The organism is Streptomyces sp. SID13031, assembly GCF_010548305.1.
In the GTDB taxonomy this organism is placed as follows: domain Bacteria; phylum Actinomycetota; class Actinomycetes; order Propionibacteriales; family Kribbellaceae; genus Kribbella.
The window spans coordinates 225,951-282,148 of the sequence record NZ_JAAGLV010000011.1; the positions used below are offsets into that span (position 1 = coordinate 225,951).

At 68.7% G+C, this 56,198-nt stretch carries 53 protein-coding genes (2 of these 53 cut by a window edge); 27 read left to right on the forward strand and 26 right to left on the reverse strand.

Translation table 11 applies throughout. From position 1 onward, the window contains the following. Positions 1–305 carry the 5' portion of a winged helix-turn-helix domain-containing protein gene (locus G3I17_RS22935; RefSeq protein ID WP_203590612.1) on the reverse strand. The gene continues 265 nt to the left of window position 1, outside the view, so 305 of the gene's 570 nt are visible here — the first part of the coding sequence; its start codon is at positions 303–305; its stop codon lies beyond the left edge, outside the window. Positions 306–364: 59 nt separating this feature from the next. Here G3I17_RS22935 and G3I17_RS22940 point away from each other — a divergent pair, with 59 nt between their 5' ends. From G3I17_RS22940 to G3I17_RS22965, 6 genes are all read left to right on the forward strand, one after another. Then, on the forward strand, positions 365–1,597 hold the full coding sequence (locus G3I17_RS22940; protein WP_164599606.1) for an MFS transporter: 1,233 nt from the start codon (positions 365–367) through the stop codon (positions 1,595–1,597). A 51-nt stretch (positions 1,598–1,648) separates the two neighbouring features. Further along, the gene (gene lysS / locus G3I17_RS22945; protein WP_164599607.1) at positions 1,649–3,169 is read left to right on the forward strand and encodes a lysine--tRNA ligase; all 1,521 of its coding nucleotides are present in this window, start codon (positions 1,649–1,651) and stop codon (positions 3,167–3,169) included. 286 nt (positions 3,170–3,455) lie between these two features. Next, the gene (locus tag G3I17_RS22950; RefSeq protein ID WP_164599608.1) at positions 3,456–3,785 is read left to right on the forward strand and encodes an Lsr2 family protein; all 330 of its coding nucleotides are present in this window, start codon (positions 3,456–3,458) and stop codon (positions 3,783–3,785) included. Between the two features lie 340 nt (positions 3,786–4,125). Then, complete coding sequence (locus tag G3I17_RS22955) at positions 4,126–6,669, forward strand: ATP-dependent Clp protease ATP-binding subunit (RefSeq protein ID WP_164599609.1); 2,544 nt, start codon at positions 4,126–4,128, stop codon at positions 6,667–6,669. Positions 6,670–6,819: 150 nt separating this feature from the next. Further along, a complete protein-coding gene (locus G3I17_RS22960) occupies positions 6,820–8,145 on the forward strand; it encodes an AAA family ATPase (RefSeq protein WP_164599610.1) in 1,326 nt (441 codons plus the stop codon). A gap of 2 nt (positions 8,146–8,147) precedes the next feature. Beyond that, complete coding sequence (locus tag G3I17_RS22965) at positions 8,148–8,618, forward strand: hypothetical protein (protein WP_164599611.1); 471 nt, start codon at positions 8,148–8,150, stop codon at positions 8,616–8,618. 331 nt (positions 8,619–8,949) lie between these two features. Here the strand turns inward: G3I17_RS22965 and G3I17_RS22970 are convergent, their stop codons facing one another. Beyond that, a complete protein-coding gene (locus tag G3I17_RS22970) occupies positions 8,950–9,498 on the reverse strand; it encodes a hypothetical protein (RefSeq protein WP_164599612.1) in 549 nt (182 codons plus the stop codon). Beyond that, positions 9,495–12,221 (reverse strand): hypothetical protein, encoded by a 2,727-nt coding sequence (locus tag G3I17_RS22975; RefSeq protein ID WP_164599613.1) that lies wholly within the window; start codon positions 12,219–12,221, stop codon positions 9,495–9,497. Before G3I17_RS22975 ends, G3I17_RS22970 begins: the two co-directional genes overlap by 4 nt. A 245-nt stretch (positions 12,222–12,466) precedes the next feature. On the opposite strand from G3I17_RS22975, the gene G3I17_RS22980 reads away from it, so the two are divergent. Both G3I17_RS22980 and G3I17_RS22985 read left to right on the forward strand, forming a co-directional pair. Further along, entirely contained in the window at positions 12,467–14,713 is a 2,247-nt protein-coding gene (locus G3I17_RS22980; RefSeq protein ID WP_164599614.1) for a kinetoplast-associated-like protein, read from the forward strand. 72 nt (positions 14,714–14,785) lie between these two features. After that, positions 14,786–15,739: a DivIVA domain-containing protein gene (locus tag G3I17_RS22985; RefSeq protein WP_164599615.1), complete on the forward strand. Its 954-nt coding sequence runs from the start codon at positions 14,786–14,788 to the stop codon at positions 15,737–15,739. Between the two features lie 150 nt (positions 15,740–15,889). On the opposite strand, the gene G3I17_RS22990 is transcribed toward G3I17_RS22985, so the two are convergent. Next, the gene (locus tag G3I17_RS22990; protein ID WP_164599616.1) at positions 15,890–16,885 is read right to left on the reverse strand and encodes an A/G-specific adenine glycosylase; all 996 of its coding nucleotides are present in this window, start codon (positions 16,883–16,885) and stop codon (positions 15,890–15,892) included. 32 nt (positions 16,886–16,917) lie between these two features. Between G3I17_RS22990 and G3I17_RS22995 the strand changes: the two genes are divergently transcribed. Next, positions 16,918–17,586, forward strand: coding sequence for a hypothetical protein (locus tag G3I17_RS22995; RefSeq protein ID WP_164599617.1), 669 nt, complete (start codon positions 16,918–16,920; stop codon positions 17,584–17,586). On the opposite strand, the gene G3I17_RS23000 is transcribed toward G3I17_RS22995, so the two are convergent. The 8 genes from G3I17_RS23000 to G3I17_RS23035 form a co-directional block, all read right to left on the reverse strand. Next, positions 17,583–19,088: a DHA2 family efflux MFS transporter permease subunit gene (locus G3I17_RS23000; RefSeq protein ID WP_164599618.1), complete on the reverse strand. Its 1,506-nt coding sequence runs from the start codon at positions 19,086–19,088 to the stop codon at positions 17,583–17,585. The genes G3I17_RS22995 and G3I17_RS23000 overlap by 4 nt on opposite strands. Further along, positions 19,064–19,627, reverse strand: coding sequence for a PadR family transcriptional regulator (locus G3I17_RS23005; RefSeq protein ID WP_164599705.1), 564 nt, complete (start codon positions 19,625–19,627; stop codon positions 19,064–19,066). Before G3I17_RS23005 ends, G3I17_RS23000 begins: the two co-directional genes overlap by 25 nt. Positions 19,628–19,785: 158 nt before the next feature. Next, positions 19,786–20,880, reverse strand: a complete 1,095-nt coding sequence (gene disA / locus G3I17_RS23010) for a DNA integrity scanning diadenylate cyclase DisA (protein ID WP_343238383.1) — start codon at positions 20,878–20,880, stop codon at positions 19,786–19,788. 276 nt (positions 20,881–21,156) lie between these two features. Beyond that, the gene (locus G3I17_RS23015) at positions 21,157–22,095 is read right to left on the reverse strand and encodes a beta-ketoacyl-ACP synthase III (protein ID WP_164599619.1); all 939 of its coding nucleotides are present in this window, start codon (positions 22,093–22,095) and stop codon (positions 21,157–21,159) included. Between the two features lie 680 nt (positions 22,096–22,775). Beyond that, positions 22,776–24,188, reverse strand: a complete 1,413-nt coding sequence (radA, locus tag G3I17_RS23020) for a DNA repair protein RadA (RefSeq protein ID WP_164599620.1) — start codon at positions 24,186–24,188, stop codon at positions 22,776–22,778. A gap of 48 nt (positions 24,189–24,236) precedes the next feature. Next, entirely contained in the window at positions 24,237–24,935 is a 699-nt protein-coding gene (locus tag G3I17_RS23025; RefSeq protein WP_203590613.1) for a class I SAM-dependent methyltransferase, read from the reverse strand. A 111-nt stretch (positions 24,936–25,046) separates the two neighbouring features. Beyond that, positions 25,047–25,502, reverse strand: a complete 456-nt coding sequence (locus G3I17_RS23030) for a GNAT family N-acetyltransferase (RefSeq protein WP_164599621.1) — start codon at positions 25,500–25,502, stop codon at positions 25,047–25,049. Between the two features lie 10 nt (positions 25,503–25,512). Then, a complete protein-coding gene (locus G3I17_RS23035; RefSeq protein ID WP_164599622.1) occupies positions 25,513–26,781 on the reverse strand; it encodes an MFS transporter in 1,269 nt (422 codons plus the stop codon). 211 nt (positions 26,782–26,992) lie between these two features. Between G3I17_RS23035 and G3I17_RS23040 the strand changes: the two genes are divergently transcribed. Together G3I17_RS23040 and G3I17_RS23045 are read left to right on the forward strand one after the other, a co-directional pair. Then, positions 26,993–28,417: a beta-N-acetylhexosaminidase gene (locus tag G3I17_RS23040; protein WP_164599623.1), complete on the forward strand. Its 1,425-nt coding sequence runs from the start codon at positions 26,993–26,995 to the stop codon at positions 28,415–28,417. A gap of 103 nt (positions 28,418–28,520) precedes the next feature. Then, positions 28,521–29,999 (forward strand): wax ester/triacylglycerol synthase family O-acyltransferase, encoded by a 1,479-nt coding sequence (locus tag G3I17_RS23045; RefSeq protein WP_164599624.1) that lies wholly within the window; start codon positions 28,521–28,523, stop codon positions 29,997–29,999. On the opposite strand, the gene G3I17_RS23050 is transcribed toward G3I17_RS23045, so the two are convergent. The 3 genes from G3I17_RS23050 to G3I17_RS23060 form a co-directional block, all read right to left on the reverse strand. Then, positions 29,996–30,415, reverse strand: coding sequence for a Type 1 glutamine amidotransferase-like domain-containing protein (locus G3I17_RS23050; protein WP_164599625.1), 420 nt, complete (start codon positions 30,413–30,415; stop codon positions 29,996–29,998). The two genes, G3I17_RS23045 and G3I17_RS23050, sit on opposite strands and share 4 nt — an antisense overlap. Beyond that, positions 30,412–31,044 (reverse strand): VOC family protein, encoded by a 633-nt coding sequence (locus G3I17_RS23055; protein WP_164599626.1) that lies wholly within the window; start codon positions 31,042–31,044, stop codon positions 30,412–30,414. Before G3I17_RS23055 ends, G3I17_RS23050 begins: the two co-directional genes overlap by 4 nt. An 89-nt stretch (positions 31,045–31,133) precedes the next feature. Continuing rightward, positions 31,134–31,886: a hypothetical protein gene (locus tag G3I17_RS23060; RefSeq protein ID WP_164599627.1), complete on the reverse strand. Its 753-nt coding sequence runs from the start codon at positions 31,884–31,886 to the stop codon at positions 31,134–31,136. Between the two features lie 135 nt (positions 31,887–32,021). Between G3I17_RS23060 and G3I17_RS23065 the strand changes: the two genes are divergently transcribed. The 5 genes from G3I17_RS23065 (at position 32,022) to G3I17_RS23085 (ending at position 36,015) form a co-directional block, all read left to right on the forward strand. Then, positions 32,022–32,954 (forward strand): Ppx/GppA phosphatase family protein, encoded by a 933-nt coding sequence (locus G3I17_RS23065; RefSeq protein WP_164599628.1) that lies wholly within the window; start codon positions 32,022–32,024, stop codon positions 32,952–32,954. A 23-nt stretch (positions 32,955–32,977) separates the two neighbouring features. Then, positions 32,978–33,841 (forward strand): sugar phosphate isomerase/epimerase family protein, encoded by an 864-nt coding sequence (locus G3I17_RS23070; protein ID WP_164599629.1) that lies wholly within the window; start codon positions 32,978–32,980, stop codon positions 33,839–33,841. Then, positions 33,838–34,488 carry a TetR family transcriptional regulator gene (locus G3I17_RS23075; protein WP_203590614.1) on the forward strand — a complete coding sequence of 217 codons (651 nt, stop codon included), beginning with the start codon at positions 33,838–33,840 and terminating at the stop codon, positions 34,486–34,488. Before G3I17_RS23070 ends, G3I17_RS23075 begins: the two co-directional genes overlap by 4 nt. 64 nt (positions 34,489–34,552) lie before the next feature. After that, on the forward strand, positions 34,553–35,281 hold the full coding sequence (locus G3I17_RS23080; RefSeq protein WP_164599630.1) for an ABC transporter ATP-binding protein: 729 nt from the start codon (positions 34,553–34,555) through the stop codon (positions 35,279–35,281). After that, a complete protein-coding gene (locus tag G3I17_RS23085; protein ID WP_164599631.1) occupies positions 35,278–36,015 on the forward strand; it encodes an ABC transporter permease in 738 nt (245 codons plus the stop codon). Before G3I17_RS23080 ends, G3I17_RS23085 begins: the two co-directional genes overlap by 4 nt. Positions 36,016–36,067: 52 nt before the next feature. Here G3I17_RS23085 and G3I17_RS23090 read toward each other — a convergent pair whose 3' ends face one another. After that, the gene (locus G3I17_RS23090) at positions 36,068–37,102 is read right to left on the reverse strand and encodes a DUF695 domain-containing protein (protein WP_164599632.1); all 1,035 of its coding nucleotides are present in this window, start codon (positions 37,100–37,102) and stop codon (positions 36,068–36,070) included. 240 nt (positions 37,103–37,342) lie between these two features. On the opposite strand from G3I17_RS23090, the gene G3I17_RS23095 reads away from it, so the two are divergent. After that, positions 37,343–38,272: a proline dehydrogenase family protein gene (locus tag G3I17_RS23095; RefSeq protein WP_164599633.1), complete on the forward strand. Its 930-nt coding sequence runs from the start codon at positions 37,343–37,345 to the stop codon at positions 38,270–38,272. An 86-nt stretch (positions 38,273–38,358) separates the two neighbouring features. On the opposite strand, the gene G3I17_RS23100 is transcribed toward G3I17_RS23095, so the two are convergent. Beyond that, a complete protein-coding gene (locus G3I17_RS23100) occupies positions 38,359–40,446 on the reverse strand; it encodes a Xaa-Pro dipeptidyl-peptidase (protein ID WP_164599634.1) in 2,088 nt (695 codons plus the stop codon). 184 nt (positions 40,447–40,630) lie between these two features. Between G3I17_RS23100 and G3I17_RS23105 the strand changes: the two genes are divergently transcribed. Further along, the gene (locus tag G3I17_RS23105) at positions 40,631–43,021 is read left to right on the forward strand and encodes a tetratricopeptide repeat protein (protein ID WP_164599635.1); all 2,391 of its coding nucleotides are present in this window, start codon (positions 40,631–40,633) and stop codon (positions 43,019–43,021) included. On the opposite strand, the gene G3I17_RS23110 is transcribed toward G3I17_RS23105, so the two are convergent. The 3 genes from G3I17_RS23110 to G3I17_RS23120 all read right to left on the reverse strand — a co-directional run bounded on the left by G3I17_RS23110 (position 43,018) and on the right by G3I17_RS23120 (position 44,403). Continuing rightward, positions 43,018–43,443: a hypothetical protein gene (locus tag G3I17_RS23110; protein WP_164599636.1), complete on the reverse strand. Its 426-nt coding sequence runs from the start codon at positions 43,441–43,443 to the stop codon at positions 43,018–43,020. The two genes, G3I17_RS23105 and G3I17_RS23110, sit on opposite strands and share 4 nt — an antisense overlap. Beyond that, the gene (locus tag G3I17_RS23115; RefSeq protein WP_164599637.1) at positions 43,437–43,904 is read right to left on the reverse strand and encodes a hypothetical protein; all 468 of its coding nucleotides are present in this window, start codon (positions 43,902–43,904) and stop codon (positions 43,437–43,439) included. The genes G3I17_RS23110 and G3I17_RS23115 overlap by 7 nt, the downstream gene beginning before the upstream one ends. A 67-nt stretch (positions 43,905–43,971) precedes the next feature. Then, complete coding sequence (locus G3I17_RS23120) at positions 43,972–44,403, reverse strand: hypothetical protein (protein ID WP_164599638.1); 432 nt, start codon at positions 44,401–44,403, stop codon at positions 43,972–43,974. Positions 44,404–44,511: 108 nt separating this feature from the next. Between G3I17_RS23120 and proC the strand changes: the two genes are divergently transcribed. The 3 genes from proC to G3I17_RS23135 are packed head-to-tail and all read left to right on the forward strand — an operon-like array spanning position 44,512 to position 46,523. Then, positions 44,512–45,321 carry a pyrroline-5-carboxylate reductase gene (proC, locus tag G3I17_RS23125; RefSeq protein WP_164599639.1) on the forward strand — a complete coding sequence of 270 codons (810 nt, stop codon included), beginning with the start codon at positions 44,512–44,514 and terminating at the stop codon, positions 45,319–45,321. Next, positions 45,308–45,880 (forward strand): hypothetical protein, encoded by a 573-nt coding sequence (locus tag G3I17_RS23130; RefSeq protein ID WP_164599640.1) that lies wholly within the window; start codon positions 45,308–45,310, stop codon positions 45,878–45,880. Before proC ends, G3I17_RS23130 begins: the two co-directional genes overlap by 14 nt. Before the next feature lie 49 nt (positions 45,881–45,929). After that, the gene (locus tag G3I17_RS23135; protein ID WP_164599641.1) at positions 45,930–46,523 is read left to right on the forward strand and encodes a hypothetical protein; all 594 of its coding nucleotides are present in this window, start codon (positions 45,930–45,932) and stop codon (positions 46,521–46,523) included. Positions 46,524–46,532: 9 nt separating this feature from the next. On the opposite strand, the gene G3I17_RS23140 is transcribed toward G3I17_RS23135, so the two are convergent. Beyond that, positions 46,533–46,967: a TIGR03618 family F420-dependent PPOX class oxidoreductase gene (locus G3I17_RS23140; RefSeq protein WP_164599642.1), complete on the reverse strand. Its 435-nt coding sequence runs from the start codon at positions 46,965–46,967 to the stop codon at positions 46,533–46,535. Between the two features lie 51 nt (positions 46,968–47,018). Here G3I17_RS23140 and G3I17_RS23145 point away from each other — a divergent pair, with 51 nt between their 5' ends. Continuing rightward, positions 47,019–47,369 carry a helix-turn-helix domain-containing protein gene (locus tag G3I17_RS23145; RefSeq protein ID WP_164599643.1) on the forward strand — a complete coding sequence of 117 codons (351 nt, stop codon included), beginning with the start codon at positions 47,019–47,021 and terminating at the stop codon, positions 47,367–47,369. A 10-nt stretch (positions 47,370–47,379) separates the two neighbouring features. Further along, positions 47,380–48,282, forward strand: a complete 903-nt coding sequence (locus G3I17_RS23150) for a TIGR03560 family F420-dependent LLM class oxidoreductase (RefSeq protein WP_164599644.1) — start codon at positions 47,380–47,382, stop codon at positions 48,280–48,282. A 10-nt stretch (positions 48,283–48,292) separates the two neighbouring features. On the opposite strand, the gene G3I17_RS23155 is transcribed toward G3I17_RS23150, so the two are convergent. The 3 genes from G3I17_RS23155 to G3I17_RS23165 form a co-directional block, all read right to left on the reverse strand. After that, the gene (locus G3I17_RS23155; protein ID WP_164599645.1) at positions 48,293–49,042 is read right to left on the reverse strand and encodes an endonuclease/exonuclease/phosphatase family protein; all 750 of its coding nucleotides are present in this window, start codon (positions 49,040–49,042) and stop codon (positions 48,293–48,295) included. Then, complete coding sequence (trpS, locus tag G3I17_RS23160) at positions 49,039–50,007, reverse strand: tryptophan--tRNA ligase (protein WP_164599646.1); 969 nt, start codon at positions 50,005–50,007, stop codon at positions 49,039–49,041. Before trpS ends, G3I17_RS23155 begins: the two co-directional genes overlap by 4 nt. Before the next feature lie 186 nt (positions 50,008–50,193). Continuing rightward, the gene (locus G3I17_RS23165) at positions 50,194–50,583 is read right to left on the reverse strand and encodes a PPOX class F420-dependent oxidoreductase (protein ID WP_203590616.1); all 390 of its coding nucleotides are present in this window, start codon (positions 50,581–50,583) and stop codon (positions 50,194–50,196) included. A 77-nt stretch (positions 50,584–50,660) separates the two neighbouring features. On the opposite strand from G3I17_RS23165, the gene G3I17_RS23170 reads away from it, so the two are divergent. Together G3I17_RS23170 and G3I17_RS23175 are read left to right on the forward strand one after the other, a co-directional pair. Next, positions 50,661–51,836: an acetoin utilization protein AcuC gene (locus G3I17_RS23170; protein WP_164599647.1), complete on the forward strand. Its 1,176-nt coding sequence runs from the start codon at positions 50,661–50,663 to the stop codon at positions 51,834–51,836. 158 nt (positions 51,837–51,994) lie between these two features. Next, on the forward strand, positions 51,995–52,210 hold the full coding sequence (locus tag G3I17_RS23175; RefSeq protein ID WP_164599648.1) for a helix-turn-helix domain-containing protein: 216 nt from the start codon (positions 51,995–51,997) through the stop codon (positions 52,208–52,210). A 97-nt stretch (positions 52,211–52,307) separates the two neighbouring features. Here G3I17_RS23175 and G3I17_RS23180 read toward each other — a convergent pair whose 3' ends face one another. Then, on the reverse strand, positions 52,308–52,832 hold the full coding sequence (locus G3I17_RS23180; RefSeq protein ID WP_164599649.1) for a MarR family transcriptional regulator: 525 nt from the start codon (positions 52,830–52,832) through the stop codon (positions 52,308–52,310). A gap of 97 nt (positions 52,833–52,929) precedes the next feature. Here G3I17_RS23180 and G3I17_RS23185 point away from each other — a divergent pair, with 97 nt between their 5' ends. Continuing rightward, positions 52,930–54,177: an amidohydrolase family protein gene (locus tag G3I17_RS23185; protein WP_239062784.1), complete on the forward strand. Its 1,248-nt coding sequence runs from the start codon at positions 52,930–52,932 to the stop codon at positions 54,175–54,177. 204 nt (positions 54,178–54,381) lie between these two features. Further along, a complete protein-coding gene (locus G3I17_RS23190) occupies positions 54,382–55,587 on the forward strand; it encodes an MFS transporter (protein ID WP_164599651.1) in 1,206 nt (401 codons plus the stop codon). On the opposite strand, the gene G3I17_RS23195 is transcribed toward G3I17_RS23190, so the two are convergent. Continuing rightward, on the reverse strand, positions 55,580–56,198 hold the final stretch of the coding sequence (locus G3I17_RS23195; protein WP_164599652.1) for a methionine--tRNA ligase. Its footprint extends 857 nt past the window's final position; 619 of the gene's 1,476 nt are visible here — the last part of the coding sequence; its start codon lies beyond the right edge, outside the window — the gene reads right to left on this strand; its stop codon occupies positions 55,580–55,582. The two genes, G3I17_RS23190 and G3I17_RS23195, sit on opposite strands and share 8 nt — an antisense overlap.

Below are 56,198 nucleotides of genomic sequence, written 5' to 3' on the forward strand. Positions count from 1 at the left end.
TGGCTGGCCAGCCGGCCGGAGCCGGTGGACTGCGACGAGATCACCAGGCTGGTGGCCGGCGCCTGCCAGGGGCGCTCGCGTCCGTCGGTCGAGCCTTCGGCGCGCTCGACGATGCCCCACCGCGACAACGCCCGCAGGTGGTAGCTGGTCGCCGACGGGGTCAACCCGGCGAGCTCGGCGCACTCCGTCGCGGTCAGCACCCGGCCGCTGTAGAGCTCGTCGATGATCCGCTGCCGGGCCGGGTGTGCCAGGGCACGGATCGCTCGCGGGTCGGTCAGCACCACGCGCTTCTTCTTCGCGGCCACGCCCGACAGCGTAGCGGGTCCCTTGACGTGGCGGTATCTGAAGCATTAGCTTCAGAGTTATGAAGCAACCACTTCACATCTCGCTCTGGTCCTACCGTGACCTGCGGCTGGTCCTGCCCGCCCGCGCGGTCTCGTACGCCGGTGACTCGATCGCCCTGGTGGCGTTGATGCTGCGGGTCTCGGACGACGGTGGCGCGGCGGCGATCACCGCACTGCTACTCGCCTTCGCCGTGCCTACGGTCGTGATGATCCCGTTCGCGGGCCGGATCGTGGATGGGTACGACTCCCGCCGGGTGCTGATCTGGTCGTCCCTGCTGCAGGCGGCCGCCGGAGTCGGGCTCGCCTTCTGTCACGGACTCGCGGCCACGCTCGCATTGGTCTGCGTGCTCCAGGTCGGCCAAGCGGTCGCCGGTCCCGCCTGGGCAGCGCTGGTACCGCGAATCGTCGGCGACGAACTGGTCGGCAAGGCCACCGGGACGAGCCAGGCGCTGATCGGGGCGGCCATGCTGGCCGGGTCCGCTGCGGGTGGTCTGCTGGTGGGCTGGTCTGGCGATCGAGGAGCACTGCTGGTCGACGCGGCGACCTTCCTCGGACTCGCCGTGGTCGCCCGGCTGGTTCAGACCCGCCGTACTCCGGTGCCCGGCGCACCAAAGGAGCCGGGTGGGCTGACGGCCGGGCTACGTAGTCTCTTCGCCGACTCTCTGCTGCAGGTGCTCGTGCCGGCGCTCTGGGTGTTCGTCCTCGTCGGCGAGGCGGTCAACGTGGTCGAGGTCTTCCTGATCACCGACGAGATCGGGCTCGGGCCGAGCGGCTATGGCGCCGTACTGGCCGCGCAGGGAGCGGGCGCTATCGCCGGAGCCTGGTGCACAGGTCGACTGAAGAGCGACTTGGCACGATCCCGAGCAGTGCTGGCCGGTACTGCGGCCATCGGCGCCTCCTGCGTGCTGATGGGGCTGGCGGGTGGGGTGATGCCGTTGGTGATCGGCGCGGTGGCGGTCGGCTTCGGTGGAGGAATGCTGAACGCCGCGACGAGCACCCTGGTGGTGACCCGCTCGGTGGATGCCCTGCGCGGGCGGGTGGTGGCTGCACTCAGTGGCACGGCCAGGGCGTGCTCCTTGGTGGCTCTACTCCTAGGCGGGCTCGTCGGCTCACTCCTCGGCCCCCGTGCCACCTTCGTAGTCGCCGGAGCACTCGCCGTCCTCGCTTCGGCAATTACAGCCGCACTGCTGGCCCGTAGGGACGTAGTACGAGCGCCCTCACCACCTGTGCCTTGCAGTCCCGTAGGGACGTAGTGCGGACAAAGGATTCGTTGCAGGAGGCGGTCAGTCACTAGCCTTTGAGGCATGACTGAACCACGTGAGAACCCGGCGACCCCCGACAGCGGGCAGGATGACCTGCCCGAGCAGATCCGGGTACGCCGGGAGAAGCGTGACCGGCTGCTGGCCGAGGGGGTGCAGGCCTACCCGATCTCGGTGCCCCGGACGCACCTGCTGAAGGACCTGCGGGCGAAGTACGACGGGCAGGAGCTCGAGCCCGACACCAGGACCGGCGAGCTGGTCGCGGTGACCGGCCGGGTGATCTTCCAGCGCAACACCGGCAAGCTCTGTTTCGCCCAGTTGCGCGAGGGTGACGGCACCGAGCTGCAGGTGATGCTGTCGCTCGCCGAGGTCGGCGAGGAGGAGCTGGCCCGGTACAAGGCGCTGGTCGACATCGGCGACCTGCTGTCCGTGCAGGGCGAGGTGGTGACGAGCCGCCGCGGTGAGCTGTCCGTGCAGGCGACCGGCTGGCAGATGGCCGCCAAGACGCTGCGGCCGCTGCCGAACGAGCACAAGCCGCTGAACGAGGAGGCCCGCGTCCGGCTCCGGTACGTCGACCTGATCGTCCGGGCCGAGGCTCGCGACATGGTCCGTACCAAGGCAGCCGTGCTCAAGTCGCTGCGCTCGACCTTCGACGGCCACGAGTTCATCGAGGTGGAGACGCCGGTCCTGCAGCTGACCAACGGCGGCGCCGCGGCCCGGCCGTTCGTGACCCACCTGAACGCGTTCGACCAGGAGATGAAGCTGCGGATCGCGCTCGAGCTGGATCTGAAGCGGGCGATGATCGGCGGGGTCGACCGGGTCTTCGAGATCGGCCGGACCTTCCGTAACGAGGGTCTGGACTCGACCCATGCGGCGGAATTCTCGATGATCGAGTCCTATCAGGCCTACGGCGATTACGATTCGATCGCCGAAGTGACCGAGGAGCTGATCCGGAACGCGGCGCGTGCGGTCGGCCGCAGCGTCGTCACCGCGCGCGACGGTTCGCAGATCGATCTGGACCAGCCGTGGCGGCACGCGACGCTATTCGAGCTGGTCTCCGAAGCGGTCGGCGAGACCGTCGACGCGAGCACCGAGACGGCCCGGCTGATCAAGATCGCCGAGCAGCACGAGGTGGAGCTGCAGCCGGCCTGGAATGCCGGTGAGATCGCCCTGGAGATCTACGAGAAGCTGGTCGAGCACACGCTGATCCAGCCGACCTATGTCCGCGACTATCCGGAGTCGGTACGCCCGCTGGCCAAGCCGCACCGCGAAATTCCGGGCCTGGTCGAGGCCTGGGACCTGATCATCAACGGGGTCGAACTGGGCACCGGCTACTCCGAGCTGAACGACCCGGTGATCCAGCGTGAACGCCTGGTGGCACAGTCGTTGCTGGCCGCGGCCGGTGATCCAGAGGCGATGGAGCTGGACGAGGATTTCCTCCGCGCGATGGAGTTCGGCATGCCGCCGGCCGGTGGGATGGGGATGGGCCTGGACCGGCTGGTGATGTTGTTCACCGGGGCCGGCATCCGGGAGACGATTCTGTTCCCGCTGCTCCGGCCGGAGTGACGATCGGCATCAGCTAAAAGGCGGACCCGGGAGCCGTTGCATAGCACAACCAACGGTCAAATCCATTCCCGGGTCCGATTCTTTCCCTGATCCGGTCGGGGAGTGGGATGAATACCCATCGTCACGATGGATGCGCAGCGTCGGCGGGCCGGACGGTTTAGTCACATCTTTACGATCCATTCCGCCTGTTGAATGACAACTTACCGGTTTGTGCTGTACAAATCAGTAACAAGAAATTCGGCAGGGGGATTGTGCCCGGTGGCGGGCGCGGAAAGGACTGTCATCGATGGCGCAAAGAGTTCAGGTAGTTCTCGAGGACGATCTCGACGGTGGTAAGGCCGACGAGACCGTGACCTTCGGACTGGACGGTTCGACGTACGAGATCGACCTGTCGAAAAAGAATGCCGCCAAGCTGCGCGACGCCCTGGCCGGGTATGTCGGCTCCGGGCGCCGGGTCTCCGGCCGCCGTGGCGGCGCCGGCCGGACGCGTGGCCGAGGCCGGTCGGCGACCGACTCCGCGGACATCCGCGCGTGGGCCAAGGACAACGGCTACGAGGTCAGCGAGCGAGGCCGCATCTCGGCCGAGGTTCGCGCGGCCTACAACGACGCCAAGTAGTAGCTTTTCCGGACTTGCCGGTCCCGGTGCCTGTGATGGCACCGGGACCGTCCGCATTCCGGCCGTTTCACAGTGTGGACACTGTTGGGTGGGTCGGCGCGAGCCGGTGCCTGACCGGACAGCAATAGGGACGAATTCGCTGGTGGCGAACACCGGGCGCGCCGGGAACACGGGGGCGCTGAGCGAGGTTGTTCCCTTGTGATCCCCACTTCGCGGCCGTACCGGAGGTCGTCGCTTGTTCGCTGAGAGCGAGCCTGTCGGTGCCGGGGACTAGCATGCATGTACGGGGGTCGGCCTATACGGCACAACCGACTCCTCTGAGGCAAGGAGCGCTTTGGCGATGTTTGAACGATTTACGGACCGCGCCCGTCGGGTAGTCGTCCTGGCCCAGGAAGAGGCCAGGATGCTCAGCCACAACTACATCGGGACCGAGCACATCCTGCTCGGCCTGATCCACGAGGGTGAGGGTGTCGCCGCCAAGGCTCTGGAGAGCCTTGGGATCTCGCTGGAGGCTGTCCGTTCTCAGGTCGAGGAAATCATCGGCCAGGGACAGCAGGCTCCGAGTGGGCACATCCCGTTCACCCCTCGCGCCAAGAAGGTACTGGAGCTCTCCCTGCGTGAGGCCCTGCAGCTGGGCCACAACTACATCGGCACCGAGCACATCCTGCTCGGCCTCATCCGCGAGGGTGAGGGTGTCGCAGCGCAGGTCCTGGTCAAGCTCGGTGCGGACCTGAACAAGGTCCGGCAGCAGGTCATCCAGCTGCTCTCCGGGTACCAGGGCAAGGAGACGGCGACAGCCGGCGCCGGGACCACCGAAGGTGCTCCCAGCAGCTCCCTGGTGCTCGACCAGTTCGGCCGGAACTACACCCAGGCCGCTCGTGAGTCCAAGCTCGACCCGGTGATCGGGCGCGAGATGGAGATCGAGCGGGTCATGCAGGTGCTGTCCCGGCGAACCAAGAACAACCCTGTCCTGATCGGTGAGCCGGGTGTCGGCAAGACCGCGATCGTCGAGGGCCTGGCCCAGGCGATCGTGCGTGGCGACGTGCCCGAGACCCTGAAGGACAAGCAGATCTACTCGCTCGACCTCGGCGCCCTGGTCGCCGGGTCGCGCTACCGCGGTGACTTCGAGGAGCGGCTGAAGAAGGTCCTCAAGGAGATCCGCACCCGCGGCGACATCGTGCTGTTCATCGACGAGATCCACACCCTGGTGGGTGCGGGTGCCGCCGAGGGCGCGATCGACGCGGCCAGCATCCTGAAGCCGATGCTGGCTCGTGGTGAGCTGCAGACCATCGGTGCCACCACCCTCGACGAGTACCGCAAGTACGTCGAGAAGGACGCGGCCCTGGAGCGCAGGTTCCAGCCGATCCAGGTGGCCGAGCCGTCGATCTCGCAGACGATCGAGATCCTCAAGGGTCTGCGCGACCGGTACGAGGCGCACCACCGGGTGACCATCACCGACCCGGCCCTGGTCGCCGCGGCGCAGATGGCCGACCGGTACATCTCGGACCGCTTCCTGCCGGACAAGGCGATCGACCTGATCGACGAGGCCGGCGCCCGGTTGCGGATCCGCCGGATGACGGCTCCGCCGGACCTGCGCGACTTCGACGAGAAGATCGCGAACGTCCGCCGGGAGAAGGAGTCGGCGATCGACGCCCAGGACTTCGAGCGGGCGGCCTCTCTTCGTGATGACGAGAAGAAGCTGATCAACGCGAAGGCCGAGCGGGAGAAGCAGTGGAAGGCCGGCGACATGGACGTCGTCGCCGAGGTCGACGAGGAGCTGATCGCCGAGGTGCTCAGCACCGCGACGGGCATCCCCGTCTTCCAGCTGACCGAGGAGGAGTCCTCCCGGCTGCTCAAGATGGAGGAGGAGCTGGCCAAGCGCTACATCGGCCAGACCGACGCCGTCAAGGCACTGTCCCGGTCGATCCGGCGGACGCGTGCGGGTCTGAAGGACCCGCGCCGGCCGAGCGGCTCGTTCATCTTCGCCGGCCCGTCCGGCGTCGGTAAGACCGAGCTGTCCAAGGCGCTGACCGAGTTCCTGTTCGGTGACGAGAAGTCGCTGATCAGCCTCGACATGTCGGAGTACTCCGAGAAGCACACGGCCTCGCGGCTGTTCGGTTCGCCTCCCGGGTACGTCGGCTACGAAGAGGGCGGCCAGCTGACCGAGAAGGTCCGCCGCAAGCCGTTCAGCGTGGTGCTGTTCGACGAGGTCGAGAAGGCCCACCCGGACATCTTCAACTCGCTGCTGCAGATCCTGGACGAGGGTCGCTTGACCGACGCCCAGGGCCGGGTGGTCGACTTCAAGAACACCATCATCATCATGACCACCAACCTGGGTACCCGGGACATCTCCAAGGGCAGTCTCGGCTTCTCCCAGACCAGCGACACGGCCGGTTCGTACGACAAGATGAAGGCGAAGGTGACGGAGGAGCTGAAGCAGCACTTCCGCCCCGAGTTCCTGAACCGCGTCGACGAGATCGTGGTCTTCCACCAGCACGACAAGGCGGCGATCGTCAAGATCGTCGACCTGATGGTCGCGCAGGTGGAGGAGCGGCTGAAGGACAAGGACATGGGCATCGAGCTCACCCCGGCGGCGAAGGCTCTGGTCGCCGAGCGTGGCTTCGACCCGGTCCTGGGTGCTCGCCCACTGCGTCGCGCGCTGCAGCGTGACGTGGAGGACGCACTCGCCGAGAAGATGCTGTTCGGGGAACTGCGTCCCGGCCAGATCGTGCTCGTCGACGTCGCCCCCGAGGGCACCGTCAACGAGGACGGCATCCCGGAGTTCTTCACCTTCACGGGCGCCGAGAAGGCAGCGGCAGCTGACCCAGACCTGGAACTGACCGAGATCGCCGGTGGCGGCGCCTCGGGCATCCAGGACACCTGAGCCCAGAAGCACTGAACGATCGGCCCCCGCAGACACCATGTCCGCGGGGGCCTTTCGCTGATCCGGGTGTGGCACTAGCGGGTGCTGTGCATGACCGACGGACGGTCCGTATCAACACTGAAGGATCGAGGAGCCGCTAGGGTCGTAGACATGAAGATCTCGAGGATCACCGAGCTGCGGCTGAGGGACTTCAAGTCCTACCGCGACGCGACGATCCCGCTGGAACCATTGACGATCCTGATCGGACGTAACGGGAGCGGAAAGTCGAACGCGCTTGATGCCATCGAGGTTCTGGCCCAGCTCGCCAAGGGTGAGGAGGTCCGCGACGCCCTCGAGGGAGGCCGGCGGGAATCCGCTGGCATCCGAGGGGGCGCCGAGGGATGCGCAGCACATGGCGCGGACAGCTTCCGCATAGGCGCGACGATCGAGCTGTCCACAGGTGCCCAGATCTATCTCGATGTGGAGATCCAGGTACGCCCAGATGTCCGGATCGTCTCGGAAGACGTCTGGCTCGGCCGCAACGGTAACTGGACGAAACAGGTCCTCCGTAGCGTGGCGCCGCACCTCGACCGAGGGGACATCGAGGCTGCGGTCTGGAACGGGAAGAAGGGCCGCAATCCCGTCCAGACCTTCAGGTCGTCTCATCTGCTCGCAGCCCAGTTGATTCTCCGAACCGGTACGACGAAGCCGCAGCGGCAGACCTTCGGAGATCTGGAGAAGGGCCTGGCGGTCCTCGCCGGGGTCTTCCATCTCGATCCGGTACCGCATCTGATGCGAGGCTATGTCCCGACCCAGGATTCGGTACTCCGTAGAGCCGGCGACAACCTGTCGGCGGCGGTAGCTCGGTTGAAGCATGACAACCCGGCCAAGTTCGCCGAACTGCTGGAGGCGATCAAGCAGCTCCCGGAGAACGAGATCCGTTCGGTGGAGCTCGGCCGTGGCGGTTTCGGCGATGTGATGCTGGCGCTCAAGGAACGCAAAGGTCGGCAATCGGTCACCATTCCGGCCAGGCAGATGAGCGACGGCATGCTGCGGATGATGGCGATCGCCACGGCTGCCCTAGCCGGTGGTGCGGGCCTTGATCTGGATTCGATCACGCCCGTTGATGCCGCTGCCCATCCGCTGTGTCTCGTGATCGAGGAGCTTGAGAACGGACTGCACGCCTCGCAGGCCGCGATGGTCTTCGACCTGGTGAAACGATCGTCGCGGGACAGCGGATTCCAGCTCATTCTCACCACCCACAGCCCGGCACTTCTGGATGCACTCGAGGGTGACGACCATGGTGGAGTTCTCCTCTGCGAGCGCGAACCCAAGTCGGGTGCCAGCAAGGTTGTGCCGCTGGTTCAGCTGCCTGGGTACCTCTCGCTGATGGCTCAGCAAAGCCTCGGCCAGGCAGTCACCAGCGGCCTGATCACCAAGGCGGCTGCTGCTGACGAGAACTACGACCAGATCAACAGACTCCTCGGGATAGGTTGAGCGTGGCTGTAGCGGTCTTCGTAGACACCTCGATCTTGCTGAACCTTCTCGACGTACCCAAACGGAACGGCGAGCGAGAGACCGTCACGGCGGAGTTCCTGGCCTGGCAGCAAGAGGACGCGACTTTCGTGCTACCGATAACCACCGTCATCGAGACGGGCAACGCCGTCGCGAAGATCGAGGGTGGCAGCCGCTGGTCGTTTGTCGAGAAGTTCGTGCAGATTCTCGGCCAAGCGGTTGTGGGGGCGACGCCCTGGGCGGCGTCGGGCGCTGTCTGGAACGCAGACTTCATCCAGGATTTGATCGACGGCCACGGGCATGTCCCGGCTCTACCGATGCTTATGAAGTCAGACGTTGGAGTGGGGGACGCGGGCATACTCGCTGAGATGGAGCAGTACCGCGCCAGGGTTCCGTCCGCGACACCAATCCGAATCTGGACGTTGGACGCCCAACTCGGCGCCTTTGGGAACTGAGCTACCTCCTTCCTGGTCTCGAGCAAGTCTGCCTACTGGTCACGACGAGGGAAAGTTTGGCGGCGTTGCGCGGCCCTCAGTCCTCGTATGCCCAGGAAGACCCAGCCCGAGCGCGAATACCCTCGTGCCAGATGCGGGCCCGGGCGCCAGCAGTATGAACCCGTTCACCAGCACCTGTAGTCCGGTGAACCACAGCAGCAGCGGTCTGTACGCCGGTGGGCTCCACGCGGTCCGAGTGTGTCCAACAGCAGCCGGTACTCCGAGGAAGCCCAGTACTGCGAGAGCGATGACGCTCACCACACCACCTTCGCGCATCGCAGTCCCACTGACCTCAACCGCTAGGAGGTGTTGTCTCCCTCCGCCGGGTGAATCGGCGGAGGTGGGTTTGGGCGGCGGTGAGGGCTTCGGGGGTTGGGGGTGGGTGGTGGGGGCGGGTGGCTAGCAGGTGGGCTGTGGTGGTCAGGAGCCAGAGGAGGGCGGTGGTCAGGGCGAAGGTGGGGCCGGGGCCTGGCCAGGTGTCGGTGAGGGGGGAGAGGTCGCGGGCTTGCCAGCAGCCGGTGAGGTAGATGAGGGCTATGACTGCGGTGATTGCGGCGGCTGCTTGTGACTTGGGGCCGATGGGCAGGATGAGAGTCAATACCGTGGCGATGAGGCCGGCTGCCCAGGTGAGGGCCAGGGTCGGCTGCGTCTCGATCCCCAGCTGCCAGACCGACAGGCCGAGCCGGCGGCTGTAGGTCCAGGGGAGCAGTAGCGTGATTCCGGCCGCGAGCGCGGTGAGCAGCATCGCGAGGGCGAACCACCGATGCTGCCGGATCCCGAGCTCCCGCTCCAGGCCGTCGAGCTGCAGCGGCAGCTGCTCATCGGGAGGCAGATCGGTCATTTCGGATCCAGCCTGACAATGTCGTTGCCTAAGGCAAAGAATAGCGAGCGGCCGATGACGGTGACCTCGTCGGCCGCCTGCGGGACACCTTGGGCCGGCCCGGCGATGGTGGTGATCCGCCCAGCACCCTCGACCCGCACCAGATGACTCCCGTCATAACCCCAGAGCTTGCCGTCGGGACCGGCGAACCACTCGCCGTCCGTCGTCCACTGACTCGGCGCGACCTCCGTCGACGAGATCGGCCACCCCGAACTGGCCCCGCCGAACAGCGGCGTGATCCGCCCCTGCCGACTCACCAGCTCGAGCCGCTCGCCAAGAACCATCGCGGCATCGCCCGAGCCCAACTGAACCAGCCCGTCCGGCCGCAGCACGCCCGCGACCTTGACCCGGCTGACCTGACTACCCGGCCCGTAGAAGTTGTAGAGGTTCCCACTGATCGCAGTGACCAGCCGATCCCCAGCCGCGGCCGCGTACTCACCTCGCTGGTTCGGTAGTCCCGGCGCAGGGTCCTGTACGACCTTGGCCACGCCTCCGACGAGATGGACGGCGATCTCGTTCGACACCTTGCCCCGACCACTCACAGTCCACCAGACGCCGCCCAGGCCGTCCGGAGCCCAAGTGTGAGCCGCATTGGGCAACCGAACCTGCACCAGCCGCCCACGCCCATCCAGAGCCAGCTGTGTCCCGGCACCAGCCGCCACCTTCCCCGGCGGATCCACTGCAGGCACAACCGGCACCACGGTCACCCTGTACTGCGTACTCCCGCTAGCCGGCGTCCTGCGATCGCATCGAGCATCCGGCTCCGCTGCGGCCGGGTACGACGCGGCCGCCCCGGCAGCACCCGTGATCTCGAGGATCTGGTCGCCACCACCCGGCGAGGTCCCGAGCAGCACCGACCCATCCGGCCGCGCCTCGATGCTGTCCACCCCAGTGGCCCCGCCCGGCAACTGACGCAGTACGCCGTCCGGAGTGACCACTGCAGTCGGTGCGCTACCCCCGAGCCACAGGTTGCCTCGTACGTCGACAGCGAAGGCGTCGACCGTCAGCGACGAGCTAGCGGCATCCCTGCTCAGCTGACAGCCGGCAGGCGCGACGCCGGTGACCTGCTGCGGTGTCGAGCCGGGCCTGACCAGAGCGAGCCCCGTCCGACTGGTCCGCCAGGCAGTAGTGCCGTCTGGCCCGGTCGAGACGGCATTGCCAGGAGCACCCGGACCCGGGTTCACCACAGAGGCCGTGAGGTCCAGACCCGCCCGCAACCGATCGGCCGGGATCTGCCAAGTAGTCGAGCCTCCCCAGATCACGATCGACCTGTCCGCGTTGCGATGCGTCAGGGCCGGACCCTGGCCCGTCGCCAGGACATCAATGTCAGGCGTCACGTAGTACGAGCCGTCGGGGTTCTTGTGGCTCAGGCTCACGTCGGCTGCCACCAGGGTCAGCGGGACTGCCAGGATCGCCCACGGACGGCTGCCGGCCCCACCGGCGAGCAAGACCATCTTGTTGTCTTCCACACCGAGTAGTGCGGGTGGTGTCACGCCATGGCTCAAGGTCACCCGGGGGAACGCCACCCCGTCGCGGTACTCGAACAGGGTCGACCCTTCCGACCCAGTACGACCGAGCAGCCACTGGCCCGGCGTTCCGTCCAGCGTCCCAGCGACCGAGTCCAACGGGTCCGACGTACCGATCGCGACCCGCATGCCGAGCCGGTCGACCAGTTGCCCGCCCTCCAGATCCAGCAGCCGATGCGGGATCCCTGCAATCACTACAGGCTTGTACGCCGGTGCTGCCGCAGCGGGTGCGAGCAGTCCGGCTCCCACGCCGACAGCCGCCGCGACCAAGACCGCGAGTAGTTGCCGCCTGCGAGCACCGACTCCCAAGCCGAGCAGTAGCAGGCCAAGAGCAAGTGCGAGCCAAGCGCCAATCGCGGGCCGATATCCAACGCCGTCGGACAGTTGGTCCGGCAACTGGACCAGCGCCGTGAGGACACCTGCCACGGCGAGAGCCCCGGCTAGTACGGACAAGACCCGTAGCACCGGCAGGGAGCGAGCTACGGCGGCACAGAGCACGGCCACGGCGGCCAGGGCGAGCAGCACCGCCCAGGTCTCGGCGTACGGGATCTCCCAGAGCTGGACGCGGATCAGGCCGGCCTCTGCGCCGGCCGGGCCGAGGGCCACCGGGTCGAGGAGTTCGCGCCAGGGGAGGACGGTTGAAAGCAGGAGCATCGCCGCCAGCGAGCCGGCCAGTACGGGCACCACGACGGGTCGTGAGCTCGCCCGAGACTCGGTGAAAGAGGTCAGCTGGAGGAAGATTGCTCGCAATGCGGACTGGTCGAGGACTTCTTCCGAAGAATTTTCCAGAGCTTTCGAAGGGTCGCCGAGCAGCGGGGAAACGGCCGGCAACCGGGTCGCCCAGTGGGTCGCGACCAGTGCCGCCAGGCCGCCGCAGACGACGAAGCCGATCACAGCCGGTGAGCTCGCGCAGCCTGATCTGCCCTGCCAGGCCAGCCCGGTCCACGCGGTCGCGGCGACCAGGACGACCGCCACCGCACCCCAGCCGCGGACCTGCCGGCGAAGGGCGATTTTGTCCGCCGACAAGCGATCTGCGAGCACCAGGGCGATCAGCACGAGGGGCAGTGCCAGGGCCGCGCCGCGACCGCTGACGGGCTGGGTCGTCGCCCGCCAGAGGTAACAGCCTGTACTCGCGCTGCCCGGCAACAGGATGGCCACCGCGACGCCCACTGAAAGACACGCGAGGGTTACACCTTGCCACTGGGTTCGTCGTAAGGTCCTTCGGTGTCCTAGCTCCTCTGTCCGGAGCAGTGCCGCCGCGGCCTTCGATTCGGTGGGAAGATCGCGCAGCGGCATGAAAAAGAAGTTACCCGTCTACGCATCTCGCTCGTTGTAGTTACGTGACCACGGCTTTGGGACCCGGACTGTTGGAGAGGGGGCCGGAGATGGAATCATCTCGTCGCATGGACGCACAGCGTCTGCCGCTGACCCAGGAACCGGTCCCCGACGCCGGTTCCTTTGGCGTGCGGCAAGCGGGCGGTGTGCTGGAGCGCGCGCAGCGGATCGCGGACACCTTGCGCGAGCAAGCGGAGTACGAGAACGACACCGCGCTGGAGCGGGCCGAGCTGATCCGCGCCGAGTCCGAGCGGGCGCAGGCCGAAGCTGAGCAGCACGCGCAGCAGTTGCGTGCCGCCGCCGAGGAAGAGACGCGGGCGCTGCGCGCGGAGGCCGATCAGGCGGCGCAGAAGCTGCGCGCCGATGCGCACTCCAGCGCCCAGCGACTCCTCAGCGATGCCGAGCGCGCCGCCGAGCAACTCCGCAGCGAGTCCGAAGCCGAGGCTCACCGGGTTCGCACCGAAGTACAGGCCGAGGCAGAGCGACTCGAGTACGAGTCGATCGCCGCCGCCGAGAAGCTGCGCGCCGAGTCGACCGGCGCCGCCGAGGCACTGCGCGCCGAGTCGGCTGCCACTGCCGAGAAGCTGCGGGCGGATTCGACCGCTGAGGCCGAGCGCGTGCGCTCGGAAGCGATCGCCGAAGCGGAGCGGGTCCGCAGCGAGGCGCAGGCCGCGGCCGATCGGCTGACGACGGACGCGAACAACGCTGCCGAGCAGCTGGAGCGAGAGTCGACCGCGGCAGCCGAGAAGCTGCGGAGCGAGTCGACCGCGGAGGCCGAGCGGGTTCGCAGTACGGCTGCGGCCGAGGCAGAACGGCTGAAGACCGAGTCGGAGAGTGCCGCCGAGGAGCTGCGCAGCACGGTCTCGGACGAGGTGGCGCAGCGGCGCAGCGAGGTCGAGGCGGCCGCGGAGAAGCTGAGCACCGACTCGCACGCGGCGGCCGATCGGCTCCGGGAGGAGTCGCAGGCGGCGGCGGATCGGCGGATCGCCGCGGCCGAGGCGGAGGCCGCCGGGCTGAAGGAAGAAGCCGACGAGATCGTCGAAGAGGCCCGCCAGGCCCGCGAGAACGCGGCGCAGGCGGTGGAGCGCGCGAGCCGCGAGGCCCAGCAGCTCGTCGTCGACGCGGGTGAGCAGGCCGCGCTCGTCTCGCAGGGAGCGGTCCGCAACGAGGCCGAGCTGATCGCCCGCGCCGAGTCCGAGGCGATCGAGCTGCGCACGTCCGTCGAGCGCGAGGCCAACACGGCCCGCGAGAGGTCACGCGCCCAGATCGCCGCGGCGCACGCCGAGATCGAGCGCCTGCGCGGTGAGAACCGGGCCGAGCTCGAGCGCCGGACGGCGGAGCTGGAGGAGACCGAGCGCGCCAAGCTGGCCGCGATCTCGCTCGAGATCGACAAGCTCCGCGCCGCCGCCGTGGATGAGATCAACGGGCAGAAGGCCGAGGCCGAGCAGGCCAACGAGCGGCTGATGGCCGACGCCCGCGCGCAGGCGAAACTGGTCGTCGACAGCATCGAGGCAGACCGGCGTACTGCGTCCGCCGAGGCGCAGCGGATCGTCGAGGACGCGAACAAGGCGGCCGAGACCGCGCTCGCCGAGGCTGAGAAGCAGACCACCTGGAGCAAGAAGACCGTCGACGACCTGGTCGCCACCGCCGAGCGGGAGGCCCGCGGGATCCGCGACCGGGCCGCGATCGAGGTCGCCGAGCTGGCCCGGAGCAAGCGCGCGCACCTGCGCCGCGTGGTCAGCCGCTCGACCAGCCGGCTCAAGGAGACCCAGAGCGCGATCGCCGCCGAGAACGCGGAGCTGACCGCGCTCGCCGAGAAGACGCTGTCCTCGGCCAACGCGCAGGCCGAGTCGACGCTGGCCTCCGTCACCGGGCAGGCGGAGAAGGTGACCGCGCAGGCCCAGGCGAAGGTGGACCGGCTCAAGGCCAACGCCGAGGTCGAGGCCAAGGAGATCATCACCCGGGCGAACCGCCGCGAGGCCGAGGCGCAGTCCAGCACCCAGGTACTGCGCGAGCAGGCCGCCAACGATCTGGCCAACGCCCAGCGCCAGTCGCACGAGCTCATCCGCAAGGCCCGCGCCGAGGCCCAGGGGCTCGAGGCGCAGGCCCGCGAGCACTCCGACGAGCTGCGCGCGCAGGCCCGAAAACTTCTCGCCGACGCCGAGGCGAGGGTCGCTGCGCTGAACCAGCGCCGCGACGAGATCACCAAGGAGCTCACCCAGCTTTCGGGTGTGATCGAGGCACTCGCTATCCCTGGCTTCCACGCAGGTGGTGGAATGTCCGGTAGCGAGGGTTCCACGGGGGAATCAGGATGAGGACGTGACAGTCAGATCCTTGTCAGTGACAATGTGTGATCCACCCACCCACCGAAGTGAGCATCAGAAGACATGAGCAGTGAATCCCCAACCCCGTTCCGCACCGTTCTGCGTGGCTACGAGCCTGCCCAGGTGGATCAGCACGTTCGTGAGCTGACCACCTCGCTGACCGCACTGCAGCAGCAGTCGGAGCAGCTGCAGCGCCACGTTCAGGAGCTGCAGTCCCGGACGGATGCGGCCGAGTCGGCCGTCATCACCGCCCAGGAGGACAACAAGGACCGCACGCCCACCTTCACCGAGTTCGGTGAGCGGGTCGCCAAGATCCTGTCGCTGGCCGACGACGAGGCCCGCGACCTGGTCACCCGGGCCCGGACCGACGCCGACGCGATCGTCGCCGACGCCGATGTGCACGCCAAGAAGGTCCGCAAGGAGGCCGAGCAGTACTCCCTGGACTGGAAGAGCGAGGTCGACGCCGAGGCTGCCCGCATCCTCGAGGAGGCCCGCACCCAGGCCGACGACATGCGCGACGAGGCCGAGCGCGACGCCACTGCGCGCCGTAGCGAGGCTCAGGCTCTGTACGAGCAGGAGCGGGCCAAGTCCGCCCAGGCAGCGGCCGCCTTCGAGACCACCCTGGCCGAGCGCCGCGGCAAGGTCGAGCAGGAGTTCGCCGCCCGGACGGCACTGGCCGAGCAGCAGCTGGCGGCGGTCACCGACCGTGCGGCCCAGGTGCAGCGCGAAGCTGACCGGTCCCGGTCCGAGGCGGAGCGCCTGGCCCAGCAGCAGCTGGCCGACGCCAACCGTCAGGCCCAGGAGATCGTCGCGGCCGCGAAGGACAAGTCCGAGCGGATCCGTGCCGAGTCCGAGCGCGAGCTGGCCGCCGCGACCCAGCGTCGCGACAGCATCAACGCGCAGCTGACCAACGTCCGGCAGATGCTGGCCACGTTGTCCGGCAGCCCGGCGATGCCGCTGGACCTGCTCACTGACGACGCCGCCGAGGCGACGGCGAACAGCAGCAAGAAGAACTGATCACCACCCGCTGAGGCCGGCCCGACCCCGGGCCGGCCATCGGCACCCCACCCGACCGGCTGACGCCGTTCGGGTCTCTCTCGACGTCCGAAGCAGCCCACGGCTCTTCGGGCGTTCGTGCTTTCGGACAGCCCGGTAGCGCCGGGGTGGTTACGCGGGCAGGCGGTAGCTGTTGTCGGCGACCGGGTCTACCAGGCCATCGGCGACCAGGCCGTCCAGTGCACGCTCGCGCTGGATCTGCTCCGGCCAGCAGGCGTCCAGTGCGCTTTTGGCGACTGGGCCGTGAGCTGCTCGTAGTACCGCGAGCAGGCGGCCACGCACTTGGCGGTCGGTGCCCTCATAGGTCTGCCCCTTGCGCGGCGGACCGTCGTACGGCGGGCTGCCGGCCAGTACCCAGGCGCAGCGGCTGCTGATCGGGCAGTCGGAGCAGCGCGGGCTGCGGGCAGTGCAGACGAGTGCGCCCAGCTCCATCGTCGCCACCGCCCAGCGGGCCGCCGTGGGCTCATCCGAGGGCAGTGCGGAGACAGCAAGCCGCAGGTCGGCGACAGTGGGCGAGATGCTCGGCTGAGCCGCCCCAGTGAGCGCCCGGGCGAACACTCGCCGCACGTTGGTGTCGACCACCGCATGACGCTGCCCGTACGCGAACGACGCGATCGCAGCCGCCGTGTACGTCCCCACGCCCGGCAGTGCGAGCAACGCCGCGTGGTCGTCCGGTACTACGCCGCCGTGCTGCTCCACGATCGCCCTAGCCGCCGCATGGAGCCGCAGAGCGCGCCTGGGGTACCCCAGACGGTCCCAGGCCCGCACAGCCTCACCTGGAGCCTCCGCCGCCAGGTCGGCCGGCTTGGGCCAACGCTTCATCCACACCTCGTACGCCGGGAGCACGCGCGCGACCGGCGTCTGCTGCAGCATGAACTCGCTGACCATCACCGCCCACGCCCCGGCATCCGGCTCGCGCCAGGGCAGCGTGCGCGCATGCACCGCGTACCAATCGAGGATCGGCTCATGTAGAGCGGCGGCGGCGCCCGACGACGAGCGCCCGGAGGCGGCTCGTGCGGGAGCGGCGCCTGACGCGGCAGCGGTGGGAGCGGCGGCGGTCGCGCGCGACCTGCGGGCCGATGAGCGGGGGAGCGGCGAGTCTGACATGTCGAGCACAATCCTGACACTAAGGTGCCAGCATGAGCAGCCTGCTCCGACCGGTCGGGCATCTGCCCGCCAGCGTGTACTGGTTCCGGCGGGCGCTCGTGCTCGTCGTCCTGGTGGCGCTGGTCTTCGTCCTGGTCCGGGTGGTCAGCGGCGGCGGCGACCCGAAGAACTCGGCAGCCACCGATCCCGGGCAGAACCCCTCGTCCGGCCCGACCGTCGTGCCCACCCCGACGCCCGGCGCCAAGAGCTCCGGCAAGACCGAGGGTAAGACCACGAAGGCCACCGAGACTCCGAAGACGAGCGAGACCCCGAAGGACGTCCAGTGCCAGGGCGACGACGTGACCATCGACGTCGTACCGGTCAGCCGCACGCTCGCCGCGGGCAACTCGCTGAACCTGGTGATCCAGCTGAGCGCCGTCCGCGACGAGTGCAAGGCCGCGATCGACCCGAGTGAGCTGTCGCTGACGGTCACCTCCGGCAAGGACCAGATCTGGACCACGGAACACTGCGAGAAGGTGATTCCGCGGGCCACCCTGGTCCTTGCCAAAGGCAAGCAGTCGACGGCGACCGTCCTCTGGGACGGCCGCCGGTCGCGCCCGGGCTGCCTGCCTGGTCAACTGCAGGCCAAGCCCGGAACCTATGTGGTCAAGGCGATCTACGACGGACGCGCCTCGGCCGCGCAGGCCTTCACCATCGTCTAGCTCTCCACAACTCCTGAGGCTGCGGGTTCAGAGGCCGGCTTGTTCATGAAGGACGGCTTGCTGAACAGCAACGCCGCAACCACGCCGATCAGCAAGACGGCGGCCGGCAGTATCAGCGACTGTGCCATCGAGTCGCTGAAGCCTTGCCGCAACGCCTCCGGCAGCTTGCCGGCGCCCTCGACCACAGTTCCTTGCATCGCCGGCAGGTTCGCGGCCAGCCGCGCCTCCATCAGTACGGCGATGCCCGCGCTGCCCAGTACCGCACCGACCTGACGCGTGGTGTTGTAGACGCCCGCACCGGCACCCGCCTGGTGCATCGGCAGGTTGCGGGTCGCAGTAGTGCCCAGCGGCGCCCACATGAAGCCGTTGGCGACACCGAGCAACGCGATCGGCAGCAGCAGTTGCCAGATCGCCACGTCCGGCTCGATCACCTGGCTGAGCCAGAACATCGACACCGAGCAGCACAGCAGCCCGAAACCGGCGAGATACCGCGGATGGGTCTTGTCCGTAAGGCGTCCCACGAACGGCGCGAGCGCACCGGAGATGACGGCCATCGGCACGAGCAGCAACGCCGACCGGGTCGGGCTGAGCCCGCGCACGCTCTGCGCGTACAGCATCAACGGGAACGCCATCGCGGTGATCGCGAAGCCGACCGTCGTGATCGCCGTGTTGGCCAGCGAGAAGTTGCGGTCCTTGAACAACGACAGCGGCAGCAGTGGCTCACCCTTGTTCTTGGCCTGCCAGAACAGGAACACCGCGATCACCACCAGCCCCGCGATGATCAGGCCCCAGACCGAGATCGGTCCGACGATCTGGCCCCAGTCGTGCTTCTGCCCCTCCTGGATGCCGAACACCAGGCAGAACAGGCCGATCGTGGACAGCGCGACGCCGATCAGGTCGAACTTGTGCTCGTGCGTCGGCAGGTCCGGTACGAGCCGCCAGGCCAGCACGAAGCCGATCACGCCGATCGGCGCGTTGATGAAGAAGATCCACTGCCAGCCGAGCCCGTCGACGAGCACGCCACCGAGGATCGGGCCGACCAGGGTCGCGACGCCGGCGGTCGCACCCCACAGGCTCATCGCCTTGCCACGCTCGTTCGCCGGGAAGATCCGGGTGATCACCGCCATCGTCTGCGGCGTCATCATCGACGCGCCGAGGCCCTGGAAGACGCGCGCGATGATTAGCATCTCGATCGAGTTGGTCAGTCCGCACCAGACCGACGCGATGGTGAACAGCGTCAGGCCGGCCAGGTAGAGCTTCTTCGGCCCGACCCGGTCACCGAGCCGGCCGGTGATCAGCAGCGGTACGGCGTACGCGAGCAGGTAGGCGCTCGTCACCCAGACGACGTTGCCGACGTCGGTGTGCAGGTCGCTCAGGATCGAGGGCGTCGCCACCGACACGATGGTCGAGTCGACCAGGATCATGAAGAAGCCCAGTACGAGTGCCCACAGCGCCGGCCACGGCCGGACGTCGGGTGTCACTTGCTCTTGCGGTGGTGCCATGAAAGATCCTTGCTCTCGATCCGTTGGAGGAGGGTCGTCAGCCAGTCGCGCTCGGCGACCAGGACGGTCCGGTTGAAATCCGCGGCGAGCCAGAAAGGCTCCGGCACCCGCCGCGTGGTCACCTCGGCGATCGCCGCGTCGAGTTCGCCGACCAGCAGGTCGATCTCGCCCAGCCGCCGGCTGAGCCGGGTCACCACGTCGCCGGTCTCCAGGTTGTGCGCCTCGCTCAGCACGACCGGGAACAACGGGTACTCGTAGGTGTACGTCTCGATCCCGCTCTGGACGCGCTTCTCCAGCGCCGACTTCCCGGCGTCGGTGATCTCGTACGTCGTCCGCTCGGGCCGGTTGCCGGCCCGTTCGGTGCCGGTCGCGCGGACGAGTTCCTGCCCCGCCAGCCGCTCGACCGTGTGGTAGAGCGAGCCCGGCTTCACCTTCAGCAACCGGTCGTTCCGCCGCTGCAGCAGCACTTGGTACATCTCGTACGCGTGCATCCGCCGCTCGACCAGCAGCGCCAGTACCGCGATCGCCAGCGGCGTCATCTCAGCCAAATCGCCCACTCCGACTATTCCGCCCGAACTATTCCACCTGGAGTATTACCCGCCGTCGGGTGATCAGGCAAGTCCCGGACGGGCAGCACAAAAGGACGCGGCGCCGGCTGAAGGTCAGCCGGCGCCGCGTTCGCAGTACAGCGGAGCGGTTAGACGTACCGCTCGAGGATGCTCGATTCGGCCAGCCGGGACAGGCCCTCGCGGACCGTGCGGGCGCGGTTCTCGCCGACGCCGTCGACGGTCTGCAGGTCGTCGATGCTCGCGGCGAGCAGCTTCTGCAGGTGGCCGAAGTGCTCGATCAACCGGTCGATGACCGCGCCGGGCAGGCGGGGCACCTTGGCGAGCAGACGGTAGCCGCGCGGGGTGACGGCCGCGTCCAGCTGCTCGGCGCCACCGAGCTGCAGGGCGCGGGCGACCATGCCGATGTCGAGCAGGTCGGTCGGGCTGACGGCGTCGAGCTCGAGCAGGACGTCCTCGGCCGTCTTCGGGCGGCGCCCGGCCGCCGGCGGCAGGTAGTCGCGGACGACGAGCTCACGCTCACCGGCGACACCCGCGACGAGCTCGTTGAGCTGCAGGGTGAGCAGCCGGCCGTCGGTGCCGAGCTCGACGACGTACCCGTCGATCTCGGTCGCGATCCGGCGGACCATCTCCAGCCGCTGGGCGACCGCGGCGACGTCGCGAACCGTGACCAGGTCCTCGATCTCCAGCGCGGACAGCGTGCCGGACACCTCGTCGAGGCGCAGCTTGTAGCGCTCGAGGGTGGCCAGCGCCTGGTTCGCGCGGGACAGGATGGCGCCGGAGTCCTCGAGCACGTAGCGCTGGTCGTCGACGTACAGCGCGATGATGTGCATCGACTGCGACACCGAGATGACCGGGAAGCCGGTCTGCCGGGCGACCCGGTCGGCGGTGCGGTGCCGGGTGCCGGTCTCCTCGGTGTGGATCGACGGGTCCGGCATCAGGTGCACGGCGGCACGCAGCATCCGGGACATGTCGCGGTCGAGGATGATCGCGCCGTCCATCTTGCTGAGCTCGCGCAGACCGGTGGCGGTGAACTCCACCTCGATCTCGAACCCACCGGTCGAGATGGCGTCGACCACCTTGTCCTGTCCGAGGACCAGCAGGGCGCCGGTACGGCCCCGCAGGATTCGTTCCAGGCCTTCACGCAGCTCGGTACCAGGCGCCACCGCGGCGAGGGTCGCACGCATCCGGGCGTTGGTGCTGTTCTTGTCGGAATTCGGGGCCACGGTCCCTGAGTCTATGCGGCTCAGAGGCGTGATGTGACCGCCGTACCGGCTTTGCGGCCCACCGGGCCGCGGCGATCCGGTCGCGTTTGCAAACGCACGTGCATCGCATCGTGCAACCGCATCGTGCACGTCGCGGCTGAGCGGTGTTCCGGCAGCCGGCCGGCCCGGAAGGCGATTCGGGCGCGGGCCGGCCACGCCGCGATCACCAATCCGGTAACAGGTGACCAACTGTCGCCGTACCGCGTGTCGCGGCCCCAGCCGGCCGCTCAGCCCGTACTACGGGCAGCGAATGATCTGTCCGGCGTAGGACAGGCCGCCGCCGAAGCCGAAGAGGAGGACTGGCGCACCAGCCGGGATCTCGCGGCGCTCGACCAGCTTGGACAGCGCGATCGGGATGCTCGCCGCCGAGGTGTTGCCCGACTCGACCACGTCGCGCGCGATGACCGCGTTGACCGCGCCGAGGCGCTTGGCCAGCGGGTCGATGATCCGCAGGTTGGCCTGGTGCAGGACGACGCCGCCGAGCTCCTCGGGGGTGACGCCACCCTTCTCGCAGACCTGCCGGGCGATCACCGGGAGCTGGGTGGTGGTCCAGCGGAAGACGCTCTGGCCCTCCTGGGCGAACGTCCCGTCGCGGCCCTCGATCCGGACCGCGTCCGACATCTCCGGCACCGAACCCCACACGACCGGGCCGATCTCCGGCTCGTCGGAGGCGACCAGCACGGCCGCGCCGGCGCCGTCGCCGATCAGTACGCAGGTGGTCCGGTCGGTCCAGTCGGTCCAGTCGCTCAGCTTCTCGACCCCGATCACCAGCGCCTTGGACGCCGCACCCGCGCGGATCGCGTGGTCGGCCGTCGCGAGCGCGTGGCTGAACCCGGAGCAGGCGGTGTTCACGTCGAGCGCGGCCGGGCTGCCCAGCCCGAGCCGGGCGGCGACCCGGGCGGCGATGTTCGGTGAGCGGTCGATCGCCGTACAGGTCGCGACGACGACCATGTCGATCTCGGCCAGGTCGATCCCGGCGTTGGCGACGGCCTTCTCGGCGGCCCGCCAGGCCATCTCGTCGACCTGCTCGTCGGGGGCCGCGATCCGGCGCTCCTTGATCCCGACGCGGCTCTGGATCCACTCGTCGTTGGTCTCGACCATGGTGGACAGTTCGGCGTTGGTGAGCACCCGCTCGGGCTGGTAGTGGCCGAGGGCGACAACTCTGGAACCGGTCATCTCGCGTGCTCCTCCGGGAGAGGGGGCGGCCTGGATCAGCAGCCGCGTTTGGGGGCGGCAACTAGAGTACGTTCCCTCGTACCGGCCAGTAGACACCCGTCTCACCATCGCGCTCGCGGTGTGGTCTGGATCATGTGGATCCGCTTCGCCCGGGCGGCCCCGGCTCAACGGCCGGATTGTCATAGCGCTGACATGACGCAGCGCGCCAATCCCACGACAACCCGCCATCGGTGGCCTGCTCGCCGGTTTGGCGCCGTCGCGGGTGGCGTAGGGACCCGGCCGAGGTCGGCTGGCGGGTTGTTGTACCGCTGGCGTGAAGTAGCGCGCTAGCGGTACCGAAACCTGCCAGCGGCCGGTGCCCCAGCCCGAAATGCGAGCCGCTTAACCGGTTTGGGGAGGGTTCCGTCCGTAACCGGGGCGGGTTGTCCCCCGCTTCGAGGGTATTTCCCTCCTCGGTCGGGGGAGCCAGCCGCGACCGGGTGCTGGCGGGAAAGAAACTTGCACCTGGCGACGAATAGTTTCCCAACAGCCCAACAGCCCAACAGCCCAACAGCCCAACAGCCCAACAGCCCGGCGACGCGATCCAGGCATCCCTTCACACCCAGCACCTCGGCCAGCCCCGCCAATCCGCCCAGTCAGTCAGGCCAGTCAGGCCGGCGGTGCTCAGGCGAGGCTGGTGGTCAGGCGAGGCCGGCGGCGCTCAGGGCGGCGCGGATGTCGCCGGCGGCGAAGGTGCGCAGGCCGTACTTGGCCTGCATGTCCATCGGCTTGGAGTCCTTCGAGCGGTTCGGGACGTCGGCCGGGATGATCGCCTTGGTGAAGCCGAGCCGGGCCGCCTCGGCCAGCCGCTTCTCCAGACCGCCGACGCGCCGGACCTCACCGGCCAGGCCGACCTCGCCGATCGCGATCAGGCCGGGGTGGATCGGCTTGTCCATCACCGACGACGCGACCGAGATGGCGACCGCGAGGTCCGCGACGGGTTCGGTGATCTTCACCCCGCCGACGGTCGCGACGTACACCTCCTGGTCGGTCAGCTTCAGCCCCGCGCGGTTGCCCAGCACGGCGAGCACCATCGCGACCCGGGACGACTCCAGCCCCGACGTCGTCCGCCGTGGCTGTGGCGCCGCCGACGGACCGACCAGCGCCTGTACTTCGGCGAGCAACGGCCGGCGTCCTTCCATCATCACCGTCACGCAGGTGCCCGCGACGGGCTCGGCGTGCTCGGACACGAACAGGCCGGACGGGTCGCTCACCTCGATGATCCCGGTGTCGACCATGTCGAAGCAGCCGACCTCGTCGGACGGGCCGAACCGGTTCTTGGTCGCGCGCACCATCCGGAACCCGGAATGCCGGTCGCCGTCGAACGCGAGCACCACGTCGACCAGGTGCTCGAGCATCCGCGGGCCGGCGATCGCGCCGTCCTTGGTGACGTGCCCGACCAGCACGACGGCGATGTTGCGCTCCTTGGCGAGCCGGACCAGTGCGCCGGTCACCTCACGGACCTGGGTGACTCCACCGGGCGCCCCGTCGACCTCGGGATGCGCCATCGTCTGGACCGAGTCGATCACCAGGAACGTCGGATCGACGGCGTCCACCTGCCCGACGACCGCGCCCAGATCGGTCTCGGCCGCGAGGTACAACTCGTCGACCAGCGCGTCCGTGCGCCCTGCCCGCAGCCGGACCTGAGCCGCGGACTCCTCGCCGGAGACATACAGCGTGCGTTGCCCGCGCCGGGCCGACTGTGCGGCGACCTCCAGCAGCAACGTCGACTTGCCGACCCCGGGCTCACCCGCGAGCAGGATCACCGCACCGGGTACGACCCCGCCGCCCAGCACCCGATCCAGCTCACCGATCCCGGTCGGCCGCGACTCGGCCTCGACCGCGGAGACCTTGGCGATCGGCATCGCCGGCGACGACACCGGCCCGGCAGTGATCCGAGCAGCCTTGGCCGCCCCGACCTCGGCCACCGTCCCCCACGCCTGACACTCACCACATCGCCCGATCCAGCGCGACGTAGTCCACCCACACTCACTGCAGGCGAACGGAGACTTCCCCGCCGTCTTGGACCTGGTAGACCCCGTTGCCTTCACCATGGGCACCAACCTAGGCGAACCTCCCGACAAATTCCGTGAGTCGGCGTTTCAGTAGGTCTTGCTCCACAGGTTGATGGCGTAGTCGACCTCGAGGCCGCGATGGGTGGCGAGGTAGCGCTCGGCTTCGGCGGGTTTGAACTCGATCCGGACGACCGCCTCCAGGTCCTCCCGCCGCTCGAACCGCCAGCCCATGTCCAGGGGAGCGCGTTGCCAGCCGTGCGCGGTCCAGAATCGTTCGACCTCGGCCGGCTTGATCATCGGGTAGCTCTGGCTGAACCAGTGGCCGAAGGTCGAGCGCGAGCCGTCGTTGTCTATCACGAAGGCGGTGCCGCCGCGGCGCATCACCCGGTCCAGCTCGGCCAGTCCCGGCTCGGAGCCCGGTCCGAAGAAGTACGCCCAGCGCGCGTGCATCACGTCGATCGACGCGTCCACGACCGGCAGCTTCTGCGCCGTACCCTGCCGGACCTCGACGTTCGGGAGTTCCCTGGTACGGCGTCGCGCAGCGGCCGCGAGTTCGCCGTGGGGCTCGACCCCGATCACCCGGCCGGCAGTGGCCGCGAACATCGGCAGGTGGAAGCCGGTCCCACAGCCGAGATCGAGCACCGTCGCGCCCGCCCAGTCGCGGATCGCCCGCATCGCCGGCTCGATCACGCCGTCCGGATCGACGGCCCGGTTCTCCACTTCGTACACGGCTGGGTGGTGCCAGATATTGGGACTTGGAATGCCGCCTTCCGCTATGTTCGCCACGCCGCAACCCTAACCAGCGCCCCGCTCTTCACCCACCACGCGATCGCGCTCGACGATCTCGGCACGCCGGGTCGGCGCACCGTCAATTATGTTGCCTGAGGCAACTAGGGATCAATCCAGGCGGAAGTAGTGCGAGTCCGGCTCGACCTCTTCGGGCAGCTCGTCCGGTCCCAGCAGGCGGAAGCCGCACTTCTCCAGGACGCGGCGGGAGCCGACGTTGGTCTGCAGGAGATCGGCGTTCAGCGGTCGTTCGGTGATCTCGGCGAGTAACAGCCGCAAGGCGGAGGTCGCGATCCCGCGGCCCCAGAACCGCTGGGCGATCCGGTAGCCGACGTGCCGGCCGCCCTCGTCGGTCCAGCTGACCACGTCACCGGCCATTTCACCGTCGACGATGACCGCCCGGGTGTCGTTCGCCGGATTCGCCTCGACCTTCGTCCGGCGCTCGTAGAAGTCGGCTTCCTCCCGGCGCGGTACGCCGGCCATCGAGGCGCTGGCCGGGTCGTACTGGTTCTCGAACAGGGTCGGGAAGTCGTCCGCCGTGATCGCCCGCAGGCTCACCTCACTCATGCGAGCCACGCTAACTCGTAGTACGGACAGTTCTGGTCGTTGCTGTGAGCAAGGCCGCCGGGACGAGTAGGAGGCCGCACAGTACTGCGAGCCAGTGGAAGCCGAGCTGGGCCAGGATCGGGCCGGCGCCGATACCGGCGAGGGAGGCGAAGATGCCCATCGTGAGGTCGGACAGGCCTTGCGCCGAGGTGCGGATGTCGTCGGGGACCGAGCGCGACAGCAGCGTTGAGCCGGCGACCAGGCAGGCCGACCAGCCGAGGCCGAGCAGGAACAGGGCGAGTGCGGTCAGGCCGTGAGCGTCGTCCGGAGCCAGTGCTGCCACGGCCATCGAGCCGGCCAGGACGGTGAGGCCGATCGCGATGGTCGGGATGCGGCCGAGGCGGTCGGCGAGGAAGCCCATCACGGGAGACAAGGCGTACATACCGGCGACGTGGCCGCTGATGACGAAGCCGACGATGGTGAGCGAGGCGCCGTGGTGGCGCAGGTGGACCGACGTCATCGACATCACGCCGACCATCACGGCGTGCGCGGAGGCGATCGCGAGCAGACCGAGGCGGGCATGCGGGATCGCCATCACCCGGCGGAAGGTGGCAGCGAGGGGTTGGCGTTCGAGGGTGGTCCGGGCGGTGACCTGCTGGAGGCGGCGCAGTCCGAACCAGACGGTTGTCAGTGCGAGGGCGAAAGCGACGACGGAGAAGAGGTACGGGCCGGCCAGCGTGAACACGCCGATCGACGCGCCGACCGAGCCGCCGACGCCGGTGAGGTTGGGGCCGACGACCACGCCGATGGTGGTGGCCCAGACGACCATCGACAGCGAGCTGGCGACGTGCTTGGGGTCGGCGGCGTCGGTGGCGGCGTACCGGGATTGCAGGTTCGCGGCCGAGCCGCTGCCGAACAGGCAACCGGCGAAGAGCAGGAGCGCCAGCGAGTCGATCTGCGCGGCGACGATGCTGAGCAGCGCGCCTGCGACGGCGATCAGGTAGCCGGCGGTCAGCGAAGTCCGCCGCCCCTGCGAGCGAGCCAGCTTGGCCAATGGCACGGCGAGGATCGCGGCGCCGAGGGTCGTCGAGGTGGCGACGAGTCCCGCCATCGAGGTCGACCCCGAGATGCTCTCGGCCAGCAACCCCGCCACCGCGAACCCACTCGCAGCCGCCACCCCACCCAACACGTTGCTGACCACCAGCACCCACAACGTCCCGCGCTGCAAAGAGGCAGCAGTAGCCGGTACTACGTCCTGTACGGCCTGGGCTGGATCAGTGGAGTCGGGGTCGGCGGGCACTCGCTCACCTTCTCACCCGAATGGTGCTTCGGCAGGTACTTTCCGCGCGGCGGCAGAGTGCTTGGGAATGTCTCCAGTGGGCCATTTATGAGCAGTTCAGAGCGTGGACCCGAGGTGGGCGCGGGCTTGGGAACGCAGGTAGGGTCGCGGTCAGCGGCTTTTCGTCGCCAGCCTTCGTTTGTCAGTTCCGTTGCCCTCACCTGGAGTCCGGATGTCCGAACAGATCGCGATCGTCCCCGCCCCCCGAGAGCTCGTCACCGCCGACGGCCAGTGGATCACCGCCGACCCGGCCGCCGACGCCATCCGTACCGTCGTGGAGAACCTCGGCGAGACGGAGTACCGGATCGACGTGACGCCCGACGGCGCTCGCCTGTCGGCCGGCTCGGCGGAGTCGCTGCGGTACGCCGAGCAGACCTACGCCCAGCTGCTCGACGCGGCGACGGAGGTCGACGGCGGCCTGGCCGTACCGGCCGTGCACATCGCCGACGCGCCGCGGTTCGGCTGGCGCGGGATGATGCTGGACGTCTCCCGGCACTTCATGCCGAAGGAGTTCGTGCTGCAGGTGATCGACACGATCGCGCTGCACCGGATGAACGTCCTGCACCTGCACCTGACCGACGACCAGGGCTGGCGGATCCAGATCGACGCCTTCCCCAAGCTCACCGAGGTCGGCGGCTGGCGGCCCGAGTCCATGGTCGGCAAGATGTCGCACGGCCAGACCGAGTTCACCTATGACGGCACGCCGCATGGCGGGTTCTACACCAAGGACGACCTGCGCGAGATCGTCGCGTACGCGGCCGACCGCGGTATCACCGTCGTACCGGAGGTCGACCTGCCCGGCCACATGCAGGCGGCCATCGCGGCGTACCCGGAGCTCGGCAACAACCCGGACACCCAGCTCGGCGTCCGGCAGGTCTGGGGGATCAGCGACGACGTCCTGAACGTCAACGACGCGACCGTCGACTTCGTCCGGACGGTACTGCGGGAAGTGCTCGACATCTTCCCCGGTCCGTACATCCACCTCGGTGGCGACGAGTGCCCCGACGTCCAGTGGCGGACGTCGGAGGCGGCGCAGGCGCGGCAGGCCGAGCTCGGGCTGACCGATGCCGGGCAGCTGCAGGGCTGGTTCACCGAGCAGGTCTCGGCGGTGCTGACCGAGGCCGGCCGGCGGCTGGTCGGCTGGGACGAGATGGTCGAGACGGACTGCCCGAAGAGCGCGGTGATCATGGCCTGGCGCGGTCCCGACCGTGGTGAGATCGCGGCGAAGGCCGGCCATGACGTGGTGATGGCGCCGAACCAGTCCGTGTACTTCGACTACTACCAGGGCGACCCGGAGACCGAGCCGCTCGCGATCGGCCACTTCACGCCGCTGGAGAAGGTCTACGACTTCGAGGTGATCCCGCCCGGCCTGACCGCCGAGGAGAAGGCCCGCATCGTCGGGACCCAGTGCCAGGTCTGGACGGAGTACATGGAAGGCCCGGACCGCGTCGGCTACATGCTGCTCCCGCGGCTGTCCGCCTTCGCCGAGCGCGCCTGGGGCTCGCCGAAGACGTCGTACGACGAGTTCCTCGGCCGCCTCCGCCCGCACCTGGCGCGGATCGAGGCGCTCGGACTGAACTACCGCCCGCTCGACTGAACGGGTCCCTGACCTTGCAGATACTGCGGGGGTAACTAAAGTCGCCTCAGGCTGTTAGCACGAGTAACAGCCTGAGGCGACTTTGTTCCGGGGCGGAGGACGGATGACCGCAGTGGGGCCGCTGGATGCGATGTTCCTGCTCGGCGAGACACGCGAGCAGGCGATGCACGTCGGTGGGCTGATGCTCTTCGAGCTGCCCGAGGGCGCCCGGGACCAGGTCTTCCCCGACGGCACCCGGGACTACGTGTCCCGCCTGTACGACGAGATCGTGCGCGACCAGACGGTCAACCCGCTCTTCACCCGCCGGGTCCGCCACCGGGCGCTCGACCTCGGCTACTGGTCCTGGGACCAGGACCGCGACATCGATCTCGAGTACCACGTGCGGCTCTCCGGACTCGCGCGTCCCGGCCGCTACCGAGAGCTCTTCGAGCTGACGAGCCGCCTCCACGGCACTCTGCTCGACCGCCATCGCCCGCTCTGGGAGATGCATCTGATCGAAGGCGTCCAGGGTCGCCGGTTCGCCGTCTACAGCAAGATCCACCACTCCATGATCGACGGCGTCACCGCCCTCAAATGGATGCAGAACACCCTCACGCCGGATCCCACCCTGGCCGGCATGCCGGCCACCTACTCGCTGCCGGACGCTGGTTTGGCGGGCAAGCCCGAGTCGCCCGTTGATGAGTCGGCGGCGACTGGTTTCGGGGCCGGACTGCCGACGGCTGCCGAGTTGTTCTCTGCGGTGGGGCGGTTGCCGGGCGAGGCAGGGAAGGCCGTCGGGGGAGTGGGGCGGCTGCTGGCTGATGTCGCCGGGCTGTCGCCGGTGGGGTTGAGGAGCGCGCTGAGGGTTCTGCAGCACGAGCACTCGTCGGTGGCCTTCCAGGCGCCGCAGACGGTCTTCAACCAGCCCATCACGGGAGCTCGGCGGTTCGCCGCGCAGTCGTGGCCGATGGAGCGGTTGGAGAAGGTCCGCGCGATGACCGGCGCGACCCTCAACGACGTGATGCTCGCGATGTGTTCAGGTGCCCTGCGCAACTACCTGATCGACCTCAGAGCCCTTCCGGAAAAGGGTTTGACGGCGATGGTGCCGGTGTCGCTCAGGAGTGCCGACGGCAACGGTGCCGGCGGTGGCAACTCGCTCGCCACCCTGATCGCCGACCTGGCCACCGACGAGTTCGACCCCGAGCGCCGCATCCGCCGGATCATGGAGTCGACCACGTACGGCAAGAGCGTCCTGTCCCAACTCAGTCCCCTGCAGAACCTGATGATCGGCGCCCTCGGCCTGGGCTCGGCCGGCCCCGCCGCCGTGATCCCCGGCTTGGCCGGCCGCACCACACCGCCGTACAACCTGGTCATCTCCAACATCCCGGGCCCGTCCGAGAGTCCTCTCTACTGGAACCGCTCCCGCCTCCTGGGCACCTATCCCGCCTCGATCGTCCTCAACGGCCAGGCGCTCAACATCAGCGTCACCAGCTACGACCACCAACTCCACTTCGGGCTGGTCGGCTGCCGCCGCACTGTTCCCCACCTCCAACGCCTTCTGGCCCACCTGGAGACATCGCTGACGGACCTAGAACTCCTCTAGGAACCGCGGCACGATCTCGGTCTCGCGATCGCCTTCGACGCATACCCCGACGGGAGAGCGCCGTCAGCAACCAATTGCCGGTACAGTCCATGCGCTCGCCATACCGCCATCAGGTTCACCACGCTGCCTCCACCGACCCAGACGACGTCCTGGGCCAAGAGGTGTTCCCGCAGATCGGGCACGTTCGGCGAGGTGAACAACGTGAGGACGCTGGCCGCGATGGCGGGATCGTTGCCGAAGGTCTGCTCGAACCACTCCAGCGCCAGTGGGTTGTCGCCCTCGGCGGTGGGGATGAAGCAGAGCCTTGCCTGACCGGGGACGGCCGCCAGCGATACGGCGTACCGGATCAAACCCAGCGTGCGGGATCGGTCGCCCTCGAGGACGCCCGAGGTGGCGAGGATCTGGGGTGGGGTCAAAGGCGGACGATGCCGTCCGGCGTCTGGAAGACGGCGGCGACGAGGCCGGGCTGGCCGTTCGGGCCGACCCAGGCGACGTCGAGGTCGTCCAGGAGGTGGTCGGCGGGGTGGCCGATCCAGTCGGTGACCCGGGTGGGGTCGCCGGCGATCTCCAGGCCGGTCAGCTTGACGCCCTTGCCGCCGACGGACGGGTGCTGGGTCAGGTCGTCCCAGTGGATGAAGAACGGCAGTTGCGGGTCAGCGATCAGGCCCTTGACGCCGATCTGCCGCCAGGTGAGGTTCACCCCGTCGGGGCGGTGCCGGTTGCCGGGGACGGCGTCACGCCCGAGGCGCTGCTCCATCCGGGCCATGTCGCGGACTGCGACGACCCAGCCGAGCCAGCCGCCGCCGAGCTCCTTGCGAGCGCGGACCGCCTGCCCGAACGGCGCCTTGTCCGACGACGGGTGGTCGAGCACGTCGACGACCTCGATGTAGCGGTCGTTCCCCAGCGGCAGGATGTGGTTCACCGTGCCGAAGCGCGGGTGCACCCCACCGTCGACGAACTCCGCGCCGAGCACGGCGGACAGCCGCTCGACCGTCGCTTTGTACCCGTCGGGGCCGGCGGCGTAAGACAGATGATCCAGGCGCATGCCGATCATTCTGTCCGTCAACCACTGACCCCGCAGATCCGGGGTGTCGAAGAAAGGCAACCCTAACTACGAAAAACAAGTGCGTGGGGTCAGGTTATGAGAGGCAATGAAGCAGGGTGCGGAAGCAACGGACGGGCTGCTTCCAAGTGCTGTCGGCAGTACTCCGCGAGGACCTCGTACGCCTTCAGGCCCATCAGCGTCTGGAGCTCGACCTTGCTCGACTCGAAGACCGCCTCGACCGCGATGTGCGCCTCGGTGTTGCCGGTGCAGTACCAGTCCAGGTCGTGCCCGCCCGGTCCCCAGCCGCGCCGGTCGTACTCGCCGATCCCGACCTCCGTGTACGACGTACCGTCGGGCCGCTCGACCTCGCGGAAGGTCCGCCGGATCGGCAGCTGCCAGCAGACGTCCGGCTTGGTCTCGACGAAGTGCACGCCCTTCTGCAGCGCGAGCCCGTGCAGCGCGCAGCCGCCGCCGGCCGGGAAGTCGGGCCGGTTCAGGAAGATGCAGGCGCCTTCCCAGACGCGGGTCTTGCGGTCGCCCTCGTCGTCGGTCTCGACCCAGCCGTTCTTCTTGCCTTCTTTGCGGTACTGCCACTGCTCGTTCGTCAACTGCTTGACGTAGCCCTTGACCCGCGACTCGTCGTCCTCGTCGGAGAAGTGCGCGCCGAGCGTGCAGCAACCGTCGTTCGGGCGGCCCTTGTAGATGCCGTTGCAGCCACCGCCGAAGATGCAGGTCCAGTTGGACGTCAGCCAGGTCAGGTCGCAGCGGAAGACCTGAGCGGCGTCGTCTGGGTCGACGAACTCGGCATAGGCACGGGGGAAGTCAAGAGATACCTCAGGCACCCGGAAAGACTACGCTTCCCGCCGCGATACTCGGTCATCCAAGCCAGTACTGCGGCAGCCGCCGCGGGATCAAATCCTGGGGAAGACGCTCGCACGCCGATCGGGTGAACTCCCGGAGTCAAGTAGCGTGAGGGTATGCGGCTCGGCGTACTCGACGTGGGATCCAACACCGTCCACCTACTCGTGGTGGACGCCCATCGTGGTGCGGCGCCGCTCCCGGCGTACTCCCACAAGACCGAGCTGAGGCTGGCCGAGCACCTCGAGAAGGACGGCCGGATCGCCCAGTCGGGAGCCGACGAGCTCGTCTCGTTCATCTCCGAGGCGGCCGAGCTGGCCGCCGACAAGGGCTGCGAGTCGGTGATGGCGTTCGCCACCTCCGCGCTGCGCGAGGCCCCGAACGGCGAGAAGGTGCTGGACCGGGTCCGGGAGCAGACCGCGGTCGACCTGCAGGTGCTGACCGGCCAGGATGAGGCGCGGCTGACGTTCCTCGCCGTACGCCGGTGGTTCGGCTGGTCGTCTGGCCGGCTCGCTGTCTTCGACATCGGCGGAGGGTCGCTGGAGATCGCGGCCGGATCCGACGAGGAGCCGACCGTGGCCGTGTCCGTGCCGCTGGGCGCCGGGCGGCTGACCAGGGAGTCGCTGACCCTGGACCCGCCCGACAAGGACGAGGTGCGGGCGCTGCGCAGGCGGATCCGGATCGAGATGGCGGCGGTCGCGGGCGACGTACTGCGGGCCGGTAAGCCGCAGCGCGCGGTGGCGACCAGCAAGACCTTCCGGTCGCTGGCCAGGATCACCGGCGCGGCTCCGTCCGACGACGGGCCATACGTACCGCGTTCGCTCAGCCGCGAGGCGTTGTCCGACTGGCTGCCCAAGTTGATCGCGATGACCGCTCATGAGCGCGCGGAACTGCCGGGCGTCTCGCCCGGCCGGGCCACCCAGCTGGTCTCGGGTGCGCTGGTCGCCGACGCCGTGATGGACCTTTTCGACCTGACCTCGCTCGAGGTCTGTCCCTGGGCTCTGCGCGAAGGCGTGATCCTGTCCCGCCTCGACCAGTTGCAGCCCCGATGAACTACCGCGAAGGCAAGTAGACGATGACCCGCGACACCGTGAAGATCGGCCTCTCCAACGCTTCGGTGTACCCGGAGTCGACCGCCAGCTGCTTCGAGCTGGCGGCCCGGCTCGGGTACGACGGCGTCGAGGTGATGGTCGGCATCGATCCGCTGAGCACCCAGATCGACGCGATCCAGCGGCTGGTCGACTACCACCAGCTGCCGGTGCTCGCGATCCACGCGCCCTGCCTGCTGATCACCCAGCGCGTCTGGGGCACCGACCCGTGGGGCAAGCTCGAGCGCAGTGCCGAGGCGGCCAGCGAACTGGGGGCCGACGTGGTCGTCGTCCACCCGCCCTTTCGGTGGCAGCGGGACTACGCGCGCGGGTTCGTCGAGGGCATCGCGAAGCTGGAGGCGGAGACCGGGATCATCTTCGCGGTCGAGAACATGTACCCGTGGCGCGCTCCCGGCAAGGGCCTGCAGGCGTACGCGCCGAGCTGGGACCCGACCGAGCAGACCTACGCCCACACCACGCTCGACCTGTCGCACGCGTCGACCGCCGAGCAGGACTGCGTCGAGCTCGCCGCGACGATGGGCAGCACGCTGAAGCACGTCCACCTCACGGACGGCACCGGCTCGGCGAAGGACGAACACCTGGTACCGGGCCGTGGTACTCAGCGCGCGGCCGACCTCCTGCAGGTGCTGGCGAACCAGGACTTCGGCGGCCACATCATCATCGAGATCAACACCCGCCGCTCGACGACCCGCTCCGAGCGCGAGGTCGACCTGATCGAGTCGCTCGACTTCACTCGCAAGCACTTCGTCCGCAACGCCGACGCCACGGCCTCCCGCCGCTCCGCCTTCGCCGTCACCAGCAGCGGCGAGGTGTCGGAGCTCGACGCGTGACATCCCGTACGCCGAAGGCTCGCCCGGCTGAGCCCGGCGGAGCCCGGGGTGCCGGAAAAGCCGGCGCTGCGCGCACGCCCGGGCGCCGGCCCGGCGGGCCGGACACACGCGGCGACATCCTGCGGGCCGCCCGGGAAGCCTTTGCCAGTAAGGGGTTCACGTCCACCTCCCTCCGCGCGGTAGCGCGGGAAGCCGGGGTGGATGCCGCCTTGGTGCACCACTACTTCGACAGCAAAGACGAGCTGTTCATCGAGTCGATGGCCTTGCCGATCGACCCGCGCCAGGTCGCCGCGCACGTGCTGGACGGTCCGCGCGACGAGCTCGGCGACCGCATCATCACCGTCTTCCTCGGCGTCTGGGAATCGGCCGAGGGGCAGCAGCGGATGAAGGCGATCCTGCGCAGCGTGGTCAGCAACGACGAGGTCGCCCGGGTGATGCGCGAGGGCGTCACCGAGCTGATCATGCAACCGGTCGCGCAGGCCCTCGACGTACCGGACGCCCGGCTCCGTGTCTCGCTCGTCGCCACCCAGCTGATCGGGATGGCGATGACCCGCTACCTGATCGAGCTGGAGCCCATCGCGTCCTGCGACGCCGCCGAGCTGATCGAGCGGATGGCGCCCGTGCTCCAGTACTACCTCACCGCCTGAAACTCCGCACCGACCAAGAGATCCACGTGTTGCCAGCGGGCTTCGTTCGCGCTAAATTCATCACATGATGAAAAACGCGGTGGCGGTCTCCTGCCGGGACGTCGTGGTGGTGCGGGGGGACCGTGAGGTTCTGCACGGGGTCGGTTTCGACCTCCGGGCCGGCTCGGTGACCGGCCTGCTCGGCCCGTCCGGGTGCGGCAAGACGACGCTGATCCGGTCGATCGCCGGCCTGCAGGCCAAGGTCACCGGCGGTGTCGACGTGCTCGGCCTGCCCGCCGGAGCGGCCAAGCTGCGCGGCCGGATCGGCTACGTCACCCAGGAGCCCAGCGTGTACGGCGATCTGACCGTCACGGAGAACCTGCGCTTCTTCGCTGCAGTGCTCGGCGTCCCGTCCGCCGACGTCGACCGGGTCATCGACGCCGTCGACCTCCGCAGTCACGCCGACGCACGCGTCGACCGCCTGTCCGGCGGCCAGCGATCGCGCGCCTCGCTGGCGGCGGCCCTCCTCGGCAGCCCCGAACTGCTCGTCCTCGACGAGCCGACCGTCGGTCTCGATCCCGTACTACGCCGCGACCTGTGGGAGCTCTTCCACCGCCTCGCAGCCGACGGCGCGACACTGCTCGTCTCCAGTCATGTGATGGACGAAGCGGTCCGCTGCGACCGTCTGCTGTTGATGCGCGACGGCGAACTGCTCGCCGACGAGACCCCGCAGGCGCTGCTCGAATCGGTCGGGACCGACGACATCGAGCAGGCCTTCCTCACCCTGATCGACCAGAAGGCCGGTGCCCGATGACCCCGCGAGTGACCTTCGCCATGGCGGCCCGCGTGCTCGCGCAGCTGCGCCGGGACCACCGCACGGTGGCGATGCTGATCGTGCTGCCGGCCCTGCTGGTCAGCCTGATGTGGTGGATGTTCCACGACTCGCCGTCCACCTTCGACCGGGTCGGCGGGCCGCTGCTCGCGGTCTTCCCGGCGATCATCATGTTCATCGTCACCTCGGTCGCGACCCTGCGCGAACGCTCGACCGGAACGCTCGCCCGGCTGTTCACGATGCCGATGGGCAAGCTCGACTTCCTGCTGGGGTACGCGCTCGCCTTCGCGCTGATCGCCGTCGTCCAGGCCGTCGTGGTCGTCTCGATCTCCTTGTACGCCTTGGATCTGGACATCCGCGGCGCCGCCTGGCAGCTCGGCGTGGTCGCCGTCCTCGACGGAGTTCTCGGTACTGCGCTCGGCCTGTTCGCGAGCGCCTTCGCGGCGACCGAGTTCCAGGCGGTACAGATGATGCCGGCCGTGATGATCCCGCAGCTCCTGCTCTGCGGCCTGCTCATCCCGCGCGACCAGCTCCCCGACGTACTGCACGCCGTCAGCTCTTTCCTTCCCCTCTCGTACGCCGTCGACGCCGTCACAGAAGTTGCCAGCGGCAACGGTTTCGGCGACGGCGCCGGGATGGACGCGCTGATCGTCGTCGCCTTCATCCTGGCTGCACTGGCCCTCGGCGCGGCCACGCTGAAACGACGTACGACCTAGCCATCCCCGGCGGTGCAAGCCCACCAGTGGTGGGCTTGACCCTGCCTGGTCGTCAGCTGAGGTGGCGGACGCCTTCCCAGGCGGCGTCGGGGGAGACGTCGATGCCGACCGGGCCGTCCGGCCAGCCGGCGACGGCAGCCTGGATCTGGGCGGCGGCCGGGGTGGTGCCGTCGACGTAGTAGTGCAGGATCCGGTGGCCGGCCGCGGTCTCGTGGGCGAGGAGGCGGCCGGAGTCCTCGAGGCGGTCGCTCAGGTGATCCTCGAAGTCGCGCAGGTGGCTGAGCGTCTCGTCGAGCGGAAGGCCGTCCTCGCGAGCCGCCTGGTACGGAACCGAGACGGCGACGTGCGTGTCCAGGTGCGGGAGCTGGACCGACCGCAACGGCACCATCGCCGTCGCCACCAGGCGATCCCCGTCCGCGGTCTTGCCCTCCATCAGCCGCCAGCTCGGCCCGCCGTCCTCGGCGACATGGTCTGCCGCGAAAGCCGCGACGGCAGGCAGCAGCTCTGCGATCGGTACTGCGTCCGCCGGCCGCTCGACCTCGGTCTCGATCGCGCCGACCCAGGTTTCGACGAGCTCCTCACCTAGTACAAGGTCGAGCAGTAGGAACGTCACCCGCTTCTGCAGGTGCTCGGGCAGGTCGGGGAAGGCCGGGTGGTGCACCCCGACGTGCAGCGCTGCCTCCCGGGTGTCCGCCTCGATCGTGACGAGCGCCGCGTCGATCTGGACCGGCGGCATCCCCTCGAACCGGATGGTGACGTCGGGGGCCGGGCGGCGCATGTCGGCGTACTCCCAGGTCTGGTCCGACGGCGGCGCCGCGCGCAACCAGCGGCGGGCGAAGGCTCGGGTACCGGGGTCGCCGGCGGCAGTCACCACCAGGACGTGAGCGGCGTGCAGGCCGGGACCGAGCTCCCAGTCGAGGTTGCCGTGGATCCGCGAGATGTGCCGGGACAGCTCCTCGGCGGTCGAGTTCGGGTCCTGGTTCGCGACGGCGGTCGCCACCGCGGCGGCACCGGTCGCGGCCCACCAGGCCCAGAACTCGCCGATCGGATCACCGGTCGCGGCCTTGCGCCGCCTGAACAAAGGCATGTCCGCATCCTCCCTCGGACCCAGTCCAAGCGAAACACACCCGTCCTACCAGGCCTGTCGCTGCGGCAGGCCCTACGCTCGGGTGTGAGGACCACCCGCGGCACTGGTGTGGTCCTGGCCACACTCCCTGCGGAGATTAGGGAGGGCCAGGTTCAGGCGCGTAGCCTGCTGACACCCCTGATTCATCGCGCGGCGCACAACCGGGGCCGGGTGGGACGGGAAACGAGGAGGAACGCGAAAGTGCTTCGGCGAGTCCTGCTGGGCGTGTCCCGCAGCCCCCAGATCAAGAAGGCCGTCTCGGCGATGCCGGTATCCAGCGGCATCGTGGCCCGGTTCGTCGCCGGCGAGACCACCCCGGAGGCCGTGCTGGCCACCGAGAAGCTGGTCAGCAACGGCCTGAACGTCACGCTCGACCACCTCGGCGAGGACGTCACCGACATCGCCGCCGCGACCGCGACGGCCGACGCCTACCTCGACCTGCTCAAGAAGCTGTCCGCCGCGGGCCTGACCGCCCACGCGGAGGTCTCGGTCAAGCTGTCCGCCGTCGGCCAGGCACTGCCCGGCGACGGCGAGAAGGTCGCGCTGGAGAACGCGCGCTCGATCTGCCACGCGGCCCGCAACGCCGGTACGACGGTCACGCTCGACATGGAGGACCACACCACCACGGACTCCACGCTGGGCATCCTGCGTGAGCTTCGCCAGGACTTCCCCGAGACGGGCGCCGTCCTGCAGGCCTACCTCCGGCGTACCGAGTCCGACTGCGTCGACCTGGCCCATGCCGGCTCGCGGGTGCGTCTCTGCAAGGGCGCCTACAAGGAGCCCGAGTCGGTCGCCTTCCAGGACAAGCGAGCCGTCGACAAGGCCTACGTCCGCGCGATGAAGGTGCTGATGAACGGCGACGGCTACCCGATGATCGCCTCCCACGACCCGCGCCTGATCGCCATCGCAGGCTCGCTGGCCGACCGGGCCGGCCGCGAACGCGGCAGCTACGAGTACCAGATGCTCTACGGCATCCGCCCCGAGGAGCAACTCCGCCTGGCCCGCGACGGCCAAACCGTCCGCGTCTACATCCCCTACGGCGAAGACTGGTACGGCTACCTCGTCCGCCGCCTCGCCGAACGCCCCGCCAACCTCCAATTCTTCGCCCGCTCCCTGATCAGCAAGAAGTAACCAAATACCCCCACGCGCCCGCCGCGCGAGCTGGCCTCGCCGTTCCGACTGTGGATGGCGGGTCAGCCCACGCGGGGCCTGGTGGGCTAGGGAGTGGGGGTTGTGGCAGAAGCGAACGTGCTGCGGCCGCCGACGACTGGCAGGTTCAGGGTGCTGCCGTGGAGGTTGAGGGTGAGGTTGGTGCCGGGGGCTGGGCGGATGGTGAAGTCGTGGTCGGTGGACAGGATCATCAGGGCTAGGCGGTTGCCGGCTGGGACGACCGTGTCTTTGGGTTGTAGGTCGAAGTCGTAGCGGTCGGTCGCGCCGGGGCGGAGGGGCTGTTCGTGCCAGTCCGAGTCGCTGTTGGCGGGGTCGGTCCAGCCTCGGGTGAGGATCACGCCGGCGCCGGTGGGGGCGTAGCTGACCAGGGCTACGGAGAGGTTCGCCTTGGTTGTGTTGAAGGCGACCTTGAGCGAGACGGTCGGGGTGCCGCTGATCCGGACGGGCTTGGTCAGTGGCTCGGTCTGGTAGATCAGCCGTGCGTCGGACGCGGCCGCGTTGGCAGACGTGGCCGCGTCGATCGCGGGGTTGTCGATGAGGGTCTCGCGGATGCTGCCGTCCTTGCCCAGGGTGAGGCCGCCGCGGGTGGTACCGCCGGGGGTGAAGCGGAGGTTGACGTCGGTGGTGGCGGGGTCGGGCCATTCGGCGTACGGAGTCGGGTTGGCGGCGCCGCAGACCAGATTGACGACGGTGCCACCGGCAACCTTCTGGCCGTTGCCGGTGGCAACTGCCGAGGTCAGCACCAGGTGGGTGGCGTCGGGGATGTCGGAGATCAGCCGGGTGGTGTTCGTCGTCGTCCCGTTGGCGTTGGTCTGCGGGACGGTCAGGGTGAACCCGATCCGGAACGCGCTGGTGTCCGCAACCGTCAAGGTCGCGGTGTTCGCCTGATCGCCGGTCACCACACTCTGCCGGGCAGGGCAGGACGCGGGTTCGCGGACGACCCAGGACCGGGGCAGCTGCTCGACACCGTTCTGCACGCCGTACAGGTAGCGCGTGAACCAGTAGTTGATCAGCACGTCCGGCGGTGCACCGCCATGGCCGCCCTGATGGAAGTAGAACATGTGCGGCACGCCCTGTTTCTTGAGTGCGTCGTAGAACTGGGCCGTGTGCTTCGTCATCACGTTGAAGTCGTTGTTGCCGTGGGCAATCAACGTGGCGGCGTGCACGTTGCGCACGTCCTTCAGATAGTTGCGTTCCTGCCAGAAGCTGCTGCGATCACCGGTCACCCGGTCCTGGTTCGCCTTCAGCTCGTCGAGCACCGGCTGGCAGATCGTCCGCTGTGTGGTCTCGTCCAGCCGCGAGTACACCGCGTCGGCCAGTACGTCGAGGTCCTCGCCCTGGAACCCGCCGGGGGCCCGGACCAGGCCGTTGGCGCGGTAGTAGTCGTACCAGTCCGAGATCGCCGAGATCGGCACGATCGCCTCCAGGCCGGCGACGCCGGTGGTCGCGACCGCTTCGGGGATCGTGCCGTTGTACGACGTCCCCATCATCCCGACCTTGCCGGTGGTCCACGACGCGACCGCGGGGGTGTCGCCGTCCCGGGTCGTGTACGCCGGGGCGCGGCCGTTGAGCCAGTCGATGACCGCTTTGCCGGCCAGCGTCTCGTTGGTACCGCCCGAGGTCGGGCAGCCGTCGGAATGACCGGTACCGGGTGACTCCGCGTGGACGACAGCGAACCCGCGTGGCACCCACTGAGACTCGTACCTGGTGCTGATCACGGGGCTGGTCTCGGACCCCGCCTGGAACGGGGTCGCGACGCGATCCGCCGGTGGCCGGCCGAGTGGGTGGTCCACCTCCCAGTTCGCCGCATCGTTGAGGCCGGCGTAGTACGGGCTGTCCTCGAAGATGACCGGCACCTGCAAGCCGTCGGTCAGTACTTCGCGGGGAGCGGTGAAGTCCGCGTGGATCCGGTCGGGCTGTCCGTCCCGGTCGGAGTCGAACGGAGCCTGCACCCAGACCTCGCCGCTGTACCAGTCGGCCGGGTTGGTCGAGAAGACCCCCTGCGCCAGGCCGTTCACGAAGGTCGGTCGCGGGCCCTGGGCCTGCGCGGTCGCGGGCGGAGTCGCGATCAGCGCCGTCCCCACCAGAGCGGCCACCGCCGCGGCACCGGTCACTGCACGAACACGTCGTCTCATATCTTGGTCGCCTCACGGGGTTCGTCGTCGGCCAGAAGTTGCATCATCAGGGTGCCGCTCCGGCCAGGCAATCGGTTCCCGGCCGCGAGCTGAGCACAAGGGAATTCCTTCGGCGCCGAGGCTGCTGGTGTGCCGGTCAGGGGCGGCTTTAGAGTGGGTCCCTTCGGATCTGGGGAGGCGGTTGGTGGAGGGCGACGTTCCGGGGCCGGGTGGGGTGCGGACGGTTGATGAGCTGGGGAGTCGGCTGCGGGCGTTGCAGGTGTGGTCGGGGTTGTCGTTTCGGGAGATTCATCGGCGGGTGGTGAGTTCTCGGCAGCAGCGGGGGATCGCCGAGTTGCCGGCGTTCAATACGACGTACCGGTGTCTGTCGGCGGGTCGGACCAGGCTCGATGTGGAGTTGGTGGTCGATATCGCCCGGGCGGTGCTGGGGGACGAGTCGCGGGCGGCTGAGTGGCGGCAGGCGCATCAGGTGGTGTCAGGGCTGGCGGCGGATGCGTCCGTGGTGCAGATCGGTGATCGGGTGGAGTCCGGCGGGGATGGCTTCGTCGGGCGGGCAGGGACGGTCGAGCGGGCGCTGAGAGCGCTGGAAACGCATCGGCTGGTGTGTATCGACGGGATGCCGGGGGTGGGCAAGACCAGCTTGGCCGGGCGGGTGGCCAGCCGGGTGGCCGAGGTCGAGCTCGAGTTCTCGGTGAACCTGCGCGGGTACGACCCGGCGCGGCCGCCTGCCGATCCGGCCGCGGTGCTGGATGGGTTTCTGCGGCGGCTCGGCGTGCCGGGCAGCCGGATCCATGGGTTGGGGTTGTCGGCGCGGGCCGGCTTGTTCAACAAGCTGCTGGCCGGGCGGCGGACTGTCGTCCTGCTCGACAATGCGGCCTCCGACGATCAGGTGCAGCCGCTCACCGCGGCGAACGCGCTCACGGTGGTGACCAGCAGAAGGCGCCTGTCCGGAGCGCTCAGTGAACACCGGATCGGGCTGGACGTGTTCGAGCCGGCCGAGTCGGCGGTGCTGATCGGCCGGGCGGCGGGGGACAAGGTCAGCAGGGAGCCGGAGGTGGCGGCGCGGATCGCTGAGCTGGTCGGGCACCTGCCGCTCGCTCTCGCGGTACTGGCGGGGCGGATCAAGGCGCAGCCCGGGTGGACGCTCGGAGATCACCTCGAGCGGCTGGAGGAGCACACCGCCCGGCTGCGCCTCGACGACGGCGTGGCGGCCTCGCTTTCCCTTTCCTACCAGGCGTTGCCGCCGGCGGCCCGGCGCATGCTGCGGCTGCTCGCGCTCCACCCCGGCCGCGATTTCGACGCGTACGCCGGCGCCGCCCTGGCCGGTACGCCGGTCGGGCAGGCGCGCGAGCAGCTGGTCAAACTCGTCCAGATGAATCTGCTCGAGGAGCACGGATGCGGCCGCTACGAGCTGCACGACCTGATCCGCCTGATGGCTTCCGACCAGGCCCGCGACGAGGACCCGGCGTCGGTACGCCGGACCGCGCTCGACGGGCTTTTCGACTTCTACCGCAAGACGGTGGCGACCGCTGCGCTGGCGTACGCGCCGCAGGACCAGGACCGGATCGAGGCGATCCAGCAGACGGGCTGCTCGGAACTGCGGTTCACCGACCGGGACGCCGGCCGGGAGTGGCTCGACGTGGAGCGGCCCAACCTGATCGCCACCGCACTGTATGCGGCCGACCGTGGGCGGCCGGAGTACACGATCGGGCTGTCGGCGATACTGACGTACTACCTGCGGACGGCGAGCCTGTTCACCGGCGCGGAAGTCCTGCACCTGGCCGCGATCCGGTGTGCGCAGTCGGATCACGACCGGGGTGTGGTCCACAACAACCTGGGTGCGATGTACTGGCGGGTCGGCCGGTTCGCCGAAGGCCGCGCTGAGTACCAGCAGGCGGTGGATTTCGCCCGGCGGGCGGGCAACCGGCTCGGTGAGGCGAACGCGCTGTCGAATGTTGCCCTCGGCTACTACCGGCTGGTTGACTATCGGCAGGCGATGCGCTGTCAGCGGGAGGCGTTCGTGCTGTTCGAGGCCGAGGGCAGCCTGAAGGGGATGGCGACCGCGCTGGCCGGGCAGGGCTGGCCGGAGTTGCGGCTGAACCGGCCCGAAGTGGCCTTGGAGCTGTTCGAGCAGGGCCTCGCGGTCTGCCGGAAGCTGGGCCCGGACACCTTCGAGGAGGCCTTTGCGCTCAACAACGTGGCGGCCGCGCAGGAAGCGCTCGGGCGGCTGGACGACGCACGGGAAGGCTACGAGCAGGCGCTCACGCTGGCCCGCCGGGTGTCTTTCGTCAACTGCGAGAGCGACAGCCTGAACAGCCTCGGCCGGCTGCAACTGGCAGCCGGCCGAGTCGAGCAGGCGATCACGTTCCACCAGCAGGCCCTCGACCTGACCATCCGGCTCGGGAGCAAACCGTTCACCATCGAGATCCGCAACGACTACGGCCATGCCCTGGCAGCAGCCGGCCGGATCACCGAGGCGGCCGAACAGCACCGCACGGCCAAAGCAGACGCCGACCGGATCGAGGACCGCCACGAACTACACCGCGCCGAGACAGCCCTGGCCCGGATCACCTAACAGGGCCAGCCGTATTCCGTGCCGTACCAGGGGGTCCAGGCGGTGTATCTGCGCTTCTCCTCGCCCTTGGCCTCGTACATCATGAACCGGACGCACTTGCCTTCTTCGTGGTCGAACTTGCAGTAGTTCCAGCCGTCGGCGGCGGGCTGCGCCTGGCAGTACCGGTCCTTGCCGTAGTTGGTCTGGACGTGCACGACGGCCGCCCAGCCGTTCGGGTCGAGGTCCCTGATCCACTGGTCGTCACCGACCCAGGCGAAGCAGGTGGAGGCGTACTCGGTGGTCAAGTACCGGCAGGCGCCTGCCGGCGGGGTATCGGCCAGTACCGCGGCGCCGGCCTGGCCGGCGCCGGCCCCGCCGCCGAGGAGCAGCAGTGCCCCGGCGACCGAACCGAATGCCGTTCTGAAGCGGCGCTTGGTCAGCATGCGTTGCCGTTGGAGGTCTTGTACCAGGGGGACCAGGCGCTGAAGCGACCGAGGTCGCTGCCCTTCTTCTCGTACAGGAAGAAGCGTACGCAGGTGCCCTCACGGTGGTCGTACTTGCACTCCTTCCAGCCATCGGCCGCGGCCGGTGCCACGCACTCGCGCGTCTTGCCGTAGTTGGTCTCGACGTGGGCGATGGCGGTCCAGCCGTTCGCGTCACCGTCGATCACCCACTGGTCGTCGCCGTCCCACTGGTAGCAGGTCGCGGCCCAGGCGGTGGCGATACCGACACAGTTGGTCGGCCCGGCGGCCAATGCGGTGGTGGCGGAGACGGACGCGCTCCGCTGGGCTGCCGCAGGCTCCGGCGCCGCAGGTGCGGCGGCAGCGACGGTGGCCGCACCGACGGAGACCAGGGCAGTCCCGGCCAGCACTGCGAACGTACGGCGGAGAAGGTGGTTGCTCATGAGAGTCCTTTCAGACAGAGAAGGAGAAGACTGAAGAGGAAGAGGAGGAGGGGGAGGCGGGGCAGGATCAGGCGTCGAAGCCGCATTCCTTGCCGGTGGAGGTGCTGTACCAGAGCGTCCAGTTGGTGTGCCGGCCGGGCGTGGTGCCCTTGTGCTCCGTCATCCGGAACGACACACACTTCTTCTCTTCGTGGTCGTACTTGCATTCCTTCCAGCCTTCCGCGGCGGTAGGGGCGGCGCACTCGCGGAACTTTCCGTAGTTCGTCCGGACCTCGACGACGGCGGTGTAGCCGTTCGCGTCGAGGTCGCGCACCCACTGGTCGTCTCCGTCCCACTCGTAACAGGTCTCGCCCCAGCCGGCGTAGAAGTTCAGGCAGGCGAAAGGCGGAGCAGCCTGGACGGCGGTCGGTGCCGCAGTGGCGGTGGTGGCGCCGGTGAGTGTGAGGAGCGCGGTGCCGGCGAGGGCGACGAGCGTCCGGGTGAGGGCAGGTCTGGGCATCAAGGATTCCTTTCGGCAGGGCGGTTGCCGAAGCAGCATGCGGCCCGGGGAACGGTCGCGTCGCGGAATTCGAACGAAGTCGAACGGGACCACGGTTAACCTGAGCCCATGAGTACGAACGGGCAGGTGGCCATACTCGGCGCTGGTGTGATGGGTGAGACGTTGTTGTCCGGGCTGTTGCGGGCCGGCCGGCGACCGGACGAGTTGCTGATCACTGAGCGGCGCGAGGAGCGGGCGACCGAGTTGCGGGAGCGGTACGGCGTGGATGTGGTGACGAACATCGAGGCCGCGGCGAAGGCGGACACTCTCGTTCTGGTGGTCAAACCGCAGGACATGGGCGAGTTGCTCGCCGAGATCAGCCCGGCGATCCGCCCGACCCAGACGATCGTCTCGCTGGCGGCCGGTATCACCACCACCTTCGTCGAGTCGCGACTGCCCGAAGGCGTCGCCGTCGTGCGGGTCATGCCGAACACGCCGGCCCTGGTCGACGAAGGGATGGCGGCGATCTCCCGTGGCGCGCACTGCGACGAGAGCCATCTGGTTCTCGCCGAGGGGCTGCTGGCCGCGACCGGCAAGGTCATCCGGGTGCCGGAGAAGCAGCAGGACGCGGTGACCGCGATCTCGGGTTCCGGTCCGGCGTACATCTTCTTCGTGGTGGAGTCCATGATCGAGGCCGGCGTGCACATGGGCCTGCCGCGCTCGACCGCCACCGAGTTGGTCGTCCAGACCGTCGTCGGCTCGGCCAAGCTCCTTCGCGAGACCGGCGAACACCCGGTCGTACTGCGGGAACGCGTCACCTCCCCAGGCGGTACTACGGCCGCAGCGGTACGGGAGCTCGAAGACCACAAGGTCCGGGCCGCGTTCCTCTCGGCCATCGAAGCCGCCCGCAACCGTTCCCGGGCCCTTGCCGCCGAGTAACCCGGGCGAGCAGGATCCCCAAGCGCCCGCCCGCGCCGTTCCGCCCCTGCCCTGGTCGCCTCGGCTGGAGCACCACCTGTACCGCGAACCGTTCTGGCTGATCTTCGTCTTCGGCGTCGTCCTGTCCCTGATCGACTTGACCCGCTCGGACGACCTCGGGCTGCGGCAGTGGGTGTCCGGTCCCGTCGCGCTCCTGCTGCTCTGGGGTGGGTTGTCGATAGCGGCCGGCCGGTTGACTGTCCGCACTGACGGGTTGGTGCTCAGAGGTGCGCTGCTTCGCCGTCGGTACAGCTGGAAAGCGGTCGACGGCGTGCAGCGGCGTGGCGAGAAGAAGGTGGTCATCGACCTCGGCCACCGAGGCACCCGCACCTTCAAGTACGACGGTGTTTCCGGCCGGCCTTCGGCTGACGAGGTGGCCGGCGTGGTCGAGCGGCTGCGCGGTTACAACACCTCGGCGTTGACCAGTTACCGGGTGTCGTTATCCTGGGGCGCCGCGGTCTTTCTGCCGGCGGCCGCAGGGGTCGTCGCTGCAACGGCCTGGGCCTTGATCAAGGGATAAATCGATGTCGGGTCAGCTAATCGGAGCCGAGGGGTCTATGGTCCCGCCCATGGGAAATCGTTCGAGCGGCACCGATGACGCTGCCGCGCGCCCCAGCACCGACTCCGCTTCTCTGGATGACGACCACTCGATCCCGGCCCTGCCCTGGCAGGTGCCGCTGGATCCGGCACCGTGGTGGGCCTGGGCCTTGTTCGTGGTGCCATTCATTGCCGTACCGGCGCTGAACTCCTGGCTTTGGATGGGGGCGCGCGACTTCCTCGCCGTCGGCCTGTTCACCGTCATCGGCGCCTCCGTCGTCCGCGTCGCCGGGGGCGTCGTCCTGTACCGGGTCGAGATCACCCCCACCGTCCTCAAGGCCCGGACCAGCCTCCTCGTCCGCAGCCTCGCCTGGCAGGACGTCGACGACATCGAGATCGTCGACGGCTCCGTCGTGCTGACCAGCGGCAAGGACGAGAACGAGATCAACGGCATCGCGAAGGACCAGACCGCGCACGCCGCCCTCGTCATGCAGGCCGCGCGCGACGCGGCCGACGACCGGCCGGTACGCCGTTCCCGCCCGCGACCCGGTATCGGTGTCGCCTTCGTGCTCGCCTACCTGGTGCTGGCGGTCGGCGCCTTCCTGCTTCGCTGGCACTTGCTCTGACCTCAAGCCCTAGCCCCGGGCAGCCCAAGGCCCTTCGCCCGTCAGCTTCTCCGGCGTGACCCGGGCGATCACCGCGGTCTCGGAGTACCGGTTCTCGAACGGGTAGTCCTTGCCGAGGTACCGCTGCGCCTGCTTGTCCATCAGCGCCGTCCACTCCGCGCCGATCTCCGGCCCGGTCACCTCCGCGCGTCCACGAATCACCAGGTACTGCGTAAGTCCGCGCGCGCTGGGTTGATCGTCCTCGATGACCAGGGTGACCCGGGGATCGCGCCGCAGGTTCGCGGCCTTGCGCTGGTAACCCTCCATCCCGATCAGGACCTGGTCGCCGTCGCGCTCGGCCCAGACGAGCGACGCTTGCGGTGAGCCGTCCGCATCGACCGTGACGAGGACGGCGTGGTTGCCGGTGGCGAAGAGCCGATGGGTGCTGGCAGGCAAAGAGGTCATGGCGAAGACGCTAGACAGCGCAACGGGAACCCCTGAGTACCCTTGGGCCCTGTGGATGGAATCGGTGACGTCTTCCTCGCGGACTGCCCAGCCCGGCTTGCGGTCGAGGTGATCGCCGACAAGTGGGCTGTCGTGGTCCTCTACGGCCTCAGCGAAGGCCCGCGCCGGCACGGCGAGCTGGTCACGCTGATCGGCGGGATCTCGAAGAAGGTGCTTACCCAGACGCTGCGTCGGCTCCAGGTCAATGGGCTGGTCACGCGGCAGGACTACGGCGGCGTCCCACCCCGAGTCGACTACGACCTGACCGAGCTGGGCAAGACCCTGATGGAGCCGATCCGGATGCTGACCACCTGGGCCGCCGTCAACGGGGACGCCGTACTGGCTGCTCAGGAGAGTGCATAAGCTCGGCGGTATGGACTTCTCCCTTTGGCCGAGTGCCGCCCGGACCTGGCAGGAAGTACTCGAGGGCGCGGAGTACGCCGAGAGTACGGGCTGGTACGGCGTCTGGATGGCCGACCACTTCATGGTGAACGGCGACGACCTGTCGCTTCCGATGAACGAGTGCTTCGCGCTGCTGGCCGGGCTCGCGGTCAGGACCGAGCGGGTGCGGCTCGGCTCGATGGTGCTCGGCAACACCTACCGGCATCCGGCCGTGGTGGCGAAGCAGGCGGCGACGCTCGACCAGATGAGCGGCGGCCGGTTCGTGCTCGGCCTCGGCGCCGGCTGGCAGGTGAACGAGCACGAGGCCTACGGCATCGAACTGCCGCCGGTGAAGGAGTTGCTGGCCCGGTTCGAGGAGGCCTGCCAGGTCTTCACCGGGTTGCTCAAACAGGACCGGACCGACTTCGCCGGCAAGTACTACCAGCTCACCGATGCACCATTGGAGCCGAAGCCGGCCAAGCTGCCGATCCTGATCGGCGCCTCGGGCGAGAAGGTTGCCCTGGGCATCGTTGCCAAGTACGCGGACGAATGGAACCACTGGGGTCTGCCTGAGGTCGCCGAGCACAAGGGCAACGTGTTCCGCGAGCACTGCGAGCGGATCGGCCGCGACCCGTCGAGCGTCCGGCGGTCCACCCAGGCGATCATCGAGATCATCGAGCCGGGTGACACCGAGGCGGAGGGACGCCGCGACAGCCGGATCGCCGCCGGCCGCCCGACGATCATGGGCTCGGCCGATTACGTGCTGGACACTGTCGCCCGCTATCCCGCGGCCGGGATCGACGAGTTCCTCGTCCCGGATGGCTTCCTGGGCAGCGGTTCCCACCGCTTCGACGCCCTGGAACGCTTGAGGACAGAGGTGTTCGAGAAGGTCTAGCGGCCCGGGGTCAGAGCTCAAGTGTTGCCACAACCGGCCAGTGGTCGCTCGGGAGGCGACCGTCTGGCCGGTAGTGCGAGACCTCGGCGTCGACGACTCGCCAGCCCTTGCCGATCAGGATGTGGTCGATGCGCTCCTGGTCGGTCGCGCGCCCGAAGTCGTGGAAGGTGGCACCCGCCTCCGCCGGTACTGCGTCCAGCCAGCCCGCATCCAGCAGTGCTCGAAGTGGCGCCGACCCAGGCCCGGCGTTGAGGTCGCCGAGCAGCACCCAATGACGCTCCGGCTCGGCCGCCATCCACTGGTCGAGCAGCTTGGACGACTCCACCCGCGCGATCTCGCCCAGGTGGTCGTAGTGGGTGTTCGCGATCCCGGCCAGCGTCCCGTCAGCATGGTGGAGGCGCACGAGTGTGGCGATCCGGGTCAGATCCGCATCCCACCCGACCGACCCCGGCGTCGTCGGCGCGGCCGACAACCAGCGGGTCTCGTGAGACTCCACCCGCCAATCGCCCGGCCGGACCATCACCACCGAGTGCTCGCCCGCGTGGACGCCGTCATCCCGCCCGGCCCCGACGATCCCGTACTGCGCGAACCGCTCGCGCAGATACTCCAACTGGTCGGGCAGCACCTCCTGCAGCCCGACCACGTCGGCCTCCAACGCCTCGATCGCAGCCGCGGTCGCCGCGCGCCGCAGTACCCACGAATCGTCGCCGTCGGGCGCCGAGGAGTTCCGGATGTTGAACGTCGCCACTCGCAATCTCACGCAGTCGATCCTGCCAAACCCATCGCGACGGTCGCCGCCCGGAGTCGCGGTGCGCTCGCCTCGATCGCTCGATCCCGCCCCTGGGCGAGCACCGCGTCGACCCCGGCCGGGTCGGAGGCCAGTCGCGCGTACTCCTTCTGCAGCGGCTCGATCACCGCCAGCACGGCGTCGGCCACATCCGACTTCAGGGCTCCGTACGTCGAATAGGCCGTCGCCAGCTCGACCGGGTCGCCGTCCGTGCAAGCGGCCAGGATCTCCAGCAGGTTGGTGATACCGGGCTTGTTCTCCTCGTCATGACGCACCTCGCCATCGGAGTCCGTCACCGCGCGCATCACCTGCCGGCGGATCACGTCCGGCGGGTCGAGCAGCCGGATCGTACCGACGGCGTTGTCCTCGTCGGACTTGCTCATCTTGGCCGTCGGGTTCTGCAGATCCTTGATCCGCATCGCCAGCGCGGCCTTCTGCAGCTGCGGTACGACGAACGTCTCGCCGTACTCCCGGTTGAACCGGATCGCCACGTCCCGGGCGAGCTCGACGTGCTGGTCCTGGTCGCCACCCACCGGGACGCGATCCGTGCCGTACAGCAGGATGTCGGCCGCCATCAGGCACGGATAGGTGAACAGCGAGGCCCGGGTCATCGGTCTGCCCCGGCCCTTCTCCTTGTACTGGATCATCCGCGACAGCTCCCCGACGTACGAGGTGCACTCGAGCAGGTACGCGAGCTGCGCATGCGCCGGTACGTCGGACTGCACGAAAACCGTGCCTGGTGGCAACCCGGCGGCGAGCATCAAGGTCGCCATCTCGCGGGTGAGCGTGACGAGCCGCCGTGGATCGTGCTTGGTCGTCATCGCGTGCTGGTTCGCGATGAAGTAGAACCCGTCCGGGTCGGTGAACCGCCGCAGGGCGCCGAGGTGGTTGCCCAGGGTGAGCCGGCCGGAGGGGGTGATGCCAGAGAGCGAGGTCATGGTCAGTCCTTCGTCGATCGGGCCTCACCGACCGACGGGCAAACAAAAAGGCCGCCTCGGCGAGGCGGCCTTTTGGATGCGTGTGAACGCAAGGGGTCCGCCTAAGCGGCCCACCACTGCTGCAGAGTCAGTCTGTTCACACCAAAACAATAACCGGACGGGGGCCTCGCCGCCACTCCTCCTCCATCAGGGAGCGACGTTGCGACGGCTGCTGTCGTCGAACCCCCAGCTGAGGATGCGGTCGGGACGGATCCGGATGATCTCCCGGCTGAAGCCGGGCATCGGTGGGGCCACGTCGGTGACGGCCTCGGCCCGGCCGCGGATCTCGATGCCGCGAACCACCCAGCCCTGGTCGGTGGACAGATCGTCGATGACGAGCGACACCTGTGGGTCGGCCTGGACATTGCTGAACTTGCGGCTGGCCCCCATCCCGTGTCCGCCGATGTCGATGTACTCGTCGCTGACGAAGTACCCGACCGGGTTGTTCTGCAGGGTGCCGTCCGGGACCTTCGTGGCCAGCCGGCCGAGCTTTTGTCCGGCCAGGAATTCCAGTTCACCGCGGCTGAAGATACTCATCCGCCAACCCTGCAACCTGAACCTGAGTTGAGGTCAAGCGGAGGCCCGTAACGCGCTCGCGGGCTATGGTCGGGGGCATGAGTGGTGAGGCGATGCTGGTCTTCGACGAAGGTCTGACGGCGTACGACTTCGGCCATGGGCATCCGATGAGTCCGATCCGGGTGGATCTGACGATTCGGCTGGCCCGCGCCCTCGGCGTACTCGATAAACTGAAGGTGGTGCCCGCGCCGGTCGCCGACGACGCCCTGCTGCGGACCGTGCACACCGCCGAGTACATCGAGGCTGTGAAGCGGGCCGGCGCAAATCCTGATCAGCCGGATCCGGAGCACGGCCTCGGTACGGACGACACGTACTGCTTCCCGCAGATGCACGAGGCGTCGGCGCATGTGGTCGGTGCGACCGTCGAGGCGGCCCGCGCCGTCTGGGAGGGCGACGTGCTGCACGCCGCCAACATCTCCGGCGGGCTGCACCACGCGATGCCCTCGACGGCCAGCGGCTTCTGCGTCTACAACGACCCGGCCGTCGCGATCCAGTGGCTGCTCGACCACGGCGCCGAGCGGGTCGCGTACGTCGACGTCGACGTGCACCACGGCGACGGCGTACAGGCGGTGTTCTACAACGACCCGCGAGTACTGACCGTGAGTGTGCACGAGTCGCCGACCACGCTGTTCCCGGGGACGGGGTCGGCGGGGGAGACCGGTGGGCCGGATGCGGAGGGCTCTGCGGTCAACATCCCGCTGCCGCCCGGGACGGGGGATGCGGGCTGGCTGCGCGCGTTCCACGCGATCGTGCCGGATGTGGTGAAGGCGTTCCGGCCGTCGATCCTGGTGACGCAACACGGCTGCGACTCCCATGTGGAGGACCCGCTGGCTCATCTGACCAAGACGGTGGACGGGCAGCGCGCGGCGTACCTGGCTCTGCATGACCTGGCCCACGAGGTCTGCGAGGGCAAATGGGTCGCCACCGGTGGCGGTGGGTACGCGATCATCGACGTCGTACCGCGGGCCTGGTCGCATCTGCTCGCGATCGTGGCCGGCGAGCCGATCGACCCGGAGACGGCGGTGCCGGAGGCGTGGCGCGAGGAGGTCCGGATCCGGTTCGGGCGGGTCGCGCCGTCGCGGATGACGGACGGGCGGGCCCCGATCTACACCGACTGGTCGACCGGCTACAACCCCGACACCTGGCTGGATCGCTCGATCAAGGCGACCCGGGACATCAGTTTCCCGCTGCTCGGGCTCGATCCGAGCTACTAGAGCCGGGCTGGACTCGGGCTGGATCTGGGCTGACCATCCAGTCACACCAGACACCCCCTTTCCCATTCGCACCAACAGCCACTACGCTCGGTTCATGCACGGGCGGAGGTGCCGGAGGGGAAGCCGGCGCACGACTCGTGCTGGAAGTGCGGTGCGTTATGGCATCAAAGAAGTCCGGTGGTGAGTCGCCGCTCGCCGAGGTGAAGTTTCTGACCGTGGCGGAGGTCGCTACGGCCATGCGCGTGTCCAAGATGACGGTGTACCGGTTGGTGCACTCCGGAGAACTGCCCGCGGTGCGGGTGGGTCGATCGTTCCGGGTGTCTGAGGGCGCGGTGCACGACTACCTCAAGGGCGCGTTCTACCAAACCGGATAACCACGAGAAGCGAAAGCGGCCGGAATCCCTCCAAGGGACCGGCCGCTTCGCCCTGTCTGGGCTTGTACCGTCTGGGCTTGTACTGCCTGGGCCTGTACTAGCTGCGGATCTCGGTACGCCGGGCGCGCGCCGCCGGCCGGTTCTCGGTGAGCAGCGGCCGCAGCGCCTCGGTGGCGGCCTGCAGAGCGTCCGCCGGTAGACCGGCCCACATCTCGTCGTGGGCGGCCGAAGTCGCCAGCACGGCCTGCTCTGCGACCTCGATGCCCTTCGCGGTCAGCCGGATCTGCGTCCCGCGGCCGTCGTCCGGATCGGGCTCGCGCACCACCAGACCGCGGTTGACCAGCTGGTTGACCACGTTGCTCGTCCCGCCCGAGGAGAGCAGCAGGCTGCGGCTGAGGTCTGTCGGCTTCATCCGGCACGGTGCTCCGGACCGCCGGAGCGAGCCCAGGACGTCGAACTCGGCGGTCGTCAGCCCCAGCTCGCGCAGCACCCGGCGGGTCACCTCGTTCAGGTCGCCGGCCAGCAGCATCACCCGCTTGGTCAGCTCGGTCGTCGGGTGGAGCACGGACGGCAACTCCTGCTGCCAAGCCGCGATCAACTCGCCCACCCGGTCAGTCGTCATGGTCGCTCCCCACCTCTGCGCGGTCTGGTGGTTGACAGCCTAGTTGGCTTTGGTGATAGCTTTCAATAAAGCTTTCGAGTGAGGGAGATGAATGAGGATGAACCGACTGCTGTTGCGCGGCGGACTCGTGATCGACACCGAGCCCACCGTCACCGTCCACCGCGACACCGACGTACTGATCGAGGACGGCCGGATCGCGGCCGTCGGGGCCGGGCTGGAGGTCACCGACGCCGAGGTGATCGACGCCACCGACCGGATCGTGCTGCCCGGGTTCGTGGACACGCATCGGCACCTATGGGAGACCGCCCTGCGCGGGACCGCGGTCGACACGGATCTGATGGGGTACATCGAGCAGGTGCTCAGCGGGTACGGCGGCCAGTACCGGCCGGAAGATGTTGCCGCAGGCAACCTTGCGGGAGCGCTGGAGTGCCTGGACGCGGGGATCACCACCGTGCAGGACTACTCGCACGTGCAACACAGCCGCGAGCACACCGACGCGGCGCTCGACAGCCTGGTGTCCAGCGGGATCCGCGCGGTCTTCGGCTACGGCCAGTCGGCGACGCTGGGCATCGCGGTCGATCCGGCTGGTATGAGGCATGTCGTGGACCGGGTGTCCGGGTTGATCACGCCGGCAGTCGCCGCGATCGGGCCTGCGTTCGCGCCGATCGAGGTCACTCGTGCCGACTGGGCACTCGCAGCCGAGCTCGGGCTGCCGATCGTCGTGCACATCATGAGTAGCCCGGTGGCGACCCATCCGCTGCAACTGTTGCAGGACGAGGGCTTGCTGCGCTCCGATGTGCTGTACGTGCACGGGAACAACCTGCCGGACTCCGAGCTGAAGCTGATCGCGGACTCCGGCGCCGCAGTCGCCGTCACTCCGGCGGTCGAGGCGCGGATGGAGATGGGCGACCAGCTGACCGGCCGGTTGAAGGCCGCCGGCGTGACCACCGGCCTCGGGATCGACGTCGTGACCACTGTGCCGGGTGACATGTTCAACGCGATGCGCTCGGTCCTCGCCCTCGGCTACCAAACCCTGACCGCCGCCGAGGTGCTCAGGATCGCCACCCTGGAAGGCGCCCGGGCGCTCGGCCTGGCCGACCAGATCGGCTCGCTGCGCCCCGGCAAACAAGCCGACCTGATCCTGCTCCGCGCCTCCGACATCAACCTGATCGGCGGCCTCCACGACCCGATCGCCACCGTCGCCACCGCCGCCCACCCCGGCAACATCGACACCGTCCTGGTTGCCGGCAAGGCGGTGAAACGCAACGGGCAGCTGCTCCATCCCGCCCTGCAGTCCACGCTCGCCGCAGTACGTAGTACCGCAGAACACGTCCACGCGGCCTAGCCGGCCTTGGCGGTGACCGTCGTCGAATGCGGTTGTCCCGGTTCGGCGACGGCGACTAGGCTGCGGGTCGTGATGCTGATGGAGTTGGAGATACCCGGTAGTTCGCGCACGCGTTGACGTTGTCCGTCATCGTGTGCTGCCTCCTGGTGGTGGCACCGTGAGCCTTTCTCCCTGCCCAGGCAGGGCTTCTCGAAGGATCTCCTCGTGTCAGCCACGCTGTGGGCCGATCGTGATTTCGTCCGTCTCTGGATCGGCCAGACCTCTTCCCAGCTCGGCGCGCAGGCCAGTCAGGTCACGCTGCCGCTGATCGCCGTCACCACCCTCGGTGCGAGTGCCGGGCAGCTCGGCGTACTCCGCGCTGTCCAGCAGGCGCCGATCCTGCTCTTCGCCCTGTACTTCGGTGCGCTGGTCGACCGTTGGCGGGCTCGCCACCTGATGGTGCTCGCCGACTTCGGCCGCGCCGTCGTCCTGGGCGCCATCCCGATCGCTTATCTACTGGGGGTTCTCGGGCTTCCCTGGCTGTATGTCGTGGCGTTCCTGACCGGGATCTGCACGGTCTGCTTCGACGTCGCCTACCAGGCCTCGCTGCCACGGCTGGTGGCCCGCGATCAGCTCGCCGCGGGCAACAGTGCGCTCGAAGGGAGTAGATCCGCCGCGCAGATCTGTGGGCCGGCGGTCGGGGGCGGTTTGATTTCCTTGCTCACGGCACCGATCGCGGCGGTGGTGGGGAGTGCCTTCTTCGTCGTTTCGTTCCTGTCCATCCGGCGGATCCAGCGCCCGGACGTGCTCGCCACCACAGAGTCGCCCGGCGGCCTGGTGCGACAGATCCGTGCAGGGCTGCTGCTGGTCGCGGGGCACACTTCCCTGCGGACGATCGTGATCGCGTCCAGCCTGTACCAGTTCTCGTTCGCGGCGCTGATGACGGCGTACCTGCTCTTCCTCTCGCGCACACTGGAGTTGCCAGGCGCGACGCTCGGGCTGGTACTGGCCGCCTTCGGTCCTGGAGCGTTGCTGGGGTCGTTGCTGTCGGCCAGTCAGCCCAGGCGGTTCGGCTACGGCCGGGTGGTGATCGTGGCGGCACTTGTCTCGGACGGCGCGATGTTGTGTCTGCCCGCTGTTCACAGTTCGGTCGTCTTGCTGATCGCGATCAATTTCGTTTTCGGTACCTTCAGTCAGACCGTCGACCTCGCCACGATGGTCATTCGGCAGACCGTGACGCCGTTGGGATTGCAGGGGCGGGTCGCGGCCACGATGAACTTCCTCGGCCTGGGGCTCACGCCGGTCGGGTCCTTAGTGGGCGGCGCGCTCGCCGCCCACTTCGGGACCCGCACCGCTCTGCTCCTGGCTGCTCTAGGGCTCTGCCTTTCGCCGGTGACCTTCCTCCTCTCGCCCCTGCGCAAGCTCAGGTGAGCCTGGGGAACAGCGGAGTCGCGGGCGGGAGCACGCCATCGACCGGTGTGCACTGCGTGATGATGCGTTCGGCCGCGCCGGGGAGGAACGGTGACAGCTCCCCGGCGAGGTGCAGGCAGGCGTCATGGAGCGTGGCCAGGACCCTTTCCAGCAAGGGATCCTGGGTCTTGGCGAGCTTCCAGGGAGCTGTGGTCTCGATGTAGCGGTTGGCGGCTTCGACGATGTCCCACAGGGCGGTGGCTGCTTGGCGGAAATCGTAGTTCGCCAAGGCCTTCTCGATTCGGTCGGGGGCGTTGGTGACGGCGGTTTGGAGCTCCCCGGGTTCTGAGGCGACGAGGGGAACGCGGCCCTCGTAGTACCGGTGGATGAGTGAGACGACCCGGTTGACGAGGTTGCCGAGGCCGCCGGCGAGGTCGGTGTTGCTGCGGGCGATCAGGCGTTCCCGGGTGAAGTCCGCGTCGCCGATCCTCGGGACGTCGCGGAGCAGCCACCAGCGGACGGCATCCGTGCCGACCTCGTCGACGAGCTCGGCCGGGTCGATCGTCGTACCGGCGGACTTGCTGATCTTGCGGCCGTCGACGGTGAGGTAGTCGTGGACCAGGATCTCGGTC

What these genes read in the sequence shown, in the direction of transcription:
- proC (WP_164599639.1), top strand. Translation starts at nt 44,512, where the DNA reads ATGAGTACGAACGGGCAGGTGGCCATACTCGGCGCTGGTGTGATGGGT.
- G3I17_RS23100 (WP_164599634.1), bottom strand. Translation starts at nt 40,446, where the DNA reads ATGAGACGACGTGTTCGTGCAGTGACCGGTGCCGCGGCGGTGGCCGCT.
- G3I17_RS23175 (WP_164599648.1), top strand. Translation starts at nt 51,995, where the DNA reads ATGGCATCAAAGAAGTCCGGTGGTGAGTCGCCGCTCGCCGAGGTGAAG.
- G3I17_RS23080 (WP_164599630.1), top strand. Translation starts at nt 34,553, where the DNA reads ATGATGAAAAACGCGGTGGCGGTCTCCTGCCGGGACGTCGTGGTGGTG.
- G3I17_RS22985 (WP_164599615.1), top strand. Translation starts at nt 14,786, where the DNA reads ATGAGCAGTGAATCCCCAACCCCGTTCCGCACCGTTCTGCGTGGCTAC.
- G3I17_RS22970 (WP_164599612.1), bottom strand. Translation starts at nt 9,498, where the DNA reads ATGACCGATCTGCCTCCCGATGAGCAGCTGCCGCTGCAGCTCGACGGC.
- G3I17_RS23140 (WP_164599642.1), bottom strand. Translation starts at nt 46,967, where the DNA reads ATGACCTCTTTGCCTGCCAGCACCCATCGGCTCTTCGCCACCGGCAAC.
- G3I17_RS23110 (WP_164599636.1), bottom strand. Translation starts at nt 43,443, where the DNA reads ATGCTGACCAAGCGCCGCTTCAGAACGGCATTCGGTTCGGTCGCCGGG.
- G3I17_RS23015 (WP_164599619.1), bottom strand. Translation starts at nt 22,095, where the DNA reads ATGACCGGTTCCAGAGTTGTCGCCCTCGGCCACTACCAGCCCGAGCGG.
- G3I17_RS23045 (WP_164599624.1), top strand. Translation starts at nt 28,521, where the DNA reads ATGACCGCAGTGGGGCCGCTGGATGCGATGTTCCTGCTCGGCGAGACA.
- G3I17_RS23150 (WP_164599644.1), top strand. Translation starts at nt 47,380, where the DNA reads ATGGACTTCTCCCTTTGGCCGAGTGCCGCCCGGACCTGGCAGGAAGTA.
- G3I17_RS23090 (WP_164599632.1), bottom strand. Translation starts at nt 37,102, where the DNA reads ATGCCTTTGTTCAGGCGGCGCAAGGCCGCGACCGGTGATCCGATCGGC.
- G3I17_RS23135 (WP_164599641.1), top strand. Translation starts at nt 45,930, where the DNA reads ATGGGAAATCGTTCGAGCGGCACCGATGACGCTGCCGCGCGCCCCAGC.
- G3I17_RS23085 (WP_164599631.1), top strand. Translation starts at nt 35,278, where the DNA reads ATGACCCCGCGAGTGACCTTCGCCATGGCGGCCCGCGTGCTCGCGCAG.
- G3I17_RS22980 (WP_164599614.1), top strand. Translation starts at nt 12,467, where the DNA reads ATGGACGCACAGCGTCTGCCGCTGACCCAGGAACCGGTCCCCGACGCC.
- radA (WP_164599620.1), bottom strand. Translation starts at nt 24,188, where the DNA reads ATGGTGAAGGCAACGGGGTCTACCAGGTCCAAGACGGCGGGGAAGTCT.
- G3I17_RS23165 (WP_203590616.1), bottom strand. Translation starts at nt 50,583, where the DNA reads ATGAGTATCTTCAGCCGCGGTGAACTGGAATTCCTGGCCGGACAAAAG.
- trpS (WP_164599646.1), bottom strand. Translation starts at nt 50,007, where the DNA reads ATGACCTCGCTCTCTGGCATCACCCCCTCCGGCCGGCTCACCCTGGGC.
- G3I17_RS23070 (WP_164599629.1), top strand. Translation starts at nt 32,978, where the DNA reads ATGACCCGCGACACCGTGAAGATCGGCCTCTCCAACGCTTCGGTGTAC.
- G3I17_RS23180 (WP_164599649.1), bottom strand. Translation starts at nt 52,832, where the DNA reads ATGACGACTGACCGGGTGGGCGAGTTGATCGCGGCTTGGCAGCAGGAG.
- G3I17_RS23005 (WP_164599705.1), bottom strand. Translation starts at nt 19,627, where the DNA reads ATGACGCCGCTGGCGATCGCGGTACTGGCGCTGCTGGTCGAGCGGCGG.
- G3I17_RS23185 (WP_239062784.1), top strand. Translation starts at nt 52,930, where the DNA reads ATGAACCGACTGCTGTTGCGCGGCGGACTCGTGATCGACACCGAGCCC.
- G3I17_RS22955 (WP_164599609.1), top strand. Translation starts at nt 4,126, where the DNA reads ATGTTTGAACGATTTACGGACCGCGCCCGTCGGGTAGTCGTCCTGGCC.
- G3I17_RS23000 (WP_164599618.1), bottom strand. Translation starts at nt 19,088, where the DNA reads ATGGCACCACCGCAAGAGCAAGTGACACCCGACGTCCGGCCGTGGCCG.
- lysS (WP_164599607.1), top strand. Translation starts at nt 1,649, where the DNA reads ATGACTGAACCACGTGAGAACCCGGCGACCCCCGACAGCGGGCAGGAT.
- G3I17_RS23115 (WP_164599637.1), bottom strand. Translation starts at nt 43,904, where the DNA reads ATGAGCAACCACCTTCTCCGCCGTACGTTCGCAGTGCTGGCCGGGACT.
- G3I17_RS23055 (WP_164599626.1), bottom strand. Translation starts at nt 31,044, where the DNA reads ATGCGCCTGGATCATCTGTCTTACGCCGCCGGCCCCGACGGGTACAAA.
- G3I17_RS23040 (WP_164599623.1), top strand. Translation starts at nt 26,993, where the DNA reads ATGTCCGAACAGATCGCGATCGTCCCCGCCCCCCGAGAGCTCGTCACC.
- G3I17_RS23170 (WP_164599647.1), top strand. Translation starts at nt 50,661, where the DNA reads ATGAGTGGTGAGGCGATGCTGGTCTTCGACGAAGGTCTGACGGCGTAC.
- G3I17_RS22995 (WP_164599617.1), top strand. Translation starts at nt 16,918, where the DNA reads ATGAGCAGCCTGCTCCGACCGGTCGGGCATCTGCCCGCCAGCGTGTAC.
- G3I17_RS23065 (WP_164599628.1), top strand. Translation starts at nt 32,022, where the DNA reads ATGCGGCTCGGCGTACTCGACGTGGGATCCAACACCGTCCACCTACTC.
- G3I17_RS23120 (WP_164599638.1), bottom strand. Translation starts at nt 44,403, where the DNA reads ATGCCCAGACCTGCCCTCACCCGGACGCTCGTCGCCCTCGCCGGCACC.
- G3I17_RS23030 (WP_164599621.1), bottom strand. Translation starts at nt 25,502, where the DNA reads ATGAGTGAGGTGAGCCTGCGGGCGATCACGGCGGACGACTTCCCGACC.
- G3I17_RS22950 (WP_164599608.1), top strand. Translation starts at nt 3,456, where the DNA reads ATGGCGCAAAGAGTTCAGGTAGTTCTCGAGGACGATCTCGACGGTGGT.
- G3I17_RS22960 (WP_164599610.1), top strand. Translation starts at nt 6,820, where the DNA reads ATGAAGATCTCGAGGATCACCGAGCTGCGGCTGAGGGACTTCAAGTCC.
- G3I17_RS22940 (WP_164599606.1), top strand. Translation starts at nt 365, where the DNA reads ATGAAGCAACCACTTCACATCTCGCTCTGGTCCTACCGTGACCTGCGG.
- G3I17_RS22990 (WP_164599616.1), bottom strand. Translation starts at nt 16,885, where the DNA reads ATGTCAGACTCGCCGCTCCCCCGCTCATCGGCCCGCAGGTCGCGCGCG.